The organism is Bacillus sp. 22475, from assembly GCF_052044835.1.
Taxonomy (GTDB): Bacteria; Bacillota; Bacilli; order Bacillales; family Bacillaceae_G; genus Bacillus_A; species Bacillus_A cereus.
This window is the reverse complement of record NZ_JBQENW010000013.1, coordinates 1-57,671: the sequence shown is the minus strand read 5'-3', so window position 1 is coordinate 57,671 and position 57,671 is coordinate 1. Positions and strand designations below refer to the sequence as shown.

Here is a 57,671-nt window from a genome sequence, read left to right as displayed (position 1 = left end):
ACTAAAAAAGATTGTGGCCTTTGCGTGAAGGCGAAACAAGTTTTACAGGAAGTACAATGTGAATATTCTTTTCAAATCGAGGAAATAGATATATATGAAGATAATGACCTTTTAGAAAAATATCACTTAATGATTCCGGTTGTAGAAATGGACGGAAAACAAGTAGAATATGGTAACATTCACAAAGGTGTCATAATAAACTATATAAAGAATGCAGTTAAGAGTTGAATAAGTTTCTATCTCCTGTTACAATAATACACGTAGCAGGGATTATTTTTTTAACCTATGTGGGACACAAAATGTCACTACGGGACGTAAAGTGACCACGAGGGAAAATGAACCGATGTAGTGAGGAGAAAAGATATGCGCTCATGGATTCAGAATACAAAAAAATTATTACCTGATCTGCTACCTGTTATGCAAACGAGAATGCAAATTCTTCAATACATTAGGCTCATGCAGCCGATTGGAAGAAGAAACTTATCAGCAAGTCTCGGTATGACAGAACGAGTATTGCGAAGTGAAGTTCAAGTTTTGAAAGAACAAAACTTAGTTCACGTCGCTTCTTCTGGAATGACTTTGACAGAAGAAGGAACAGCTTTAGTTCTTGCTTTGGAAGACTTTATGAAAGAAATTTCCGGGTTAAAGGTTTTAGAAAAGCAACTTAAGGAAACATTAGACTTGGATGAAGTTTTCGTTGTCCCTGGCGATAGTGATGAATCACCTTGGGTCAAACTGGAGATGGGCCGTGCTTGTGTGACTTGTATAAAAGACCGTCTGACAGCGAATAATATCGTTGCTGTGGCTGGAGGAACTACGCTAGCTGCTGCTGCGGACATGATGCAACTTGATTGCAAAGATTTACATATGCTATTTGTCCCAGCACGTGGTGGAATTGGAGAAGGTGTTGAATTAGAAGCCAATACCATTTGTGCCAAGATGGCGCAAAATACGATGAGTAATTATCGCTTATTGTATGTTCCAGACCATGTTAGTAGCGAAGCATATGCGTCTATTGTGACAGAGCCTTCCGTGAAAGAAGTTCTTGAGTTGATTCGATCTTCCAATATCGTCATTCATGGAATAGGTGATGCGTTAACAATGGCACGTCGCAGAAGTACTTCAGAAGCAGATTGGTTAAAGATTCAGGCAAGCGAAGCAGTTGGCGAAGCTTTCGGCTACTACTTTAATGAAGAAGGAAATGTTGTTCATAAAGTAAGAACAGTGGGTATGCAACTAGAGGATTTACAAAATGTATCTCACGTTGTTGCAGTCGCTGGAGGTTCTTCAAAGGCAAAAGCAATACAGGCTGTAATAAAGCAAGGGCACACTTCAATTCTAATTACAGATGAAGGTGCAGCAAAACAGTTAACAAAGGGTTTTACCCTTTAATATAATCCCCCAAGGAGGAAATTCAAATGACTAAAATTGGTATTAATGGATTTGGACGTATCGGACGTAACGTATTCCGCGCAGCTCTTAACAACTCTGAGGTAGAAGTAGTAGCAATCAACGACTTAACAGATGCTAAAACATTAGCTCACCTTTTAAAATATGACACAGTTCACGGAACTTTAAATGCAGAAGTATCTGCTAACGAAAACAGCATCGTTGTTAACGGTAAAGAAATTAAAGTTATCGCTGAGCGTGACCCAGCTCAATTACCATGGAGCGACTATGGAGTAGAAGTAGTAGTAGAATCTACTGGCCGTTTCACTAAAAAATCAGACGCTGAAAAACACTTAGGTGGATCAGTTAAGAAAGTTATCATCTCAGCTCCAGCTTCTGACGAAGATATCACTGTAGTTATGGGTGTTAACCACGAACAATACGATGCAGCTAACCACAACGTAGTATCTAACGCTTCTTGTACTACAAACTGTCTAGCTCCATTCGCTAAAGTATTAAACGAAAAATTCGGCGTAAAACGCGGAATGATGACAACAATTCACTCTTACACTAACGACCAACAAATCTTAGACTTACCACACAAAGATTTACGTCGTGCTCGTGCAGCAGCTGAAAACATGATTCCAACATCTACTGGTGCAGCTAAAGCTGTAGCATTAGTATTACCAGAACTTAAAGGTAAATTAAACGGTGGCGCTGTACGTGTTCCAACTGCTAACGTTTCTCTTGTTGACTTAGTTGTTGAACTTGACAAAGAAGTAACAGTTGAAGATGTAAACGCAGCATTCAAAGCAGCAGCTGAAGGCGAATTAAAAGGTATCCTTGGATACAGCGAAGAGCCATTAGTATCTATCGACTATAACGGATGTACAGCTTCTTCTACAATCGATGCATTATCTACAATGGTAATGGAAGGTAACATGGTTAAAGTACTTTCTTGGTACGATAACGAAACTGGTTACTCTAACCGCGTAGTAGACTTAGCAGCTTACATGACTTCTAAAGGTCTTTAATTCTTAATTATATAAGCAATCAATGACAAAACGAGGGAGAGGGTTTGTTCCCTCTCTCTCTTCTTTCGTTTTAAAAGCAAATGTGTTAAGCTTTTGAATGGGTTTTGTCAATCCTAACTAGTAGTCGGAGGGAAATCCAATGAACAAAAAATCAATTCGTGACGTAGATTTAAAAGGTAAGCGTGTATTTTGCCGCGTTGATTTCAACGTACCTATGAAAGAAGGCAAAATTACAGATGAAACTCGTATCCGTGCAGCTCTTCCTACAATTCAATATTTAGTAGAGCAAGGTGCGAAAGTTATTTTAGCAAGCCACTTAGGCCGTCCAAAAGGTCAAGCAGTAGAAGAATTACGTCTTACTCCAGTAGCAGCACGTTTAGGCGAGCTTCTTGGTAAAGATGTTAAAAAAGCGGACGAAGCATTCGGACCAGTTGCACAAGAAATGGTTGCAGCAATGAACGAAGGCGACGTATTAGTTCTTGAAAACGTACGTTTCTATGCGGGCGAAGAAAAGAACGATGCAGAACTTGCGAAAGAATTTGCAGCACTTGCTGACATCTTCGTAAACGATGCATTCGGTGCAGCTCACCGTGCTCATGCTTCTACAGCAGGTATCGCAGACTACCTACCAGCAGTATCTGGTCTATTAATGGAAAAAGAGTTAGATGTACTTGGTAAAGCACTTTCTAACCCAGAACGTCCATTTACAGCTATCATCGGTGGTGCGAAAGTAAAAGATAAAATCGGTGTAATTCGTCATCTATTAGACAAAGTAGATAACTTAATCATCGGTGGCGGACTTGCTTACACATTCGTTAAAGCTTTAGGTCATGAAATTGGTCTATCTCTATGTGAAGACGACAAGATTGAACTAGCTAAAGAATTTATGCAACTTGCAAAAGAAAAAGGCGTAAACTTCTACATGCCAGTTGATGTTGTAATCACTGAGGAATTCTCTGAAACTGCAACAACTAAAATCGTTGGTATCGACTCTATCCCTTCTAACTGGGAAGGCGTGGACATCGGTCCTAAAACACGTGAAATTTATGCAGATGTAATTAAAAATTCTAAGCTTGTTGTATGGAATGGACCAATGGGTGTATTCGAAATGACTCCATTCGCAGAAGGTACAAAAGCAGTAGGACAAGCATTAGCAGATGCAGAAGATACATACTCTGTTATCGGCGGTGGTGACTCTGCAGCAGCTGTTGAAAAATTCGGTATGGCTGATAAAATGAGCCACATTTCTACTGGCGGCGGTGCGTCATTAGAATTCATGGAAGGTAAAGAGCTTCCAGGTGTAGTTTGTCTTAACGACAAATAAGTAGCAGCCAAAGAAAAAGGACGGTGCAAAGCATGCGTAAACCAATTATCGCAGGTAACTGGAAAATGAATAAAACTCTATCTGAAGCAGTTAGCTTCGTAGAGGAAGTTAAAGGTCAAATCCCAGCAGCTTCAGCTGTTGATGCAGTAGTTTGCTCTCCAGCTCTATTCTTAGAGCGCCTTGTAGCAGCAACTGAAGGAACTGACTTACAAGTAGGTGCACAAAACATGCACTTCGAAAAAAATGGTGCATTCACTGGCGAAATTAGCCCAGTAGCACTTAGCGACTTAAAAGTTGGCTATGTAGTACTTGGCCACTCTGAGCGTCGTGAAATGTTTGCTGAAACAGATGAGTCAGTAAACAAAAAGACTATCGCAGCATTTGAACATGGTTTAACACCAATCGTATGTTGTGGTGAGACTTTAGAAGAGCGCGAAAGCGGAAAAACATTTGATCTAGTAGCAGGTCAAGTGACAAAAGCACTTGCAGGTTTAACAGAAGAGCAAGTTAAAGCAACTGTTATCGCTTATGAGCCAATCTGGGCTATCGGTACAGGTAAATCTTCTTCTTCTGCAGATGCAAACGAAGTATGTGCGCACATCCGTAAAGTTGTTGCAGAAGCTGTTTCTCCAGAAGCTGCAGAAGCTGTTCGTATCCAATACGGCGGTAGCGTAAAACCAGAAAACATTAAAGAGTATATGGCACAATCTGACATCGACGGCGCTTTAGTTGGCGGTGCTAGCTTAGAGCCTGCTTCGTTCTTAGGTCTTCTGGGGGCGGTAAAATGAGAAAGCCAACAGCTTTAATCATTCTTGACGGTTTCGGACTTCGTGAAGAAACTTACGGGAATGCTGTAGCACAAGCTAAGAAACCTAATTTTGATGGCTACTGGAACAAATTCCCTCATACAACGCTTACAGCTTGTGGTGAGGCGGTAGGTCTTCCAGAAGGTCAAATGGGTAACTCTGAGGTTGGTCACTTAAATATCGGTGCTGGCCGCGTAGTATATCAAAGCTTAACACGCGTTAACGTTGCAATTCGTGAAGGTGAGTTCGATAAGAACGAAACTTTCCAAAATGCAATTAAAAGCGTAAAAGAAAAAGGTACTGCACTTCATTTATTCGGTTTACTTTCTGACGGTGGTGTGCACAGTCACATGAACCATATGTTTGCTCTTCTTCGCTTAGCAGCAAAAGAAGGCGTGGAGAAAGTTTATATCCATGCATTCTTAGACGGCCGCGATGTTGGACCACAAACAGCAAAAGGTTATATCAATGCAACGAATGAAGTAATTAAAGAAACAGGAGTAGGACAATTCGCGACTATCTCTGGTCGTTATTACTCTATGGACCGTGACAAGCGTTGGGATCGCGTAGAAAAATGTTACAGTGCTATGGTGAATGGTGAAGGCCCTACTTATAAATCAGCAGAAGAGTGTGTAGAAGACTCTTATGCGAACGGTATCTATGATGAATTCGTATTGCCGTCTGTAATTGTTAACGAAGATAACACGCCAGTTGCAACAATCAATGATGATGATGCAGTTATCTTCTATAACTTCCGTCCAGACCGTGCAATTCAAATTGCTCGTGTATTTACAAACGAAGACTTCCGTGAGTTCGATCGTGGTGAAAAAGTACCTCACATTCCAGAATTCGTATGTATGACACACTTCAGTGAAACTGTAGATGGTTACGTGGCATTCAAGCCAATGAACCTTGATAACACTTTAGGTGAAGTTGTTGCGCAAGCGGGATTAAAGCAACTTCGCATCGCGGAAACTGAAAAGTATCCGCACGTTACATTCTTCTTTAGCGGTGGTCGTGAGGCTGAATTCCCAGGAGAAGAGCGTATCTTAATTAACTCACCAAAGGTTGCAACGTATGACTTGAAACCTGAAATGAGCATTTACGAAGTAACGGACGCTTTAGTAAATGAAATCGAAAATGATAAACATGATGTTATCATTCTTAACTTTGCGAACTGTGATATGGTTGGCCATTCTGGGATGATGGAACCAACAATTAAAGCAGTAGAAGCAACTGACGAATGTTTAGGAAAAGTTGTAGAAGCGATTCTTGCAAAAGATGGTGTAGCACTTATTACTGCTGACCATGGTAATGCTGATCAGGAGTTAACTGCTGATGGCGGTCCTATGACAGCTCATACAACTAACCCGGTTCCTTTCATCGTTACAAAAAATGATGTAGAGCTTCGTGAAGGTGGTATTTTAGGAGATATCGCTCCAACAATGCTTACACTTTTAAATGTGGAACAACCGAAAGAAATGACAGGTAAAACAATTATTAAATAATTTGCTTATATAAAAAGGAGAGAATTTATTATGTCAACAATTATTGATGTTTATGCTCGCGAAGTCCTTGACTCTCGTGGTAACCCAACTGTAGAAGTAGAAGTTTACACAGAAAGCGGCGCTTTCGGACGCGCTATCGTACCAAGTGGTGCATCTACTGGTGAGCACGAAGCAGTAGAATTACGTGACGGTGACAAATCTCGTTACCTTGGTAAAGGTGTTGTTAACGCAGTAAACAACGTTAACGAAATTATCGCTCCAGAAATCGCTGGTTTCGATGTAACTGACCAAGCTGGTATCGACCGTGCTATGATCGAATTAGATGGCACTCCAAACAAAGGTAAACTAGGCGCTAACGCTATCCTTGGTGTATCTATGGCAGTAGCTCACGCAGCAGCTGACTTCGTAGGTCTTCCATTATACCGTTACCTTGGTGGATTCAATGCAAAACAATTACCAACTCCAATGATGAACATCATCAACGGTGGTTCTCACGCTGATAACAACGTTGACTTCCAAGAGTTCATGATCTTACCAGTTGGTGCTCCAACATTCAAAGAATCAATCCGTATGGGTGCTGAAGTATTCCATGCACTTAAAGCTGTATTACATGACAAAGGTCTTAACACTGCAGTAGGTGACGAAGGTGGATTCGCTCCAAACCTTGGTTCTAACCGTGAAGCTCTAGAAGTAATCATCGAAGCTATCGAAAAAGCTGGTTACAAAGCTGGCGAGAACGTATTCTTAGGAATGGACGTTGCTTCTTCTGAGTTCTACAACAAAGAAACTGGTAAATATGACCTTGCAGGCGAAGGCCGTACTGGCTTAACTTCTGCAGAAATGGTTGATTTCTACGAAGAGCTTTGCAAAGACTTCCCAATCATCTCTATCGAAGATGGTTTAGACGAAAACGACTGGGATGGTCACAAATTATTAACTGAGCGTATCGGTGATAAAGTACAATTAGTTGGTGACGATTTATTCGTAACTAACACTCAAAAACTTGCTGAAGGTATCGAAAAAGGTATCTCTAACTCAATCTTAATTAAAGTTAACCAAATCGGTACTTTAACTGAGACTTTCGAAGCTATCGAAATGGCTAAACGTGCTGGTTACACAGCAGTTGTATCTCACCGTTCTGGTGAAACTGAAGATGCTACAATCGCTGACATCGCAGTTGCAACTAACGCTGGCCAAATCAAAACTGGTTCTATGAGCCGTACTGACCGTATTGCTAAGTACAACCAATTATTACGCATCGAAGACGAACTAGGCGAAATCGCTGTTTACGATGGTATCAAATCTTTCTATAACATCAAACGATAATTGTAGAAAATAAACGACAGACCGTGAGAAATCACGGTCTGTTTTTTTTATCTTAAAATTGTTCACCTGTCATAAGTGACATGAAATGTTTGAAGAAGCGGTTATAATCAAAATCAATTGCTATTTGATGACTCGGCCAATCAATAAATGGTTTAGGTTCTCCTAAAGAGCGAAATTCTCCAATGCTTGCCCCCTGTGCATAAGATTCTGTCATGACAACGATAGGTGATTTGTGATAGGTAAACATAGAGTTATCAAGTAAAGCGAGTATTGGCATTGTGTCATGGAAGGGGCTGCCCTTTAAATGTGGTAGGGCGTCTTTATAATATCCGTAGTAATAATGATCGAATAACGGTTTAACAAGTGGGGCTTTTCCTTTGGCCTCAATGTATTCGGCCATTTCTGGTGTAATGATGGAATATTGGGTGACGTTTAATGGGTATATGTACATGTTAGCTGCGGATTGAAGGACTATATTAGCTGCAGTAGGGTCGCCATAAAAGTTTGCTTCGGAAATAGGGGTAACATTACCAGGATGTAAAAAGGCACCGCCCATTACGTAGTAAGATTTAACTTGCTCCATTAATTGTTTACATACGATAAATAAAATTGCTAGGGAGGTAAGTCTTCCTAAGCTCACAATAATTAATTCATCTTTATACTGTTCAATAAGAGGAATAACTTCAAAAAAATTCTCCATTTCTTCGCTAGTTACATTCACCTTTGGAATAATTGGCCCGAGCCCTTGTTTCCCGTGTACATCTGTAAAAAAAGCAGGAGGAGCACCAGTAATTGGACGTTCTGATCCACCAAAGATTTTGATATTTCTACCCTTTACTTCGCTTGTAAGAAAATGAGCATTTTCTACGGCCATTTTTTTTGGAACATTGCCGTAATCAGCAACGATACCGACGATTTCTATTTCATTGATAAAGAATGCTAAGAGGAGAGCCATCGTATCATCAATCCCAGGATCACAAAAAATGAGAACTTTTTTGGGCATATGTTCACCACCTATCTTGTTTATCCCGTACAAACCCGCTTGGTGAGGAATGATCAATGGGGATGAGGAAACCCTCAATGATTAAAGTTTCACTTTATATATATGTAAGTTTAAGGATAAAAAGATTATTTTATTGAAATAACAGTCTTATAAATTCAGAAAATAAAAACTTTTTATATTAGGTCAAGGTTTTTGACGTAATTTTCATTTGGAAATGCAGTCATATCAAGGTTGTAAGCGTATAACATCGGCTTTTTTTGCTGTCAAGTTGATAAATTGCAGCTTTTTACAATTTATACTATGATAAAGATATTAACAGAAGATCGTATAAACATGAGGGATGATGAACATGAAATTTACAAAGATTCTTGTCCAAATTGCTGCTCTTTACGTGTTTTATATGGTTGGAACTTGGGTGCAAGAAATGTTAAACATTCCAATTCCAGGAAGTTTGATTGGGATGTTCCTCCTACTTGTTTTACTTAGCCTAAAAGTTCTTCCAGTGAAATGGTTCGATTTAGGAGCAGAAACACTCGTTGCTATTATGCCGTTTTTATTAATTCCGCCAACGCTTGGCCTAATGAATTACGGTGCTTTTTTTATGAGTAAAGGAATTTCTCTTTTCATTACAGTTGTAGCGAGTACATTTTTAATTATTATTGTCGCAGGACATACAGGACAATATCTTGCGAATAGGAAGGAAAGAGAGTCGCGATGAGCCAAATATTAATCGGAATCGGTTGGGTTCTTTTTACGGTGCTATTATATCAATTATCTAAAAAAATCTATAAATTATTTCCAACACCATTCACCATTCCAATGCTTGTAGCAACAGGATTAATGGCTTTCCTATTTATCGTGCTTGATATACCATATCAACATTATATGGAAAGTGGTGGTGGCTGGATTGCAAAGCTACTTGGACCCGGTGTTGTAGCATTTGCAATTCCTCTTTATAAACAACGTCATGTTCTGCAAAAATATGTTGTACCGATTGCTGGCGGGGTATTAGTAGGTACAACAGTCGCAATCGCTAGTGATTTTGCTATTGCTTCACTTATGGGAACAGATAAAAGCTTAATCTTATCGTCTTTACCAAAATCGGTGACAATGCCAGTTGCGATGAGCGTTTCTGAACAAGTTGGTGGTGTACCTTCCTTAACAGCAGCTTTCGTTGTTATCGCAGGTATTACTGGAACAATTACAGGACCTCTCTTATTAAAATGGAGCCGTGTTACAAACTCAGTTGGTAAAGGTATCGGATTTGGATGTGCTTCTCATATTATGGGTGTTATGAGAGCGATGAAAAATAACGAACATGAAGGTGTTATTGGATCGGTAACAATGACATTAACAGCAATTTTGACATGTTTACTTGGACCGTTATTTGCAATGATGTTTATGTAATAGAAGAAAAGCGAGAGCGACTCTATAGCTCTCGCTTTTCTATAGGATTTATGCTACAGTTACAATAACTGAATCTTTGTAGGAGGTACGCCAAGTGCATACGTTATTATCCGTTTTACTTATTACTGTATCGATTTTAATGATTGTTATGGTACTTATGCAGTCTAGTAATAGCTCAGGCCTTTCAGGTGCAATTTCAGGCGGTGCAGAGCAATTATTTGGTAAGCAAAAAGCACGTGGAATTGAAGCAGTATTAAACCGTATTACAATTGTTTTAGCTGTATTGTTCTTTGTATTAACAATTGCTGTTACGTACTTAAACTTATAGAATTGAAAGAAGAAGCGTTAGTAAGATGTACTAATGGTTCTTCTTTTTTGTTTTGCCATTTGAAAGATGTTTCTAATTAGATTATAGAAATGTAAATATGGTACACTAGATATAGAAAGAATACGACTAGATTACAGAAGAGAAAGAGGAGAAGTACATGATGAAATTAGCATCTCCGAAACCATTTACATTTGAGGGTGGAGACCGCGCTGTTTTATTACTACATGGATTCACAGGGAACTCAGCTGATGTACGTATGTTAGGGCGTTTCTTAGAAAAGAAAGGCTATACTTGTCATGCGCCAATTTATAAAGGGCACGGTGTACCACCAGAAGAGCTTGTTCATACAGGCCCTACAGATTGGTGGCAAGATGTAACGGAGGCATATCAGCTTTTAAAAGATAAAGGTTTTGAGAAAATTGCTGTTGTTGGATTGTCACTTGGCGGCGTATTTTCTTTAAAATTAGGTTATACAGTACCGGTTTTAGGTGTAGTACCAATGTGTGCACCGATGTATATTAAGAGCGAAGAAACGATGTACCAAGGTATATTGGCATATGCCCGCGAATATAAAAAACGTGAGCAAAAATCACCAGAACAAATTGAACAAGAAATGTTGGAATTCCAAAAGACACCGATGAATACATTAAAAGCATTACAACAATTAATTGCTGACGTACGTAACAATGTGGATATGATTTATGCACCAACATTTGTTGTACAAGCACGTCATGACGAAATGATTAATACAGATAGTGCTAACATTATTTATAACGGTGTAGAATCTACGTTAAAAGACATTAAATGGTATGAAGACTCTACGCATGTCATTACACTTGATAAACAACGTGATGAGCTACATGAGGATGTATATAACTTCTTGGAGCAACTAGATTGGTAAGATCTAGTTGCCTCTTTTTTTCATAAGGAATTTTTTGTGAAAACTGTAAAAATCATAAGGGGAGTATTGAAGTTTCGCTTTATACATCCCCTATCTTTCGGATACACTAAATAATATAAGGTTTTAAAGGAGGTATTTTTGCTTGGAAGAAATCACACAAGAACATATTGATAAGTTGTTATTATTTATGAGAGAAGAAGCGTATAAACCGCTAACGATACAAGAGTTAGAAGAGGCATTTGGAATTGAAGGTTCTGAGGGCTTTAAAGATTTTGTAAAGGCACTTGTAATGATGGAAGAGAAGGGACTTGTTATTCGTACACGTAGCAACCGTTACGGTCTTCCTGAAAAGATGAATTTAGTAAGAGGTAAGTTAATTGGACATGCACGTGGCTTTGCATTCGTTGTACCAGACGAGAAGAAAACGGGAGACGATGATCTTTTCATCCCTCCTACAGAATTAAACGGTGCACTTCATGGCGATACAGTATTAGCACGACTTAGTTCTCAATCGAGCGGTTCACGTCAAGAAGGTTCAATTGTACGCATTTTAGAGCGTGGAACGAAAGAACTTGTTGGTACATATACAGAATCGAAAAACTTTGGCTTTGTTATACCTGACAATAAGCGCTGGACGAGTGATATCTTTATCTTGAAAAGTGCATCAATGGGTGCTGTAGAAGGTCATAAGGTAGTTGTGAAAATTACGAGCTACCCAGAAAACCGTTTAAGTGCAGAAGGTGAAGTTATTCAAATTCTAGGTCATAAAAATGATCCAGGAGTAGATATTTTATCTGTCATTCATAAACATCATTTACCTTTAGCATTCCCTGAAGAAGTGATGGAGCATGCAAACAGTGTACCAGAAACGATTTCAGAAGAAGATTTAAAAGATCGCCGTGATTTACGTGATCAAATGATCGTAACGATTGATGGTGCAGATGCGAAAGATTTAGATGACGCTGTTACAGTAACGAAGCTTGAGAACGGCAATTACAAGCTAGGCGTTCACATTGCGGATGTAAGTCATTACGTTCAAGAAGGTTCTCCAATTGATGTAGAAGCAGCGGAAAGAGCGACAAGTGTGTATCTTGTTGACCGTGTAATTCCAATGATTCCACATCGTCTATCTAACGGTATTTGCTCATTAAATCCGAAAGTAGACCGTCTGACATTATCTTGTGAAATGGAAATCAACAACTTAGGTGATGTTGTTAAACACGAGATTTTCCAAAGTGTGATTAAAACGACAGAGCGTATGACGTATGCTGACGTAAGAAGCATTTTAGAAGATGAGGACGAAGAGTTAATTAAGCGTTATGAGTCATTAGTACCGATGTTTAAAGAGATGGGGCAATTGGCACAAATTCTACGTGAAAAACGTATGCGCCGTGGTGCAATTGACTTTGACTTTAAAGAAGCGAAAGTATTAGTAGATGAAGAAGGAAAACCGACTGATGTTGTTATGCGCGATCGTTCTGTATCAGAGAAGTTAATTGAAGAATTTATGCTTGTTGCGAACGAAACAGTAGCAGAGCACTTCCACTGGATGAACGTACCGTTTATGTATCGTGTCCATGAAGATCCGAAAGAAGATAAGCTTGAGCGTTTCTTCGAGTTTGTAACGAACTTCGGATATGCGGTAAAAGGACGTGCGAATGAAGTACATCCTCGTGCGCTGCAACAAATTCTTGAAATGGTTCAAGGACAGCCTGAAGAAGTAGTAATTTCAACGGTTATGCTTCGTTCTATGAAGCAAGCACGTTACGATTCGGAGAGCTTAGGACATTTCGGCTTATCAACTGAGTTCTACACGCATTTCACATCGCCAATTCGTCGTTACCCAGATACGATTGTTCATAGATTAATTCGTGAATACATCATTAACGGTAAAGTCGACAGTGAAACACAAGCAAAATGGCGTGAAAACTTACCAGAGATTGCAGAGCACTCTTCTAATATGGAACGCCGTGCTGTTGAAGCAGAGCGTGAAACAGACGAAATGAAAAAAGCAGAGTATATGGTCGATAAGATCGGTGAAGAGTATGACGGTATGATTAGCTCTGTAACAAACTTCGGTCTGTTTGTAGAGCTTCCAAATACGATTGAAGGTCTTGTACACGTTAGCTACTTAACGGATGATTACTATCGTTACGACGAAAAACATTTCGCTATGATCGGAGAACGTACAGGAAACGTATTCCGCATCGGTGATGAAATTACAATTCGCGTTATTAACGTAAACAAAGACGAGCGTGCAATCGACTTTGAAATCGTTGGTATGAAAGGCACACCTCGCCGTAAGTTCAAAGATCGTCCAGTCGTTATCGAGCAGCCAAGAACAGGCAGAAAGAAACGCGGTGGACGTAGCGAGCGCAGTAATGAGCGCGGCGGTGAACGTGGCACAGGTAGAAAATTTGACCGTGGTGGCAAAGGAAAAGGAAGAGGATCCGCATCTGCATCCACATCCGCATCCGCAAGTCAGCCAGGGAAAAAAGATGGTAACGGCAAGAAGAAAAAAGGATTTTTCGAAAACGTACCAGGATTCAAGAAGAAAAAGAAAAAGCGTAAGTAAGAAAAGAGTGGCTTCGCTTTGATGAAAAGCGGGGCTTTTTCTTTTTTCTTGGTGGCTTGAGAGCGAGCCACTTTCGCTTTTTATCGGAATCCAGCTACAGTGGCTAGAATGTTTGGCGGCTTCGCTTCTTCCCGAGAGGCAAAGAGCGCCTCAAGGTCAGAAGCTCCATCCACCTCACATTCTGAACGAGCCACTTTCGCTTTTAATGGAATCTAGCTACAGTGGCTAGAATCTATGGGCCATTTCACTCCCTCGGACGAAGCAAAAAGCGCTTCTCTGTCGGGAGTTCCAATGTCCAAAGATTCTGAGCGAGCCACTTTCGTTTTTTATTAACATTTGTTACAATAGTAAAAATAGAGGAGGGACGTTATATGCCAAAAGGTACAGGTAAGGTTATTGCACAAAATAAAAAAGCGTTTCATGATTATTTCATTGAAGAAACATACGAAGCAGGGCTTGTCCTTCAAGGAACGGAAATTAAGTCGATTCGCGCTGGTCGCGTGAACTTGAAAGATGCGTTTGCACGTGTACATAATGGTGAGGTATGGGTTCATAATATGCACATTAATACGTACGAACAAGGGAATCGTTTCAACCATGATCCACTCCGTACGAGAAAATTACTTCTTCATAAAAAAGAAATTGATAAGCTAGCGGGCGCAGCAAAAGAAACAGGTTACGCATTAGTTCCACTTAGAATCTATTTGAAAAATGGATTTGCAAAAATGGCACTTGGTTTAGCAAAAGGTAAGAAACAATACGATAAACGTCACGATTTAAAAGAGAAAGAAGCGAAACGTGAAATTGCACGCGTGTTCCGTGATCGCCAAAAGATGTAATACAGATATTTACATTTGTAAAACGGCGCGCGTATGATATAATAACTTATGTAAGGTTGTTGCACATTGAAAAACAGCTCTTAGTAGCTATCACGATATTTTCTTCGTATGCTCCATTTTTATCATGGGGACGTTACGGATTCGACAGGGATAGTTCGAGCTTAGGTTGCGAGTCGAGGGGATCGGCCTCGTTAAAACGTCAAAGCCTATAATTGGCAAACAAAACAATCTTTCTTTAGCTGCTTAATTGCACTAAAGGTTCCTCCCTCCATCGTCCATGTGGTAGGGTAAGGGACTCAAACTAAGTGGACTACGCCGGAGTTCGCCGTCTGAGGGCGAAGGAAGAGAACAATCAGACTAGCAACTTGGAAGCCTGTCGATAGGCCGAAGAGTTCGCGAAATGCTAATATATCGACTACACTCGTAGAAGCTTAAGTGCCGATATTTTTGGACGTGGGTTCGACTCCCACCGTCTCCACCAATACATATTTGGTGGTTTTTTTATTTTGTGTGAATTTAAGTATAATATTTCCATAATGGAAATATTATACTTAAATTTAATTTAGGCAAAAATATACTTAATATTTATATGATATTTTAAAGGGAGCATAACTTTGCATAAAATGCAGGTTTATGCTTCTTTTTTGTTATGTAAAGATATGCTTCTTCAAAGTGATATTAATTAATAATTCATGTTGTTTTAGAATAAAGTTTGTTCAAGTTAAGCAAATAACCTTGATAAACAAACAAAAAGAAAAAAGCGTGTTTTGAAAAAAGTTTGTTCAAAACACGCCCTTAATATTTTCAATTGGTTTATTCTTTTATAAAAAGTTGGATCATTTCCTATCTATATTGCTCAACAATTCCACCCTATAGCTTAATAAGAAAACCTTTTATTCAAATACAACCATTTCTCCGACATCTATAAATCCAAATCGCTTATAGATATTTTTCCCATCATCTGAAGCCTGTAATACAACTGGTTTTTGTTTATCTGTTGTTTGATTTAGAAGAAATTGAAACATTTCACTGCCAATTCCTTTACCTCTAAATGTTTCTTTTGTCATCACATCATAAATACCATAACTATCTTTGCTTTCTATTAATAAACCAGTAGTTACAGGCATGTCATCTATGCATCCAATAAACATTTGAACTTCTGAACCTAATTTTACTTGTGAAAACTTATTAAAATAACTTTCTAATGCATCTTTTTCTGGTGTACCCTCAAATAAGCTCATGAATACGTCTATATATTTTAAAAGTTCTTCATTATTTTTCACATTAGTAATCATAAGTTGATGGGAAATTCTTTGATCAACATTAAGAGTATTTTCAAGTTTCATCATTACATTACGTTCCGCTTCTTTTAGGTCATATTCTTGCATAAGTTTTGTCCAATCCTCAGTTAAATACTGAGCATCAATCCAAATACTAAAGGGATATTTTTTATATGAAAAATTATCGATTCCATGTCTAATCTTAACTGCATTTTTGATATTTGGAGATTTCGGCAATACAATATTGAATGTATCAGTAGGAATTTCTGTATTTGCTATGATGAAATCTTCTTCCTTTGTAAGTTTTCCACTAACTGTATGAGTAAATACTTTTAATTTTTCTTCCAAATTGTTTATTACTAATTGTTGATTTGTAATCATGTTTTTGCACCTTTCAATTCAATTTAGCGCGCTTTTTTTTTATTATAAGGTCAACTAAACACTAAATATACAGTGTTCACAGTATTTACATCCTCCCATAATATTCAGAAAATATTGAAGTGATTTTTCTTCTAGGTTTAAAGCAATAGAAAAAATACCGTATTTTGTTTTGTAGTTTTATAAAATGCATAAGTTGATGGGGCAGTAACCCTGAAACAGAAAATGAAGGAATGGTTATTGATGATAAGCAGGTAGATACTATAGCTGCTAGTAAACGCTCAATTGGTGAGTGTTTATTATTGTTTCACTTTATTCGAATTTCCATATGTTTTGTGTTTTTAACCATACCTATTGTAATATTATATAGAGTTCTCCTAATAAACTGTTTTAATGGATTATTTAGGGGTTTTAAATTTATAAATCTTAAATTGTTTTTTCGGGATAATTTTTTATCTAACTAAGTTATATTGAAGTAGAGGTGAACCATCGGTGAAGCAGGTGTTGGTGATTAAAAATGAACGGTCTTCAGCAAAGAAAATCGTAAGCGGTCTAACGCAAGAAGGCTATTTCATTTTAAAACTTCACAATGAAAACGAAGGTTTAAATATAATATATGAACAAGATTGGGATATTATCATATTGGATTGGGATTCATTAAGTATATCTGGACCAGAAATTTGCAGACAAATACGACTTGTTAAAACGACACCGATCATTATTGTGACTGACAATATTTCTAGTAAGGATTGCGTAGCAGGGTTACAAGCAGGAGCAGATGATTATATCAGAAAACCATTTGCGAAAGAAGAATTAGTAGCAAGGGTTCAAGCAATTTTAAGGAGAAGTGATTGTAACCAGCAAAAGGAGATAAACTTTTTTCAGTTTAAAGATCTCTTTGTTGATGCATCTAGCAATATTGTGAAAAAAGGTGGCGAAAACCTCTCGCTTACTAAGCGAGAGTACGATTTACTTGTATTTTTAATCAAGAATAAAAACACAATATTGAGCCGTGAAATGCTTTTGAATCAAGTATGGGGATATAACGTAGTAGTAAATCCAAATGTAGTAGACTTATATATTGGGTATGTAAGAAAAAAGTTAAAGTGCGAGAAGAAAGACAGATATATTCAAACGATACATGGCAGAGGCTATTCAATGATTGACTGATAAAAATAAGATAATAAAAAATGAGTAAAATTATTTCATTCGGTTTTACTCATTTTTTTATTAAATATGATAATCAAATAGTTTCTGAGAAATATTAATAGATGAAAACTGTAAAAAGAATATTTCTATCAGGCAATGGATTATGAAAACATTAGCTATTAATGAGCATCTTTTGGGTAGTGTGGAGGGGACGATTCTAGCTCGCATTAGTTGAGACCAGATCTACTGAAAGTGTCTACTCGAAAAAAATCGACACGCTCTGAAGAATAAAGGTTAATCAACACGCCCGACTTCATATATTACTTTGTTTGCCTGATTTTATGAATTCACACCATTCACAAGATTTTCACAGAATTAATGACTATACTAATTAACAGGATGTTCAAATGAAAATGATTATCAATAGCGATTCGATTGAATAAAAGTTACCTTCTAATTCAATCTATGGATGTCATCATTTTCGAAATAAATCACACTATAAGGAGTATACATATGAAAAAATCTATGCTTTTAAAATTAGTGAGTATTCTAGCAGTTTTCACTTTAATGTTAGTAGCTTGCTCAGATTCAAGTAAAGAAACTTCGAAGGCTAATAATAAAGATAATGGTAGTGATAAGCCAAAAACGGTTGAAATCACTGATGCTCATGGAACTGTTAAAGTCCCTGTAAACCCAAAGAATGTAGTTGCTTTGGATAACAGAACTTTTGAAACTTTATCTGATTGGGGAATTAAATTAGCGGCTGCTCCAAAGGATATCATGCCTGCTGATTCAGCATATAAAAAGGATGAAAAAGTTCAAAATATTGGGAATCACCGTGAACCAAATCTAGAAATTATTGCAGCGGCAAATCCTGAACTTGTAATTGTTGGTCAAAGATTTGCTGACCATTACGAAGAAATCAAAAAATTAGTACCAAATGCAGCAGTTATTGATCTTAATTTTGATGTTTCTGAGAAAGCTACTAAGCCTGGCGAAAACTTAGTAAAAGGACTTAAAGATTCTACAGTTACTTTAGGAAAAATCTTTAATAAAGATAAAGAAGCTAAACAATTAGTAGCTGATTTTGATAAATCTATTGAAAAAGCAAAATCTGCTTATAACGGAAAAGATAAAGTTATGAGTGTTATCGTTACTGGTGGTAATATTGGTTTTGCTGCGCCACATTCTGGTCGTGTTTGGGGACCAATGTATGAAATTTTCGGTTGGACTCCAGCGTTAGAAGTTTCAAATTCTACTGCAGGTCATAAAGGTGATGACGTTTCTGTTGAAGCTATTGCACAAACAAATCCTGATTGGATTTTCGTATTAGATCGTGATGCTGCAACATCTGATGCAGCTAAGTCAACACCTGCTAAGGATGTTATTTCTAAATCACCTGCTCTTCAAAACACAACTGCTGTTTCTAAAAAACAAGTTATTTATGCACCAGAAGATACTTACACAAATGAATCAATTCAAACTTATATAGAGTTATTTGGAAATATGGCAAAAACTTTAGCTAAGTAGTGTAAAGGGGTACGAAACAGTGTCAAAAAATATGATTTCTAGGGTTGAGAATATTTCTCAACCCCAGTTTTATAATCAAAATAAAATATGGACAAAACCTTTTATAATAGCAGTTATAGTTGTTATAATTTTAGGGATTATATCACTGTTTACTGGAGTTTATGATATACGTGGACAAGAGGACGGGACAGAGATGTTTTTCATAACTCGTGTTCCGAGAACAGCTGCATTAATGCTTACTGGAGCTGCGATGGCGATGGCAGGGCTCGTAATGCAACTCATTACACAGAATCGCTTTGTTGAACCTACTACAACGGGGACTATTGAATGGTCAGGCTTAGGCCTGCTTTTTGTGTATTTATTATTTCCTGCCCCGACTTTAGTTCAAAGAATGACTGGTGCAATCATTTTTTCTTTTATAGGAACTATGATTTTCTTTCTATTTTTAAGAAGAGTTAAGCTTCGTTCGTCTTTAATTGTTCCGATTATTGGATTGATGCTTGGAGCAGTAATTTCTGCAGTGTCTACTTTTTTAGGACTCCTTTTTCAAAAGACGCAAAGTATTGAAACTTGGTTTGTAGGTTCATTTGCTAACATTCAGGTGGGAAGATATGAATATTTATGGCTGATTGTTATCATTACTTTTCTTATTTTTATGTATGCTAATAGATTGACTTTAGCTGGACTAGGAGAAGATGTCGCAACAAGTCTTGGAGTTAATTACAATAGAATTGTTCTTTTTGGGACTGCTCTTATCTCTGTTGCAGTTGGAATTGTTGCAGCTGTTATTGGACACTTACCTTTCTTAGGATTAATTGTGCCAAATATCGTTTCAATGTTTAGAGGTGATGATCTTAGGAGTAATTTACCTTGGGTTTGTGTGATCGGAATGGGATCAATAACTGCCTGTGACATCATTTCTCGAACAATTATACAGCCTTTTGAATTACCTGTTTCTTTAATACTTGCAACAGTGGGAGCAGTCGTGTTTATTACTATTTTATTGAGACAAAGAAAACCAAGGAGGCTACGATGATCACATTAGAATATAGAAAAAAAGAAAATGTCGAAATCGATTCTAGCCTTCATAATGAAAGTAGATCAGCTAGCGCTTTTCGGTCTAAGAAGGAAGCAAGACGTTATTGGATTTTACTGATAACATTGATTGCTTTAGGTCTTCTTTCTTCATATGGACTTTTAGTTTATAACAATCCAGTTCCGATAGATTCACCTTCTTTTATCCCAGTCGTTAAGAGAAGGATAGTAGCTATTGTTGCAATGATTATTGCTGCGGTTTGCCATAGCTTGTCGACAGTTGCTTTCCAATCTATTACGAATAATAAAATTATTACTCCTTCACTTTTAGGTTTCGAATCACTGTATTCAGCAATTCAAACGAGTACAGTATTCTTCTTTGGTGCTAGTGCGTTAATAAATTTTAATGGAATTGGCTCATTTTTATTCCAAGTTGTTGTTATGGTCTTCATGAGTTTAATACTTTATGGATGGTTACTTTCCGGTAAATACGGAAATTTACAACTTATGCTTTTAGTTGGAATTATTATTGGTACCGGGCTAAATTCTGTGTCAACTTTCATGAGAAAACTACTTGCGCCTTCAGAATTTGATATTTTACAAGCAAGATTATTTGGTTCTGTTAATCATGCAGATCCTGCATATTTTCCTATTGTAATTCCTATGATCATAATTGTAGCAGTATTGATTTTTGCTCATTCTAAGAATTTGAATGTTTTGTCACTAGGAAAGGATGTTGCTACTTCTTTCGGGGTTAAATATCAACCTAGTGTAATTTATACGCTTGTATTAGTAGCTATTTTGATGTCCATTTCAACAGCTCTAATTGGACCACTTACTTTCTACGGCTTTTTAGTAGCAACTTTGAGTTATCAGGCAGCGTCAACTTATGATCATAGATATATTTTTCCGATGGCTTTTGCTATAGGGTTTTTAATAATGACGAGCGCATACTTTTTAATGTATCATGTATTCCATGCTCAAGGTGTAGTTTCAGTTATTATTGAATTATTTGGTGGAATCATATTCTTAACTATAGTTTTAAGGAAGAGGGCTTTATGATAAAAATTGATAATGTTAAAAAGTTCTATACTGATAAGGTAAAAATAGGACCTTTGGATATTGAAATACCAAAAGCAGGCTTTACTTCTTTAATTGGACCAAATGGTGCTGGAAAGTCAACAACACTTTTGATGATTGGCAGACTTTTAGATATGGATGAAGGCCAAATTCAGGTAGCAAATATGGATGTTTCTGAATCCAAATCAAAAGACTTAGCAAAAGTTTTGACTATATTGCGACAAGAAAATCATTTTGTAACTAGGCTTACTGTGAGACAACTAGTTGGATTTGGGCGCTTTCCTTATTCAAAGGGAAGATTAACTAAAGAAGATGAGGCTATCATCTCTAAATATATCGATTTCTTAGATTTAACTAGTTTAGAGAATAGATATTTAGATGAGCTTTCTGGTGGTCAAAGACAAAGGGCATATGTAGCGATGGTATTGTGCCAAGAGACGGAATATGTACTTTTGGACGAACCTCTGAACAACCTTGATGTTGCTCGTTCTGTTCAAATGATGGAGCATTTGAGACGTGCAGCTAATGAATTTGGACGAACAATTTTGACTGTCATGCATGACATAAATTTTGCAGCTAAATACTCGGATAAAATTTGTGCTATGAAAGATGGACAAATTGCTGCTTTTGGAACAGTAGAAGAGGTTATGGACCCAACACTTTTGACAGATATTTTTGAAACAAAAATAGAAATTATTAATGGTCCTTATGGGCCGATCGCAGTTTATTAGTTATAAAATGTCTTGCGTAGATTATGCAAGCTACTCTAGTTGAAGTTGCTGTCTATATTTTATAGGCAGCAGCTTTTTTTATGTGATTACTCATAAAATGCAAAAGAATGCTTCACCTTTTCAAGTATGTACCAAACGAAAAAATATCTCTGTATAATTTTTCAAAAGAATTCAGCTTGTTTTTTGTATATGTAATATTGCATATCAGAGTGTATTGATAAAAGTGTAAGGGGTCACTATAATGAGGGCATAAAGATAAATCACATTTTCGTAGCAATAAAAAGGAGGAAATAATATGGAAATCGCAATGGCAGTTTTAAAATTTGTAGGTGGCGTAATCCCGTTAATTCAAGAACTTTTAAAAGCATTTATGTAAGTTTATTAGTTAGCTATCATTTATCAATCACTATCATATTTTACTAAAAAAAGAACGGGGTGATTTTTCTGAATATTAAGAAAAACACTAAAAGAAGAAAGTTCCTTACATGTTTATTAGTTAGTCTATGCACTATTAATTATTCATCTATTTCCTTCGCAGAAACACAAGCAAGTAATGTAACTGATGTAACCAAAAATGCTAGTGGCATTAATACTGGTATAGCAAATCTTAAATATAATAATCAAGAGGTTTTAGCTGTAAATGGTGATAAAGTAGAAAGTTTTGTTCCGAAAGAAAGTATCAATTCAAATGGTAAATTTGTAGTAGTGGAACGCGAGAAAAAATCACTTACAACGTCACCAGTCGATATTTCAATTATTGATTCTGTAGTGAATCGCACGTATCCAGGAGCTGTACAACTTGCTAATAAAGCTTTTGCAGACAATCAACCAAGTTTATTAGTGGCTAAGAGAAAGCCTTTGAATATTAGTATAGACTTACCGGGCATGAGAAAAGAAAATACAATCACTGTCCAAAATCCGACATATGGTAATGTAGCTGGAGCAGTAGACGATTTAGTATCTACTTGGAATGAAAAGTATTCTACAACACATACGTTACCTGCAAGAATGCAGTATACGGAATCTATGGTTTATAGTAAATCACAAATAGCAAGTGCTCTTAATGTTAACGCTAAATATCTTGATAACAGTCTAAACATTGATTTTAATGCGGTTGCAAATGGAGAGAAAAAAGTGATGGTAGCGGCGTATAAGCAAATATTTTATACGGTAAGTGCTGAACTACCTAACAATCCATCCGACCTTTTTGACAATAGCGTTACTTTTGACGAGTTAACTCGAAAAGGCGTAAGTAATTCGGCTCCACCTGTTATGGTTTCAAATGTAGCTTATGGTAGAACGATTTATGTAAAATTAGAAACAACATCTAAGAGCAAAGATGTACAAGCTGCTTTTAAAGCCTTACTTAAGAATAACAGCGTTGAAACAAGTGGACAGTATAAAGATATTTTTGAAGAAAGTACCTTTACTGCTGTAGTATTAGGCGGAGATGCGAAAGAGCATAACAAGGTTGTTACTAAAGATTTCAATGAAATCCGAAATATTATTAAAGATAATGCTGAATTAAGTCTTAAAAATCCAGCATACCCAATTTCATATACAAGTACTTTCTTAAAAGATAATGCAACTGCTGCTGTTCATAACAATACAGATTATATTGAGACGACAACTACAGAATATTCAAGTGCTAAAATGACACTTGATCATTACGGTGCTTACGTTGCTCAATTTGATGTATCTTGGGATGAATTCACATTTGACCAAAAGGGGAACGAAGTACTAACACATAAAACATGGGATGGTAGCGGAAAAGACAAAACGGCTCATTACTCTACAGTTATCCCACTTCCACCGAACTCCAAAAATATAAAAATTGTTGCAAGAGAATGTACAGGTCTTGCATGGGAATGGTGGAGAACAATTATTAATGAACAAAACGTTCCATTAACAAATGAAATAAAAGTTTCAATTGGAGGAACAACATTATATCCAACAGCTAGTATTAGTCATTAAGTATAAAAAACACTTTTTCCACGGAAGAGGTGTTTTTTTATAGGGAATACAAATAAAATTATTTTTAAAATATGTGGTGGGAATTCAAATAAACGCAATTTTAGTGAATACATTTTAAAGTCTTGCAATCAAATCAATCTTGATATATAGTTTAGTTAAGTAAACTAAATTAAAATAAATTCGGAGGTTTTGAAATGGAAAAAGAAATAATTTCAAACGAAAATAAACAAAAAAAGCCATTGCTTTTTAAAGTTGGAATAGGGCTTCTAATCATATATGTTCTACTTTGGGGAAGTGCTTTAATCATACCATTTACTTCACTTTCGACGCAGGTAAAGACCATTGTCATTCCAGGGTGTATAGTAATAGGAGAAATTCTATTTTTGATAGGTGCTGTTTTTGTTGGAAAAGAAGTGGTGGCAAAATATAAAAAGTATTTAAACCCGAAAAATTGGAGAAGAAAAGGTGAGAGAGAGAAGTATGATAAATAAAAATATAGCTGAGGAAATCAATCAAACACTTGAAGAACTATGGATATTACTTGAAACGAAAGAAAGATCTTATACGAATTTTAATTTAAATAATCAGCAATATACGTTGTTAACATTAATTATTCGGTACCCATCATCCACTCCTAAAGAGTTAGCTGAAAAAATGAATGTGACGAAAAGTGCCATTAGCCAGCAGTTAGTGAAACTTGAAACGGAAGGATATATTTTCAGAAGGCAACATGCAGAAGATAAACGTGCATTTTCAGTTGAATTAGGTGAGAAAGGCTTGTTATATAAAAAAGAAATGGACGCATATATGCAACAGGTTTCTGAAAAATATTATGCAAGTTTATCACCTGAAGAATTAACAAACCTTTTATCAGCGCTTCAAAAGCTAACGAAAGTAATTGATGAACTGTAGTGGTTATTCAATGTAAAAAATAGTATACGCTGAACAAAACGGTCAGCGTATACTAATTCATGTTTCGAATATAAAAAGTAGATTTTTAATCAAATCAATTAAAAACTAAATTGTGGTTTCATATCACCTTTATAAGGTTCATGTTCAACGAATATAGTTATATCCTTACCAGCTTGGTCTTTACCAGTTCTTTTATACGTAAATTTATTCTTATTTAGTTCAGTAAGCTCAAGAGCAGCACCGTATTTATTATTTCCAATTGAAACATGGGCTCTTATTTTATTTTCGTGTACAACATCGAAGTAGCCATAATCACCGCGGCTTTGACCTGTTTCGCTATTGAAAAACTCATATTTATTAGATTTGTCATCAAATTTTGCTAGGCTTATAAAATTCGAATTAAACTGTGTTACATCGTTACCAGCTTCGTCTAATACCTTTGTTCCGTGCCAAAGGGTACCGCCCAAAATTTTATCTCCATCAACGTTTTTAACAATATCTCCTGTAGTCGTGTTCAGCTGCTTGTCCGGATCAGTGAAAGAAAGTTCTTTTTCTTTATATGGAACATGTTCAACGAAAACTTCTACATCTTTACCGTTAGCGTCTTTCCCCATTCGTTTATAAGTAAATACATTTTTATTTAGATTTGTCATGTCAACGACAGCTTGATACTTCATTGATTCTGAAATTAATATTCTCTTCTTCCCATCATTTGTGACAAAGAAAGTTCCTTTATCGCCACGACTTGCACCTGTTTTAGCATCAAAAAATTCATATCTGCCTGACTTCGCATCATATTTTGCAAGACCAATGAAGTTTGCATTCTCTCTTGTTAAGTCATTCTTATCTTTGTCATACACTCGTGTACCTTGCCAATTTGTCTCGCTAAGAATATTAGCCATTTTTTGCCCTTTAGTTAATTTATTTTCCTTTTTTGTTTCTTTAGCAACTTGTTCTTGTTTTTGTTTCCCATGATTTTCTTCAGCTTTAGTACCAGCACACCCTGTTAATGCTAATGTGAATCCGAGCAGTACGGATGATAGTGCTTTTGCTTTTTTGTTCATGTTTTATCGTCTCCTTATTTTATGATTTCAAGTAGTACGGTTAGCGATTATAGTAGCAGTGCGTCATATATGAACTTAGTTGCTACGTTTCTTATGTTAATACCCGACTATAAACTGCCTCTAAATAAAACATTAAAAAAAGATAAACTAATTCCTAAAATTTGTTCATATTTATAAAAAGGTCTTTTACATGGGGTGAATGTAAATTTCTCATTTTGAAAATGGCGTAATCACATTGGGGTATACATATTATGCTTACATTGCAATTTTAGATGTGATGTTATACTGTTTATAAGATTTTATGTGTGTATGTTGTGTCGGTTTTTGTCGGTAAGTCGATATATTTCGAAAATCGCTGATATATTTGGAGTTGCGCCGATATATTTCGAAAATCGCCGATATATTTGGAGTTGCGCTGATATATTTGAAACATCGCTGATATATTTTGGAGGGGGATAAAAATGATTGTGAAGGAGCGGAAAATGCCCGTATATTTGCTGCAATTAGAAGCTTTACTTAGAAGATTGCCTGCTCATCATCCAAAAAGGAATGTGGTGGTTGAAAGTCTAGCGAAATTTATGGCCAGCTATAAAGGAGAGCAGGCGATTGAGTATCCACTTAGTTTTTTACCCGAAACAGAATACAGTATTTTACATGATATTAGGTTATTTGATCAAAAACATTATTTCCAAATTGATACCCTCATAGTTTCATCCTATTTTCTTCTTTTTCTTGAAATAAAAAATATTATTGGTACATTAATTTTTGATACAAAGTTCAATCAACTTATTCGAATAGTAGATGGTAATACGGAAGAAGGATTCCCAGATCCGCTTTTACAGCTGAAACGGCAAGAGATGCAACTGAGAAAATGGCTGAATCTACATGATTTACATAATATTCCGATCGAAGCCCTCGTTGTAATTAGTTCCCCTCGTACAATTATTAAAACTTCAGATGAAATACTGTCTAGTAAAATTATCCACAGTGCAAATTTACCTAATAGAATAAAACAGATTAAAAATCAATATAAAGAAAAAGTGATTGATAATATAAATGGACTTATAGGCCAGATTATGAATGAGCACTCTCCACAGCGTCAAAATGTTCTTGTACAATATAAAATTAAAAAAGAGGAATTGCTAAAGGGTGTACAGTGTGAGGAATGTTTTACAATGGCAATGTTAAAAGAAAGACAGGGATGGCGTTGTTCAAACTGCAATAGTATGTCTAAACATGCTCATTTACGTGCTGTACAAGATTACACACTTCTGTTTAGTGTGATAACTACTAATAGCGAATTGAGGGGATTTCTTAATATGAAATCTAGTTCTGCGGTTAAAAGACTCCTCCAAACAATGAACATCCCCCACACTGGAAACAACAAAGGACGAATATATGATTTAACTTCTTTCCAATCGTAATTTTGCTATAATAAATAAGTACTTATACGAAGGGGAGTCTAAAGAGAGTATGAAGTCATTTAATATCGATCATGTTATAGCTAGTGTTTTGCAATGGATATTAAATATAGCTTTAATTATATTATCCATTGTGTTATCGATTTTCTTAGTGAATGAGACAATTACGTTTGTGCAGTATATTTTTTCGGCAAAAGAGTATACGTCTTATAAATTGGTTGAAAGTATCATCGTCTATTTCTTATACTTCGAGTTCATTGCATTAATTATTAAGTATTTTAAATCGAACTATCATTTCCCGTTACGTTATTTTATTTATATCGGAATTACGGCCTTAATTCGATTGATTATTGTGTCTCATGAGGAACCGATGGAGACGTTATTATACGCAGGAGCAATTCTTGTTTTAGTTATTGCTTTATACATATCGAATATGAGAGATTTGAGAAAAGAGTAGTAGTGCAGACGTAAGTTTGCACTACTTTTTTGCATCTTGACCTTCAAGTTAATTGAAAGTTTACAATGAAATTAGGGCGTTTGAAATTGAAAAAAATTGAGAAATTAAGTGAAGAGGTTTCTTTTACTTGGAGGTTATAGGAATGAATCAGGAATTGAAGTTACGTCCATTAGAACGAGAAGATTTAAAGTTTGTACACGAACTGAATAATAATGCGCATATTATGTCGTATTGGTTTGAAGAGCCATATGAGGCATTTGTGGAGCTGCAAGACTTATACGATAAACATATACATGATCAAAGCGAACGCCGATTTATCGTTGAGAAAGACAATGAAATGGTTGGATTAGTTGAGTTAGTAGAAATCGATTATATTCACCGTAGAACAGAATTCCAAATTATTATTGATCCGAATTATCAAGGATATGGTTATGCAGTGGATGCGACGCGTTTAGCAATGGATTACGCTTTTTCTGTATTAAATATGCATAAGCTTTATTTAGTGGTTGATAAGGAAAATGAGAAGGCTGTACATGTTTATAAAAAGGTCGGGTTTGTCGTTGAAGGTGAACTGCAAGATGAGTTTTTCGTTGATGGCTCTTACCATAATGCGATAAGAATGTGTATGTTCCAAAAGGCATATTTTGGAGTGAAATAATGGAGTGAAATAATGGAGTGAAAAGGTTATAGACGAAACATTGTCTATAACTTTTTTTATGAAGTGAAAAACAAATATTTTATCGAAAAACGATAAAATATTATTGATTTATAATGTGTTTTATATTATTGTTGATGGTAACAAGATTAGTGGGAATTAACGAAGGAGAATATATAATGAAAAATAAATATGTAATGGCTATTTCTTTCATGATTTTAGCGATTATTTCTTTAACTATACATGCTTCAAACAGTAAAGTAGGAGCGGATGGATTCCTTGAAGAACCTTTCTTTTTCCTAGTACCGATAAGTTATATATTGTTCCTTAGTGGTATAGGTATATTGCTATTTGGATTTATTACTTCAAAGCTGAAAAAGGGCAATAGATAGGTGCTACCAATAGGGGCCAAAGCACTCACTATGAAATAGAAACATACCATATGGAAGAAAAAGAATAAGTGAGATGAATCATGATGAACCATCATTTTTATAATGTAAGACAAGTAGGATCGGCTATTACTTGGGCAGGGGCACAGGGAACAATTCATGCTGTGTATCAGGCTATTCACATGCAGCAGCAAGCACAAGCTGCACAAATGATGCAAAGTCAGTATATGCCGTATTCACAACTTCCGATGCAAATTGTACATTACGATGTACATCCAGCTGGTTTATTTTCCATTCCATATGGCGGGACATATTTCTTATGAAAAAAAGCGACTCAATAGAGTCGCTTTTTTTATATTCCGCCTAGCTTCATTCCAAGGAAAGCAAAGGCGATACCAATTATGTAAGTAGCACTTAAATATAAAAGGAAGATGTATGGTTTTTTAAGATTGAGAAGCTGAACAGATTCTAATTTAAACGTAGAAAATGTAGTGAATGCGCCCATAAATCCAGTACCTAATAATAGTTGCCAGCCTGTAGTGACTCCGTTGCCAATTATATATCCAAGTAAAAATGCCCCTGTTATATTAATAAGGAATGTAGCAATTGGAAATTGTGTTTTATTTCTTTTCTTAAACCAATTGCTAATTGCAAATCGTGTAATCGCACCGAAAAATCCTCCTGTTGCGACTAATAAAGCTTCTATCATGAGTAATCACCTTCCGTAAGAGATTTCTTAATTAAGAAATCTCCAAGTGTATAGCCAAGGCCAGACATAATGAGGCCACCAAGTATGCTGCATGATACATATAAGAAGGCTATGCTCCACTCAGAATGATTGATCAATTGCACAGTTTCTACACTAAATGTTGAAAAAGTCGTAAAGGAACCGATGAATCCAGTTCCGATGCCTGTGATAACCTCTGAAGGTAAGATGTTTAGCCGAGCGATATAAGTAGTTAGCCACGCTAAAAAGAAGCAACCGATTAAGTTAATGAGTAATGTTGCCAATGGAAATGAATGATGCCAAAATGTGTTGATATTAAGACCTAAATAATAACGAGAAAGAGCTCCTAATATACCAGCAATGCCAACGATAATATAAATCAATTTTCTCACCTCTTTAAATAGCTTGCTCAAAAAAATAGACTCCTACCAGTATCCATACTGGTAGGAGTCATTAGCTAAGCAGCGTTTATGGCGAACTCCATCGCCTATGATTATTACATATAGTGTACTAAATATAACGTTTAATTTCCAGTGAGGAGGAGGGTGTAACTTTTCTTTTTTTGATGTCTGAAGGCTTTTTAAGTAATTAAAATGGGATCGATTACTTATCAACTAAATATAGTGATATAATGTTTTAATTATGATAAAATGTTTCTTATGTGTGTCGTTTTATTTTATTTGACTGAAAATAAAGAAAAATAAATTCGCGTGAAAAGGAGTCATTTATTTGAAGAAATTTTTTAAAATCGTATTTACATGTGTTTTAGTAGTAGCAGGCATTGTAGGAGGATTTCTAGCGTATATGACACTTACTAAAGAACAGCCTGCTGATGTTATAAGTTTGAAGGTGGAGAATAATAAGGAGCGCGTATTAGCGACTGGAAATGAATTTAAAGTTACGACATTTAATATTGGCTATGCTGGATTAGATAAGGATCAAGATTTCTTTATGGATGGTGGAAAGGGATCTGGTTCAAGTAGTAAAGAGCAAACGGAAACTAATTTAAAGAATATGCTTTCGTTTTTACAAAATGAGAATAGTGATTTTGTGTTATTACAAGAAGTTGATATAAAGTCACTTCGTTCATTTGATGTAAATGGACATGAATTTTTGAAAAAAGGATTACCTGATTATGTTTCGTCATTTGGAAAGAACTACGATACGAAATGGGTTCCGGTGCCAATAACAAATCCAATGGGATATGCGGAGGCTGGATTAAGTACGTTTTCTAAATACACTGTTCAAGAAGCGAAGAGGTTCCAGCTTCCTGGAATGGAGCCTTGGCCAAAGCGTTTGTTTGATTTAGATCGAGCAATTGTGGAGTATAAAATTCCTGTTAATAATGGGAAACATGTTAGACTCGTAAATTTACATTTGTCTGCTTATGATGAAGGCGGGAAAATTAGAAAACAGCAAGTAGAGTATTTAAAAGAATATATGAACAAGCATTATGAAAATGGTGATTACGTAATAATGGGCGGAGATTGGAATCAATTAGTTTCAAACGCTCAATTAAGTGATCCGAAGTTCGTGAAAGAGCGTCCTGAGTGGTTAGTAGAGTTACCGAAGGACTTTACGGATGGTGGCTTTAAGTGGGCTGTAGATCCGTCTGTTATGACTGTGAGAGATGATGTGAAGAAATATGTAGAAGGTGAAAATTTCGTCACTATTATTGATGGCTTTATCGTTTCACCGAATGTAGAGATTGTAAATGTACAAGGGAAAGATTTAAAGTTTGAAAATAGCGATCATAACCCAGTGAGTGCGGTATTTAAACTGAAATGATTGATATGTATAAGTAGAAGGTGGGGCTTCATATGGAGTGGCTAAAGAGGACTTGTTTTTCTAACCTTGAGAAAGAATCACAGAAAAATCATTTATTACTGTTTATAACGATTTGTAGTTTCTTCCTTGGGATAATCGCGATTGGGTATTATGGATATATTTTTACAGAGAGAGCAATAGCGTTTTGGATTTGTGGTATTTCTGTCGTTGTATTTGGAACGCTTTTTACTTTTATAAAAAGTATGGAATCAGCGTATAAATATATCATGACATTTATGTTGCTTACAATGTCTTACATTATGGTACAAGCTTTTAATGAAAGCCCGGCTGTATTTCAAATGGTCTATTTTACATTAGCTGTTTCACTTATTTATTTAAGCGAGCGCCTCATTTTAATTCTTGGCGGGGTAGCTGTTGTGATCACATTTATCCTTTGTAGCTATTGGCCGGAGCAATTTTTTGCTTATACAGCCTCGTCTGAAGCTGCTAATTTTGCAAGTTTGTTAGCGATTGTAACAATCGCTATGTGGGGCGTCACGAAAATCGGTTCTAATCTGCTCCTTCGTTTAAGCGATGAGAAGCAAGAAGTGATGAGAAAAGCTCAGGAGCTAGAAGAGACGCAAAGGCTTATTGGAGAAACAGTTGTGAAACTAGATAGTAATTTCAATCATTTAAGACAAAATATGAACACGTCGATGGAATCGATGAGTGAAATTAATTTTGCCTTTGAAGAGGTTGCAGTTGGTACGCAATCACAATCAGAAATGATGTATCGTTCGGTAGAGGTATTGAATGATATGGAGGGAAATATTGAACAAATCATCTCTCAAGTAAGAACTGCATCGGCTCGTGTGGATGAAAGTTTAGAAATTTCAAAGGGTAGCGTACATACTTTAAGAAATTTTGAAGCTAACATGAGAAGTTTAAATGATGTTGTTTCACAGTCTGGAATTATATTTAGAGATTTAATGATGCAATCGAAACAAATTAATGAAATTGTAGATGTAATAACGAATATTTCAAGTCAGACGAGTTTGCTAGCTTTAAATGCAAATATTGAAGCTGCCAGGGCAGGCGAGCATGGAAAAGGTTTTGCTATTGTAGCGAGTGAAGTGTTAAAGCTTGCTGAAGAATCAAATCGTTCTGCGGGAAGAATTCAAGGGATTTTGAAGGAGTTTAGTAATCAAGCAAGTAAGGTAGAAGTGCAGGTAGAGAAGTCAGAAAGAGTACAAGAAGAGTGTAACGAAATGTTAGCAAGCGTTTTAACAAACGTAACTGATTTAGGGAAGTTTATTAATGCGATTAATGAAGTAATGCGAGAGGTTGTTGTTCATCAAGAAAGTTTCCAAGTTAAAACGACGAATATCGTAAAGGATGTTACGCATGCTTCTAACGTAATTCAGCAAACTTCTACAGCTACAGAAGAAGTGTTAGCGAGTGTGGAAGAAGAAAAGCATCGAAATGATACGTCAGTGAAGACGTTACAAACTGTTAGCGAGCAAGTGAAGTTGTTAGAAAATATTTTAGAAAAGTAATATCGCTTGAAAAGAGCACAAATGATGTGCTCTTTTTCCTTGAAACGAATACTTGATAGGAATTTAATTGCTTTTCTGCGAGTTTTCTGCCAAGCTTAAGGAGATAAAGTGAGACTAATACATACCGATGATTAGCCTTCACCAATCAAGCTATTCGCAAATAGCGGAATAAAATACTTCAAAGAAAGAATTATATAGGTGACGCATATGATCGAAGTTAAGACTTCTGAACTTAGTGATGGAGAATTTAATAGAGGTGTATTTGCAACTCGTGATATTAAAAAGGGTGAGTTGATACACTCAGCACCAGTTATCTCTTATCCGAATGAACAGCATGAACATATTGAGAAAACGTTACTTGCTGACTACGCATTTGAGTATGGGATCAATCATACGGCAATCCTTTTAGGATACGGTATGTTATTTAATCATTCATATAAACCGAATGCAACGTATGATATTGTCTTCGAGAACCATACGTTTAACTTCTTTGCTTATAAGGATATAAAAGCAGGAGAAGAAATTTTAATCAATTATAATGGTGAAGTTGATAACGATGAGCTGTTATGGTTTGATAAAGAAAAAGAAGAGAACGAAAAGTAATATAAAGAGTATAGAAAGAGCACATTCTGTTGGATGTGCTCTTTTTTTATTGATGTAAATAAAGTAAAAAGTACAAAAAAATACCACTTTCTTTTTGTATGGTATAGTAAGATACTGAGGGATAGTGTTTTGAAAAAGTCACATATTTTACAAATTGTTGTCTTTCTGATGACATGTCAAGTTTAGTAGTCCATTTGGGTTGCTTTATTATGCAATATATATTTTAATATGAGTGGCACCTCTTATAAATTAAGAGGTTTATAGGTGTCTCGAATTGATTTTGGGTACACTGTATCCACCACTTTAGGTTCTTTCATGTACGTGGGGATATTATGGGCCCGTATAACGGGATAAAATGAATATAGAAATAGAGGAATCGTAAAATGAATATGCAAGAGGTTTATAAATATTTAAGTACGGTATTGCCTGAAGGACATGTTAAACAAGATGAAATGTTAAAGAATCATACGCATATTAAAGTTGGCGGAAAAGCAGATGTTTTCGTTGCGCCTACAAATTATGATGAAATTCAAGAAGTTATCAAATATGCGAACGAATATAATATTCCAGTTACGTTTTTAGGAAATGGATCGAATGTCATTATTAAAGATGGTGGGATTCGCGGGATTACAGTAAGTTTAATTCATATTACAGGTGTTACTGTAACAGGAACGACGATTGTAGCACAGTGTGGTGCAGCAATTATTGACGTATCACGTATTGCCTTAGACCATAACTTAACGGGTCTTGAGTTTGCTTGTGGTATTCCAGGTTCAGTTGGCGGAGCGTTATATATGAATGCTGGTGCTTACGGTGGTGAAGTATCGTTCGTGTTAACAGAAGCTGTTGTAATGACAGGTGATGGAGAGCTACGTACTTTGACGAAAGAAGCATTTGAATTTGGATATCGTAAGAGTGTATTTGCTAACAACCATTACATTATTCTTGAAGCGAGATTTGAACTTGAAGAAGGTGTACGTGAAGAAATTAAAGCAAAAATGGATGATTTAACGTTTAAGCGTGAGTCAAAGCAGCCTCTAGAATATCCTTCATGTGGTAGCGTATTTAAGCGTCCACCAAATAACTTTGCTGGTAAGTTGATTCAAGACTCAGGACTACAAGGTAAGCGAATTGGTGGAGTGGAAGTTTCTTTAAAACACGCTGGATTTATGGTGAATGTTGATAACGGAACAGCACAAGATTACATCGATTTAATTCACTTCGTACAAAAGACAGTTGAAGAGAAATTTGGCGTGAAGTTAGAGCGAGAAGTAAGGATTATTGGAGAAGATAAGGAATAACGAAATACGTATGAAGATATGAATTATTTTAAAATAATATTTGGGTATTGTTGACAATTTGTTTTCAATTCAATATAATGCTAATAATTTAACAAATAACATACGTTGAAAGAGCCTAGTAGCAGTTTGTCACTGTTAACGAGAGAGCTAGGGGTTGCTGGAACCTAGCACAAACAAACTTGCGAATTACACTCTGGAGTATCTTAGGTAATGCTAAGCGGACTAGCAATCGATATTATTGCTAAGAGTGGTATGAGTAGCTATGCTATTTATGCAAACTGGGTGGTAACACGGTGAATAATCGTCCCTATGTCTATCGTAGACATAGGGGCTTTTTTGTTTTTAAAAAATAAAGGGGATGACAAAAGATGAATATTATTGATGAATTAGAATGGCGCGGCGCCGTTAATCAGCAGACTGACGAAGAAGGCTTACGTAAGCTAGTAGAAGAGAAAAAGATTTCACTATACTGCGGAGTTGATCCGACTGGTGATAGTATGCATATCGGACATTTGATTCCGTTTATGATGATGAAGAGATTCCAATTAGCTGGCCATCATCCTGTTATTTTAATTGGCGGGGCAACAGGAACAATTGGTGATCCGAGTGGACGACAATCAGAGCGTCAACTTCAAACGTTAGAAGTGGTTCAGCATAATGTAGATGCGTTAACAGCACAAATGAAAAAGCTATTTGATTTTGGCGGAAATAGCGAAGTGAAGATGGTAAATAATTATGATTGGACACATAAAATAAATATTATTGAGTTTTTACGTGATTACGGGAAAAACTTTAGCATCAATAGCATGTTAGCGAAGGATATTGTAGCAAGCCGTTTGGATACAGGTATTTCTTTCACGGAATTCACGTACCAAATTTTGCAAGCGATGGACTTCCATCATTTATACACGAAAGAGGATGTTCAACTTCAAATTGGTGGTAGTGACCAATGGGGAAATATTACGAGTGGTTTAGATTTAATTCGTAAGTTAGAAGGTCATGAGGCGAAAGTATTCGGATTAACGATTCCGTTATTATTAAAATCGGACGGTACGAAGTTTGGTAAATCAGCAGGTGGTGCCGTTTGGCTTGATCCTGAAAAAACGACACCGTTTGAATTTTACCAGTTCTGGGTAAATACAGATGACCGTGACGTAATTAAATACTTGAAATACTTTACGTTCTTAACGAAAGAGCGTATTGATGAATTAGCAACGAAGGTAGAAGCGGAACCTCATAAACGTGAAGCGCAAAAAGTGTTAGCGGAAGAAATGACGAAATTCGTTCATGGAGAAGAGGCATTATTACAAGCTGAGAAAATTACAGCAGCGTTATTTAGCGGAGATATTAAATCGTTAACAGCTGATGAAATTGAACAAGGCTTTAAAGAGATGCCAACGTTCCAGTCTTCAAAAGAGACGAAAAATATTGTAGAGTGGCTAGTTGATTTAGGAATTGAACCATCTAGACGACAAGCGCGTGAGGATATTAATAATGGAGCTATATCTATGAATGGCGAGAAAGTAACAGATACGGGTATAGATGTTACTGTAGAAAACTCGTTTGATGGAAGATTTATTATTATCCGTAAAGGAAAGAAGAACTATAGCTTAGTGAAATTGGGATAATAGTTTTTGTGGAAGAGTGGAAGGAAAGAAGATGCTTTCACTCTTTTCATATACACAATTTAGACATAAAATAATCAGTAAATTTAGATAATTAAAAGGGTTATATTATTCTTTTGCCGAATAAATAAATTAGAGAAAATTACGGATAAAAAATAGCCCGAACCATGCAGGGCATGATTCGGGCTTATATTCAGATTAGTAAGCTAAGCTGAATAGACCTTTAATGTGTGATAAGTAACGAACGTTACTTGCTTCTTTCATTAATGATGCTGGTAAGCCTTTAAGTGGAGTATTGCTTGCTCCAATTGTAGCAACCGCATCTTTACGTCCTAGACTAGCAAGTGTTCCAGAGTTTACAGGTGCGAACTCTTCGAATGCTTTGCCTTCTAGTGCTGCGTATAAGTTGTATCCAATTAACTCACCCATTTGCCAAGCGATTTGTGCAGTTGGTGGGTATGGACGACCGTCTGGAGAGAAGACAACAGCGCTGTCTCCAGCAACGAATACGTCTTTGTGAGAAGTAGATTGTAGGTATGCATCAACTGTTGCTCGTCCACGGTTAACTTCAAGACCTGATTCACCGATTAATGGGTTACCTTGAACGCCACCTGTCCAAACGAATGTGTTAGCAACAAGTTTTTGACCGTCTTTTAAGTCGATTTCATTGCCAGCAACGTTTGTTACAGGAAGACCAGTTAAGAATGTAACGCCGCGTGCTTCTAGGCTAGTAGTTGCACGTTCGATTAAGTGGTCTGGTAATACTGGAAGGATTTTTGGACCTGCTTCAACAAGAAGAAGTTTAACTTCTTTTGGATTTACGCCGTGGCTTTTTGCAAGTTTAGGCATAATGTCAGCAAGCTCACCAACTAGCTCAACGCCAGTTAATCCGCCACCACCGATTACGATTGTAGCATCAGCTTCGTTTTTCGTTTTCGCGTATTCACGAATACGGTCTTCAACGTGTTTGTAGATTTTGTTTGCATCAGCAGCAGATTTTAATACCATGCTGTTTTCTTCTAGTCCTGGAATACCGAAGTAAGCAGTTTTACTTCCTAAAGCAACTACAAGTGCATCGTAAGATAAAGTAGTGCCGCCAGCTAGTTTGATTTCTTTGCTATCAACTGAGAATGACTCAACTGTTGCAATTTTAAGATCGATATCTTTACCTTTGAAAAGCTTTGTAAGTGGCATTGCAATTGCTTGCTCAGACACGTTACCAGCTGCAAGGCGGTGTAATTCAGTGATGATTTGGTGTGTTGGGTATTGGTTAATCACTGTAACTTGTGCTTCTGATTTGCTGTAATATTTACGTACGTTTAAAGCGGCAAGAAGACCGCCATAACCAGCGCCTAAGATGACAATTTGTTTTGACATAGTATGATATCCCCCGTCTTTACTAATTGTTGTTATAAGTTAAATTATTTATTGTTACGTTCTGCACTAATTTGAAGATATGCGTTCACAAAGCGGAACATTTTTTGTGCTTGTGGATCTTTTAGTAATTTTAACAGACCGAATAGGCCGATAACTTCGTTGCTTTCGTCAGCACGATCTTTCGCTTCGATTGCAGTTGCAGCCATGCTTTTCACTGTATCTTTTACAGGTTCTACAAGCTCTGTAATTGCACCAACAGTGTCGCTTTTTAATACTTCATCAGTAGCAACAGTTTGAGCGAAGTCATAAGACTTAGTTAAAATGTTAACAAGCTCAGTTAATTTTGGAAGCTGTTCTACTAGTGTTGTTAATGATTCTTGTACCTCAGGTTTTAACAACTGATCAAGTACATCAAGTTGTCCTTGGCTAGCAGAAATTTGTACAGTTTCTTGTTCTGGCTTTGTTTGAGTCATAGTTTCTGGCATCTCCAATTCTCCTTTACGATAGCAATACTCTTATTTTTTATAAGTAAGATAGTAAACGTTTACGAAACTTTATGCAAAGTTTCACAAAACACAATAAAATGCCTTTAAATTTATGACAGCAAGTAAGCTGACATAAATCTAAAACCATAACGTCTTACTTATTATTTATGAACTGTCCGATACATGGCTTGTCCGCATAATGGAAAAGCTCCGTTACCGGAAAGTGTATATAATATATATCCTATATTATATACTATATACACCTATGTTAACATAAAAATGATTCCTAATTATTTGATATTGAGTGTATAACGTAGTGCTGACAAGGTATGAAAGCGTATAAAATATTTTGTTTCAGTTAGAAATGTACATATATATATAGAAAAAAAGGAAAAAACGAACAAATTCATGTTCGTTTTTTCCTTTTTCCTATTATTCACCTTCTGCAATTAGCATCGATGTGTTACCTTCTTTTTCAAGATGGCATTCGCCCCAAGAACAAAGAGAGTCAAGAATGGATTCTAAAGACCAACCGTAGTCGGTAAGAGAATATTCTACTTTCGGTGGGACTTGGTTGTATACTTTTCTTTGAATGACCCCGTCGTCTTCTAATTCACGTAATTGCTGTGTTAACATTTTTTGTGTAATACCAGGCATTGAGCGTTTTAATTCACTCGTTCTCTTTGTACCTTTCGTTAAGTGACAAAGAATAACAACTTTCCATTTGCCGCCGATAACTTCTAAAGTCGCCTCTACAGGAATATTGTATTTCTTCATATGAAACCCTCCCTTTTTGAGTAAAGTAAGTTTAATAATACAAATGTTACTTTTTAGTACCTATAGCACTTTAAAGTACGTACTTTTTATTATGTTAAATATGTTTCATAATAGCACATGTAAGAGGCAAATGAGTAGTACGGTACCAAAAAGTGACTATGTTACTTTTTAGTGCCTATCGTACTTTAAAGTGCGTTCTTCAAAAAAGGAATGAAACCATTCATAATAGCATTTGTAAGTATGAAATATATTTTTTAGAAGATAAAAGGGCCTTTTTATCATACTATTATGATTGGATTTCTTGTAATAAGGAGGAATTCAATTGAGTTCATATACAGTACCGTCTTCGGAAGTTCAGACGAATCGAAGAAGTATGTTTGCTTTATTAGCACTAGCAATTAGTGCGTTTGGGATTGGTACGACCGAGTTTATTAGTGTCGGTTTACTACCATCTATTTCGAAAGATTTAAATGTTTCAGTTACAACAGCCGGTTTAACGGTTTCCTTATATGCGTTAGGAGCAGCAGTAGGAGCTCCTGTTTTAACAGCGTTAACGGCTAGTATGTCGCGAAAGACATTATTAATGTGGATTATGGTTATTTTCATTATTGGTAATGGCATTGCGGCTGTTGCAACAAGCTTCACTGTATTAATTATCGCAAGGATTGTAGCTGCATTTGCACACGGTGTGTTTATGTCGATAGGATCTACAATTGCGGCTGCAATCGTACCAGAAAATAAACGTGCTAGCGCAATTGCGATTATGTTTACTGGATTAACAGTTGCGACTATTACTGGTGTGCCAATTGGAACATTTATCGGTCAAGAGTTTGGCTGGAGAGCGTCATTTATGGCGATTGTCGTAATTGGAATTATTGCTTTCATCGCAAACAGTATACTCGTCCCATCTAATTTAAAAAATGGTGTACCTGTATCGTTTCGTGATCAATTTAAATTAATTAAAAATGGAAGACTATTACTTGTTTTCATTATTACTGCACTTGGATACGGTGGTACATTCGTAACATTTACGTATTTATCACCCCTATTACAAGAAGTAACAGGATTTGAAGCAAGTACCGTTACTATCATTTTATTAGTGTACGGAATCGCCATTGCGATAGGGAATATGGTTGGCGGGAAATTATCGAATCATAATCCGATTCGAGCGCTATTTTACATGTTCTTTATTCAAGCGATCATATTATTTGTTTTAACATTTACAGCGCCATTTAAAGTAGCTGGATTAATCACAATTATTTTCATGGGACTATTCGCATTTATGAATGTTCCGGGGCTACAAGTATATGTAGTTATATTGGCAGAGCGCTTTGTTCCAAGTGCGGTTGATGTTGCTTCAGCAATTAATATTGCCGCATTTAACGGAGGGATCGCTTTAGGTTCTTATATAGGTGGCCTTGTAACGAATTCGTTAGGATTAATCCATACTGCTTGGGTAGGCGGTCTTATGGTAGTAGGTGCTGTGATTTTAACAGCATGGAGCATGACATTAGAAAAAAGAGATCAAGTAAAATAAAAGGAGAGAAAATAAAATGAAAAACTTACAAAGTAAAACAGTATTAAATAATGGTGTAGAAATGCCTTGGTTCGGTTTAGGTGTATTTAAAGTAGAAGAAGGACCAGAACTTGTAGAAGCTGTAAAATCAGCGATTAAAGCAGGATACCGTAGCATCGATACAGCTGCAATTTACGGAAATGAAAAAGCAGTAGGTGAAGGTATCCGTGCAGGTATTGAAGCGACTGGTATTTCAAGAGAAGAATTATTCATCACTTCAAAAGTATGGAACGCAGATCAAGGATACGAAGAAACAATTGCTGCATACGAAGAGAGCTTAAAGAAATTAGAACTAGATTATTTAGACCTATATCTTGTTCACTGGCCTGTAGAAGGAAAATATAAAGATACGTGGAGAGCACTAGAAACACTTTATAAAGAAGAGCGTGTACGTGCAATTGGTGTAAGTAACTTCCAAATTCATCACTTACAAGATGTAATGAAAGATGCAGAAATTAAGCCAATGATTAACCAAGTAGAATACCACCCTCGTTTAACACAAAAAGAACTACAAGCTTTCTGTAAAGAACAAGGTATTCAAATGGAAGCATGGTCACCACTAATGCAAGGTCAATTATTAGATAATGAAACATTACAAGAAATTGCTGAGAAACACGGTAAAACAACAGCACAAGTAATTTTACGTTGGGATCTTCAAAACGGAGTAATTACAATTCCGAAATCAACGAAAGAACACCGCATTATTGCAAATGCTGATGTATTTAACTTTGAATTAACAAAAGAAGACATGGAAAAAATCGATGCGTTAAACCAAAATCACCGCGTTGGTCCAGATCCTGATAACTTCGATTTCTAAGATTAAAGTAAGAAAGAAAAAAGAGTGCTTCTATGCACTCTTTTTTTGTGCATAAAAATATTTTCTAATTAAATACTACTTAGTATTAAGTTTGTTATTAAGGGGCTGTAAACATGAATATAAAGCAATCGTTCAAACTTTTAGCTATGTTTTTAAGTGTCTTATTTGTATTATTCCCACTTCAAAAAGCATTCGCAGAAGTTATGGATCATACAAAGTATGAAATGAATTGGAGTTATAGTAAGTCAAAGAAGAAACCAATTCGAACAGAACTTATTAAAACGGCAGATGGAAAAATTGCATTTTGCTTAAATGTAGATTTAAAATCTCCGAGCGGTCAAGATTTACCAGAAATGGGGAAAGTGGATATTAATGTGTACCGTGTACTGTTGAATGGATATCCACAAAAGAGCCCACAAGAATTAGGGGTATCTGATTGGAGAGAGGCGCATTACGCAACGCAGCTGGCAGTGTGGAATGCGTTAAAACAAATTGATGTTAATGATTTAGATTTCCGCAATAAAAATGTAGAGAAAGTAACGAAAGACATCGTTGCAAAAGCAAACGCTAGTGAAGAGTTACAAGAAATTACGATGAGTGTAACTCCTACAGAAGAACAAGAAGCAGTATTAAAAAATGATTTCTTTGAAACAGGTTTATATACGGTAGAAACAAATGCAAAAAGCGGAACGTATAAAGTGCAAGCAACAGGTGCACCAGCGGGCGTGAAATTTGCAAATGAAAAAGGCGAAACAAAAACAGAATTTAATGTAGGAGAGAAGTTCCGTATTTTAATTCCGAAACAAACACCAGCTGGTGGATTTAGCTTTAAAGTATCAGGAAATTTAACGAAACTACAAGGGATTGCGCATAAAGGTACACCGACTATTCAAAATGCAGTAGTATTACTTGAGCGTAGTGAAGAAAAAACAAGTCCAGAGTTAGCGGTAAGTTGGAAAAAGACTGAGGCTCCAAATAAACCAAATAAGCCATATACTCCAAATGAACCGCATAAACCGAATCAAAAGAGATAATGAGAAAGCATTGGCGTATGCCAATGCTTTTTCATATGAATTCTTTAAAAGTATATCAAGATAATAATTAATCAAGTGAAACACTATTTTAACGTTTTAAAAAGTATTGAAAAATAATAAAATGTAACAAAATCTAAACGTTAAAATAAATAGATTTTATTCACGAAATTGTAACATTATTCTAATTAGAGAGGCTATCAAACAAAGTGTAAAGCGTGTAAAATTCAGTTGGAAAAACTACCTATAGATGGTCATATATGAAGAAAATGTAAGATTCTGTTGCTATTTTTATTTTTAGATGTATAGATGACAATACTAAATGATATCTTTTACTATTCTCTTTTTATGTACGAAGAGAACTCAGCACAAATAGAGAGAAGTGAGGAGGACATATTACATAAAAATTTTACAATGTAAGAAAGCGAATACATGGAGAGAAATGCGGTAGTAATAGATACAGGTGCGCGAGGTGTTAGTCTATTCATTAAATGTTTTTATAAAGATAATAGGATTTTTTATTAAATGGATATACAGGATAGTTTCTCTAAATAAAGGAACAGGGGACACAGATTATGTTAAAGAAGAAAAAGAGTAGGGTATTAGTAGCTGGTATTTGTTTAGCTACGTTATTAACGCCATATGGACTTGAATTACCTAAGGTGTATGCAGAGATGACGATTGAAGATAAAGAGAAACAGCAAGAAGAGCGAGTGTATCAATTACTGCCAAAAGGTGATGTAGAAGGGATGCGTGAGTTGCATCAGCGTCGAATGAGTTTTTCTCCTTATGAGCCAACGGGCATTTATGTAAAGCCAGGTGAAGAAGTAGTTATTCAAGTAGAAGGGACTCAACAGATTAAAGCTTATATTGGTACATATTCTTATGAAAAAGAAGAACCTAAACAATTCAATTTAAATCCTGGTGAGAATAAAATTTCTTCTTCAAATGGGGGGCTATTATATTTTTATAATTATCACAACACAGGAGAAGTAGTCGCTAAAGTGAAAAAAGGCGGTACACCAAATCCTTTATTTATTTTAGGTAAGCATACGACAAAAGATTGGAAGCGTATGTTGGCAGAGAATCCTGATCCATATGCAATAGAAATGAAGGGAGAAAATAGTTTATTAACTATGCATCCTGAAACTGTGGCGGAACATTTGAAGCAAGAAGATCCAGCTGCGTTATTAAAGAAACACGATGAAATAATTAATATAGAACATAAGATATCAGGTTTATCAAAAGATGGTGCTGGTGTTGCGAATCAAGGTAAACATTCCATTCATTTTGTTGAAGACTGGTATACGGATAATTATATGTATGCGACTTATTATCGAACAGCTTATAGTAAAGGGAATTTAAAATCAGTACTAAATCTAGAAGAGTTAACTAATGATGGATGGGGGCCTTGGCATGAAGTGGGACATCAACATCAACAGGACACTTGGTTATGGGATGGACTTGGAGAAGTAACCGTTAATATTTATTCTTTGGCAGTTCAAACTACATTAGGGCATAAAACAAGGTTAGAGCAAGAGGGGCGCTATGAAGCTGCATTTGCTTATTTAGGTAAACCAGATGCACAAGAGAAGATGGATGTATTTGAGAAATTAGTTATGTTTTGGCAGTTATATTTAGCTTATGGGGATCAATTCTATCCGAATTTACATCAAATGTATCGTTTGTTACATGATACAGAATTGCCTAAATCTGATGAAGAGAAAAAGCAGATATTTATTTATATGACGTCAAAAGTGGCAGGACAAAATTTAATTCCTTTCTTTGATAAATGGGGATTAATTGCAAATGATGCTACGAGAGAAAAGATTGAAAAATTAAATTTACCAAAATTAGAAAAAGAAATTTGGTTATCTACAGATAGCAATCCAATTCGTGAAAAACAAATTGAGTTATATAAAGTTCCATATGGCGAGCCAAATAATGAAAAAATCCAAAGTGTAGTAATCGGTACTACATATAATGAGAAAAAAGCAAAAGAACTTGTCCAGAATTTAGGGGAAGGTGTAAAAACAACAGGTGTGATTAAACAAGGCAAGTCTGAAGTTGGAGAAAAAACTGTAAAAGTAGAAATTATAGATGAAAAAGGTAATAAGAATTTAATTCCGGTTGTAGCAAATGTTAGTTATGGTGATAGCTTAGTATTCAAAGGGCTCAATTATGATACTAATATTAAATCAATTGTAACACTGCAACATGATCAGAAAAAGTTTAGTGCGATAGCTGATTCAAATCCAGTGCACTATTATTTTAAAGAAGACACGTATTTTGAATTCTCATTACTAGACCAGAATGGAAATGAGAAAAAGAAAGCAACAGTAAAAGGTGTTGAAAATGCGGAAGAATTCGCGAAATCAATTAATGAATTAGAGTTCGAGTATGGTGATGTAGTAAAAGTGTATCACGCTGAATCAGATCGCTTTAATTGGTATCAAAATAATGACTTTATCGGACAAGGTAAGGCGAAGGTAGAGAAAGAATTATTATTTAAAGTAACAGAAAAGGGCTTTGAGAGAATGGAAGCCCAGCAAGAAGTAACAGCAGTACCACAAAAAGTAGTAATCGGAACAGACGCTGAAAAATTAGAAGCGAAAGACTTTGTTCAGGTGAAAGATGGAGAAGTACTCGGATTTGTAGAAAAACCGGATACAACAAAAATCGGTGAACAAAAAGTAAAAGTAGAAACGAAAGATCGTTTTGGGAATAAGAAAGTGACGGAAGTAGCTCTAACAGTAACGTATGGAGATAGCCTACTTGTATACGGATTAAGCTATGGCACTGACGATATGAAATCAATTATAACGTTACATCATGATACAAAGAAAATGAGTGCGACAGATACGAGTAATTTGATCCATGATTACTTTGGAGATGAGAAGTATTTTGAATTCACCTTGTACAATAAAGAGGGAAAAGAGAAGAAAAATATAGAGGTAAAAGGCTTGGAGAATACAGAAGCTTTTGCCAAGGAAGTAAATGGGTTAGCATTTGAATATGGAGATGTGGTGAAAGTGTATCATGCAGAATCTTCTCGCTTATATTGGTATCAAAAAGGTGTATATGAGGGAGAAGGGAAAAATAAAGAGATAAAGGAACTGCTTTTCAAAATTACTGAAAACGGATTTGAAAGATTGGAATCTGAGCAAACAGTAATAGTAAATCCACAAAAAGTGACAATTGGAACAGACGCTGAAAAATTAGAAGCGAAAAACTTTGTTCAAGTGAAAGATGGAGAAGTAATTGGGTTTGTAGAAAAACCGAATACGACAAAAATCGGTGAACAAAAAGTAAAAGTAGAAACGAAAGATCGTTTTGGGTACAAGAAAGTGACGGAAGTACCGTTAGAAGTGATTTACGGAGATAGTATTATGTTCTTCGGTACATGGGATGATGAAAGTAATATTAAGTCAGTTGTCACGTTAAAACATGAAGAAAAGAAATTCAGTACAACAGATTCAGAAAGTCCAATGCATACGTCATTTGCAGATGAGAAGTATATGGGGATGACTGTATACGATAAAGATGGAAAAGAGAAGAAAGCTCTATCAGTAAAAGCATCTGAGAATACAAAAGGATTTGCAGAACAATTCAACGGAATGGCGTTTGAATATGGGGATATGGTAAAGGTATACCAAAAAGAGTTTGATAGATTTAAAGTGTATAAAAAGAATGAACTAGTGAATACAGAGTACGGTGTTCATGAAGTAATCTTTAAAGTGACAGAGCATGGTTTCGAGAGAATGGAAGCGCAACAAGAAGTAACAGCAGTCCCACAAAAAGTAGTAATCGGAACGGACGCTGAAAAATTAGATGCGAAAGACTTTGTTCAAGTGAAAGATGGAGAAGTAATTGGTTTTGTAGAAAAACCGAATACGACAAAAATTGGTGAACAAAAAGTAAAAGTAGAAACAAAAGATCGTTTTGGAAATAAGAAAGTGACGGAAGTGCCCGTGGAAGTAACGTATGGGGATAGCATAGTATATCAAGGTGTGTCTAATGTAACACGTTCAATTGTTACGTTAAACTACGCTGAAAAGAAATTATATGCAACATTTACAAATGATGAGATTCATTATCGCTTTGTAAATGAACAGTATATAGGCCTTACGATTTATGATCAAAATGGAAATGAGAAAAAGCATGTAACGGCAGAAGGACAAGAGACTTCAAAGAATTTTGCTGGGCAAGTAAATGGAACAGCATTTGAGTATGGAGACGTGTTGAAAGTATACCATGCGGAACCGAGTCGTTTGAATTGGTACAAAAAGAATGTGCTAGATAAAAAAGAGGGTGCAATGAAGGGTGAAGAAATATCCTTTAAGATTACTCAAAATGGCTTAGAGCAAGTACGATAATAAGAAAAAGCTCGTAAAACATTATGTTTTACGAGCTTTTTTATTATTCAGCTTCAGAAACAACTGTGAAGCGTTCGTTTAGATGTTTTGGATTTTCGATTTCATCAAGTGCTGCAACAGCGAAGTCTTCGTAACTTACGTAGCTATCACCTTTTGAGTTAACAAGCAGGTTGTCTTTGCCAGTTGTATAAGAACCTGTGCGTTTTCCTAATGCAAATAGTGCAGAAGGGCTGATGAATGTCCAAGTAATATCGTTTGTTTGTTGCAGGATTTCTAAGTTTTTACCTTGGTTTTGAGCTGTTGCAAGGTATTCGCCAGGGAAACCTGGTGTCTCAAATACACGTGTTGTTTTCTCTTCGTCTACAAATAAGCTTCCAGCGCCACCAACTACAAGTAATTTTGTATTAGGTGCACCTTTCATAGCTTCAATTAGTACGTTTCCTGCATCTACGTGAAGGTGTTCTTGTCCTGCTGGAGCGCCAAATGCATTTACAACTACGTCGAATGCTTGTAGGTCGTTAGATGTAAGAGAAAATACGTCTTTTTCTAAAACTTTTACGTTTTCTTCTGTAATTTTTGCAGCGTTTCTTACGATTGCAGTTACTTCATGTCCACGATCTAATGCTTCTTTTAAAATACGACTTCCTGCTTTACCAGTTGCTCCGATAATTCCGATTTTCATAATAAATCCCTCCAAAGTGTTTTGTTAAATTGTATATCTGAAAGTGAATGAATGTATTGTAATTAGGTTTGTTACAGCCTGTTGTAATCATTATAGTTACAGGTTGGTGTTTTTGTCAATGGGGTAGTTTGTAGATTTATTTTTTGTTTTAGTATGCACAGTTAGAGGGAGGAGAGTCATAAAGATATTGTTACTTCGCGCTTGGCTAATATTTGGAAATTGCAAATTGTCGAAAAATGTTGATTTTTGAATGTTTTTTAAATATAATTCGTTTTATGGAGAAAAGGAGGGGTTAATTGTATGAATATTTTGGAACAATTCGTTTCATCAACGAATACGATTCTTTGGTCATATATTCTTATTGCAATGTTAATTGGTTTAGGGCTTTATTTTTCTATTAAATTAAAATTCGTACAACTTACTCATTTAGGGGAAATGATTCGTTTAATGAGTGATGGACTAACTGGCAAGACACGTAAAAAGGGCAGCGTATCATCGTTCCAAGCATTTTGTATGAGTTCTGCAGCTCGTATTGGTATCGGGAACTTAGCTGGTGTAGCGTTAGCTATTTCTATGGGAGGACCTGGGGCTGTATTTTGGATGTGGGTTATTGCGATTATCGGTGCGTCTTCAAGTTTCGTAGAAAGTACGCTTGCGCAAATTTATAAAATAAAAGATGGCAGTGGCTTCCGTGGTGGTCCTGCTTATTATATGGAAAAAGGTTTAAATAAACGTTGGATGGGGATTTGGTTCTCTATTCTGATTACAATTAGTTACGGTTTAATTTTCAACTCAGTACAAGCAAATACAGTAACATTAGCGTTTGAAAATGCATTTGGCTTAGAGCGTTATATTGTTGGTATTGTATTAGCTGCATTAGTTGGGGTTATTATTTTTGGTGGTGTAAAAAGTATTGCACGTATGTCGGAAATGATTGTTCCGCCAATGGCGCTTATTTATATTGCAGTAGCGATTTTTGTTGTCATTAAAAACTTCTATTTAATACCAGATGTGTTTACGGAAATCTTTAAAGGTGCATTCGGTTTAGATTCAGCTGTAGGTGGCGGTATCGGTGCTGCGATGAAATATGGTATTCAGCGCGGATTATTTGCGAACGAAGCAGGTATGGGTAGTGCGCCGAACGCGGCAGCAACAGCTGATGTAACGCATCCAGCAAAACAAGGTTTTATTCAAACGATTGGAGTATTAGTAGATACATTCTTAGTATGTACATCAACAGCATTTATCGTACTGTGTTCTGGTGCGTATAAAGCAACGAATTTAGAAGGTATTGAATTAACACAAAATGCATTAAGTTCACAAATTGGCCCATGGGCGAGCAGTTTCTTAGCGATTATTATTTTCTTATTTGCATTTAGTTCACTTCTAGGAAACTACTATTATGGTGAAACAAATATTGAATTTATTAAGCAAAGCAAAACGTGGTTAACAATTTACCGTATTGCGGTAGTTGGAATGGTATTATTCGGTTCTGTTGCGACGCTTCAAGTTGTATGGAATATGGCAGACTTATTTATGGGTCTAATGGTAATCACGAACTTAATTGCGATTACACTTCTTGGCCGATTTGCGTATGCAGCATTGGCAGACTATGTAAGGCAAAAGAAACAAGGGAAAGATCCAGTCTTCAGTGCAGATTCTATTCCTGGTTTAACGAATACAGAGTGCTGGGATAAGTCAGCGGTAACAGATAAAGAAAAAGCAGTGTAATTGAAAAGGTGAGCATCGAGGTAAATTCGATGCTCGCCTTTTTTTGTTGTAGTAAATGATGAAAAGGGTGAGAGGTAATTATCAATATAACTTTTTTTGTTTGTTTCTCTCGTTATTTATGGGGAACGTACTATTTTAAAAGTATGACTGGTCGAAGAGGATAAATGATTGAGTATTGGATAAATGCATGTAATAGCTATATTTTTATGAAAAAAAGCACGTATGTTAAGATGGTTAACATACTAATGTCATAAAACCTTACATAAAGTTCTTGATTACTTAAAGTTTTTAGAATATAATTTTCTTATTGTTAGGAAGAGGGGGCAATGCAATTATGGATTTTTTAGCTAAGGTAATTGGGGATATAAATAATGTCCTTTGGTCATATATCATTATTGCGATGTTAATTGGGTTAGGACTTTACTTTTCGTTTCGTGTGAAATTTGTCCAAGTTCGTTACTTCGGTGAAATGATTCGATTGCTTGGGGATGGGGCAAGTTCGAAAACGCGGAAGGCACAAAAAGAGAAGAGTGGTGTATCATCATTCCAAGCGTTTTGTATGAGTACAGCTTCTCGTGTAGGTACTGGTAACTTAGCTGGTGTAGCTATTGCGATCTCAGCAGGTGGTTCAGGAGCAGTATTTTGGATGTGGTTAATTGCGGTAATTGGGGGTGCTTCTGCATTTGTAGAGAGCACATTAGCGCAAATTTATAAAGTAAAAGATGGGAATGCATTCCGTGGGGGCCCAGCGTATTATATGGAAAAGGGTTTAAAGAAACGCTGGTTAGGTGTTGTGTTCTCTGTTCTAATAACAGTAAGTTTCGGATTGATTTTTAACGCTGTACAGTCTAATACTGTAGCAGCTGCCTTTGATGGTGCATTTAAAACAGATAGCAGATTAGTGGGTCTTGTTATGGCTGGTTTACTTGCAGTTATTATTTTCGGCGGAGTAAAACGAATTGCTCGCGCGGTTGAAATGATTGTTCCAGTAATGGCAATTATTTATGTAGCAGTGGCATTATTCGTTGTTGTAACAAACATTACGGCAATTCCATATGTATTTAAAGAAATTTTCTTACATGCTTTCGGAATTAAAGAAGTAGTAGGCGGAGGATTAGGAGCTGCGATTTTATTAGGGGTAAAACGTGGATTATTCTCAAATGAAGCAGGTATGGGTAGTGCGCCAAACGCAGCAGCGACTGCAAACGTAACGCACCCAGTTAAACAAGGTTTCATTCAAACTTTAGGGGTATTTACAGATACATTATTAATTTGTAGTTGTACAGCATTTATCATTCTTTTATCAGACGTGCATAATGCAGCTGATTTAAATGGAATTCAATTAACGCAGCAAGCATTAAGCCAACATATCGGACCGTGGGCGTCTATATTTGTAGCGGTTGCAATCTTCTTGTTTGCATTTAGTTCATTAGTAGGTAACTACTACTATGGTGAAACAAATATTGAGTTCTTAAATGGAAGTAAAGTGTTACTAAATGCTTATCGAATTGCTGTACTTGGTATGGTTATGTTAGGTTCTGTAGCAACAATTCAAATCGTTTGGGATGTAGCAGATTTATTCATGGGTATTATGGCTGTTATTAACTTAGTGGCGATTGTATTCCTTTCTAAGTATGCTTTTGCGGCATTATCAGATTACGTAAAGCAAAAGAAACAAGGAAAAGATCCGGTATTCTATGCGGAGTCTATTCCAGGTTTGAAAAATACAGAGTGCTGGGATAAGCCAGCGGTAGCTGATAAAGAAAAAGCAGTATAATGAGGTGAGCATCAAGTGAAACTTGATGCTCATTTTTTGTTGGTTCAGTTATTTATGTGAAGTGAAACTCCTGATCATTAAAGTTTCGCTTTATAATGAAAAAGACGAACATTCATGAATGTTTCATAATAAAATGTATTTTTTTAAGAAAAGTGCGGATATGAGTTGTAATTTATGTTAGAATGGAAAATGCCTTTGAAATAAGAGGTTTTATGATCTTTCCTATCCGATTGAAGATTTTGGAGGGGAAATGGAAAGTTCGGATTATTTCTTGTTTCGAATGGTCAGACGTTCAACGTTAATGAAGAGTTAAATGGAGGATTTTATTAATGAAGTTTGTTATGTTCCTTGTAGGATTACTCGTTGTATTTGTACTCGGTTTTCTTATAAGTGCCGATCGAAAGAAGATTAAGTATAAACCAATCGCAATTATGCTTATTATTCAGCTAGTATTATCTTATTTCTTATTAAATACACAAGTTGGTTATATTTTAGTAAAAGGAATTTCAGATGGATTTGGCGCACTTCTTGGATATGCGGAAGCTGGAATCGTTTTCGTATTTGGTGGTCTTGTTAATAAAGGAGAGGTTTCATTCTTCTTAACAGCGCTATTACCAATCGTATTCTTTGCGGTTTTAATCGGAATTCTGCAACACTTTAAAATTTTACCGATATTTATTCGTGCTATTGGTACGTTGTTAAGTAAAGTAAATGGTCTAGGAAAACTAGAATCATATAACGCAGTAGCAGCTGCCATTGTTGGACAAGCAGAAGTATTTATTACAGTAAAAGATCAATTAAGTAAAATCCCAAAACATCGTTTATATACATTATGTGCATCTTCTATGTCGACAGTGTCGATGTCAATCGTTGGTTCTTATATGAAAATGATCGAACCGAAATATGTAGTAACAGCACTTGTATTAAATTTATTTAGTGGTTTCATTATCATTCATATTATTAACCCGTACGATATTACAGAAGAAGAAGATACACTGAAATTAGAAAATAAGAAAAAACAATCATTCTTTGAAATGCTGAGCGAGTACATTATGCTTGGTTTCACGATTGCAATTACAGTAGCAGCTATGTTACTCGGTTTCGTAGCATTAATTACAGCAATTAATAGCTTGTTTGATTCAATGTTCGGTATTACATTCCAAGCTATTTTAGGATATATTTTCTCACCATTAGCATTCGTAATGGGTATCCCGCAAGCTGAGATGGTAACAGCGGGACAAATTATGGCAACAAAATTAGTATCAAACGAGTTTGTTGCGATGCTTGATCTTGGTAAAGTAGCTGGTGATTTATCGGCTCGTACAGTTGGTATTCTTTCTGTATTCCTTGTATCATTTGCGAACTTCTCATCTATCGGAATTATCGCAGGTGCAACGAAAGGTATCGATGAAAATCAATCAAATGTTGTATCATCATTCGGTTTACGCCTTGTGTACGGTGCGACATTAGTAAGTATTCTATCAGCGATTATCGTTGGTGTTATGTTATAAAAAAAGGATGGCTCTAGCTCATAGCTAGGGCTATTTTTTTATGGTAAATTTGCATGAAAAAACCAATTAATTAGGAATATATTAACATATAAAAATCTTTTAAAATTTATATTGCATTTCACCTAGATAACGCTTACAATTTGATTTGTAGGTGGTATCAATTTCAGACTTTCAAGTATGGTAGGAGAGAAGAAGCTACCTTTTATAAATTGCAATTTATGTAAACGCTTACTGATTTTAGATGACAGTTGAATAGTTTTAGGGGTTTTAAATTTTTTTAACAACAATGGTCAGACGTCATTCGTTATACGTTATACGACCAATAATTCGTGGGAGAAGTGGGGGATTCACATATGAAAATAGTAATGTTTCTAGTCGGTTTACTTGTAGTGTTTGTACTAGGTTTCCTTATCAGTTCAGATCGTAAGAAGATTAAATATAAACCAATTGCACTTATGCTTGTTATTCAATTGGTACTTGCGTATTTCTTACTAAATACAAAGGTCGGATTTGTATTAGTAAAAGGGATCGCAGATGGATTTGGTTCTATTTTAAAATTTGCGGAAGCTGGGGTTAATTTCGTATTTGGTGGTCTAGCAAACGATGGACAAGCACCATTCTTCTTAACAGTATTATTACCGATTATTTTCTTAGCAGTATTAATCGGGATTCTGCAACATATTAAAGTTTTACCGATTATCATTCGTGCAGTCGGTTTCCTATTAAGTAAAGTTAACGGTTTAGGAAAACTAGAATCATATAATGCGGTAGCAGCTGCAATCGTTGGTCAAGGGGAAGTATTCATTACAGTAAAAGATCAACTAAGCAAATTACCGAAAAATCGTTTATACACACTTTGTGCATCTTCAATGTCTACAGTATCGATGTCAATTGTCGGTTCTTATATGAAAATGATTGATCCAAAATATGTAGTAACAGCACTTGTATTAAACTTATTCAGTGGATTCATTATCGTTCATATCATTAATCCATATGAAGTAAAAGAAGAAGACGATATTTTAGAATTACAAGAAGACAAGAAACAAACATTCTTTGAAATGTTAGGCGAATATATTATGCTTGGTTTCTCAATCGCTGTAACAGTAGCGGCGATGTTAATCGGTTTCGTGGCATTAATTACAGCAATTAATGGTGTATTCGATTCAATTTTCGGAATCACATTCCAAAGCATTTTAGGATATATCTTCTCACCATTAGCATTCGTAATGGGTATTCCAACATCAGAGATGTTACAAGCAGGACAAATTATGGCAACAAAATTAGTAACGAACGAATTCGTTGCAATGCTTGACCTTGGAAAAGTAGCTGGCGATTTATCAGCTCGTACAGTAGGTATTTTATCTATCTTCCTTGTATCATTTGCGAACTTCTCATCTATCGGAATTATCGCAGGTGCAACGAAGAGTATCGATGGCAAACAAGCAAACGTTGTATCATCATTCGGTTTAAAACTTGTATACGGTGCAACGTTAGTAAGTATATTATCAGCGATTATCGTTGGGGTTATGCTTTAATAAATCAAGAAAAGCAATGAGCGTAGGCTCATTGCTTTTTTTGTTTAACTTGCTTTATCCAAGTCTCTTTTAAAACGTGGTTTCTCTAAATAAGTTCCCAGTCTCCAGACATATTCCACTGGCCCCATTCGGTATTTCTGGAGCTAACGAATAATTGAATCGTATAAATTCCGATGGTTAAAAGAATACCGAAGAAATAGCCGATTTTCCCGTATAAGCCAAATCCATATGCGTAAAAAATGGTTGTTGCGATAATAGATTGCGCTAAGTAATTACTAACGGACATTTTCCCCATGTTCGCCATGTATGTTAGTAGACGGGTTGCTTTTTTGTAATGGAATAATAAAATGATTGTGCTTCCGTAAAAGAAGGTCATAGTTACTGGTGTAAGGCCATCTTGTAACATAATTAAAACCGGGTGTTTTATGAACATAGCTAAGATTTTAATTGTAAAAGAGAAGAGACCGGTGGCAAACCATATTTTTTTGACAGCAGGTATATGTTTACTGACCTCAAATAGCCAGCCTTTTTTCCCTACATACATTCCGAGTAGGAACAGTGGAGACATAAAAATTATTGCGAAAACTGATATGAAAAATAATCCGAATGCACCGTCAATTCCCATGTAATCAAAAGGATTTTCAGTCAATCTAAAGTTGACGTGATCCATATAGCTTCCAGTTTGATGGACTTTATGTTCTTTTTCAGTATAAGGTGCGAAATCATTTATATTTGTAGATGGATCAGTTTGATAAGACATAAGTGTAGTAAGTGCGAGTAGAATAATCGCCCAAATAAGCAAAGTTTTCGGTTTTCGATTGATGAATATCATTAAAAAAATCCCGATTATTCCGTATGCAAATAAAATATCTCCCTCCCAAACAAAAGTGCCATGAATGTAGCCGAGTAGTAAAAGAATGATAATACGTCTTATGTATGTGGGGAAGAATTTTTTTCCTTTTGCGATAATACTTTTTTGTAACAAAATAATGCTAAGCCCAAATAGAAAAGAAAATAGGGATATAAAGTTATGTGTGCCGAAAAATTGAATAAACCAATTAGCACCTTTATCAAGATCGCCAAATAGATAAGTTGGTTTTTCACTGGTGAAGAAACCAAATTGAATTAATGTCATATTGACTAGTAAAATGCCAAACAAAGCGAAACCACGAATTGCATCAACAGCTTCTACACGTTGATTCATTTTTCCTCTCCTCGTATATTCGTTTTTATATTGAAAATAATACCATTTTATATCTGGCACTATGTCAAATATGAGGAAATTTAAGGTGATTTTAAGATAGAGAGCAATCAAAAAAATCACCTTAATACATGTATTAAGGTGATTGAAATATTACTCAGCTGGAGGCGTAAATGTACGTTTCTCTAATTCAGCATCTAGCATAAATAGTGCGTTTGAATCGCTTGTAATACGTTTTAGTTTTTGGATGATGCTATCGAATGAAGCTTCTTCTTCAACTTGTTCGTCAACGAACCATTTTAAGAATGTAATTGTTGCATGTTCACGCTCGTCCCAAGCGATATCAGATAAGTTGTAAATACGTTTCGTTACTTCACGCTCGTGCTCAAGTGCGACTTCAAAAGCGTTTAATACAGATTTGTATTCGTTATTCGGATTATCAAATCCAGTAATAATAGCGCGCTCTCCGCGGTCATTAATATAGTTGTAAAGCTTCATTGCGTGGAAACGTTCTTCTTCAGCTTGTACAAGGAAAAAGTTAGCGAATCCATCATAGCTCTCAGCTGTACAGTAAGCAGCCATTGCCATATAAGCATGGGCAGAGTAAAATTCAAAGTTCATTTGTTCATTTAATGCGTCGTGCAATTTTTTTGATAACATAAAATCCCCCTTAGTATTGTGACAAGAATATTATACCATAATTGATAATATTCTCATTTAGATACTTCGAACCTTTTCGAAAGCTTTGTGACGTGTGCGTCCATAATATCTTGTAAGTCTAAATCATATTTTTGCGAAAGAATAATAAGGTTAGATAGTACATCGCCAAGTTCTTCTTTTAGTTCTTGTTTTAGCTCTTCTTCTGTTTTCGCATCTTCATCAGGGCGATCGCGGCCGATTTCAATAGCGCGAACGACTCGTGAAACTTCCCCAACTTCCTCGGTTAAGAAATTTAAGCGAATAAAGGCATTATACTGTGACCAGCTTCGTTTTTCGTAAAATTCCTCAACCCATCTTTGGAATGCAACGATATCCATTTCTTCCTCATCTCCTCAATATGTTGTACAATGTTCATTGTATCATAACAATATATAGTTTCGGGGTGTAGGGATGAGAAAGATTTGTGTGTTTGCAGGTTCTAATTTAGGGGAGAGACCAGAATTCAAAGAGCAGGCAATTCAATTAGGTAAAATGTTTGTTGAGAACGACTATGAGCTCGTATACGGTGGTTCATGTGTCGGATTAATGGGAGAAGTAGCAAACGAAGTTCTTCGTTTAGGTGGACGTGTAACAGGTGTTATGCCGCGCGGTCTATTTCGAGGAGAGATTGTGCATACAGGATTAACAGAATTAATTGAAGTAGAAACAATGCACGAACGTAAAGCGAAAATGGCAGAGCTTGCGGATGCTTTTATTGCGCTTCCAGGCGGATACGGAACGTTTGAAGAACTATTTGAAGTTGTATGTTGGTCGCAAATTGGTATACATAATAAGCCAGTTGGTTTATTAAACATAAAAGGTTTTTACGGACCAATTTTGCAAATGGTTGAATGTGCAGCAGAAGAAGGATTTATGAATCCATCAAATAAAGAGTTAATCGTTTCAGCTGAGACAGCAGATAAACTAATTCATGCAATCCAAAATTATGAGCGTCCTATTTTGGGAACGAAGTGGAAGCAACTATCATAGCAAATACGGAAACACATGTCGTTTTAATTTAAGATGGCATGTGTTTTTAATTTGGTTAAATATGTTAATGTTTAGATGTAATGTTTTGGGGAAAGGAGAAATAGATGGAGGAGTTCGTATATTTACGTCCGGTTTTTAAAAGTATTTTAGCAGCGTCTATTCTTGTTATGCTAATTGTTTTGAGACAGAAGAAAGAGTTGATTAATGAATTTTCGCTTTGGTTTATCTCGGTATTGTGTATCGGTGTTTCCGCGATAACGTTGTTTATGTCCGGATTTATCGTTGATGAGTATAATCTAGGTGGAGATCCACAATCGTTTTGTATGTTTATTGCGATTGGTTGTATTAGTGGTCTGAATTTCATTATTTATTACAGAAGGCAATAAAAGAGGCATTCCATATTACTTTGGAATGCCTTTATCATTTTGCTTGCTTTGTTTTTTATACAGGTACCAGCCACCCCAGCCGCCACCAATTGCTACGACAACGAGGAAAGCATAGTCCTTAACCTCGACACGTATATTGAAAATATTAGCTATAAGTAAGAGAATCCCAACTGTTATTAACGCAAAAAATGCTCTAATTAAGTAGTCTTTCAACTGAACCACTCCCGTCATTTAAGTAGTAAATGATGAATTTGGAAAAGCTAAAGGGTGTTTCCTATATTTTAACATAGATGAGATTGTAATATATTGATAAAAGTAGGGGAGAGGGGCGCTGATATTGTCGTGATTTGTCGGCAAATTGATATCCTTTGTCAAATCGCTGATATATTGCGGGTAATGATCGATATAATGAAAAAATCGTTGATATAATTTCGTGTACCGTTAAGTGCGACCATTACATAAAAAAGCGACTCTAAACGAGCCGCTTCCGCTTTTACATAATATCCAGCTCCAGCGGCTAGAATCTCCGGTCATTTCGCTCTCTCGCTCGAAGCAAAAAGCGCTTCAAGGTCGAGAGCTCCAATGCCCTGCGATTCTGAGCGAGCCGCTTCCGCTTTTAATTGATATCCAGCTCCAGCGGCTAGAA

Annotated in this window: 53 protein-coding genes, 1 other RNA gene, 1 pseudogene, 1 riboswitch and 1 other annotated feature (1 of these 57 running past the window's edge); of the genes and pseudogenes, 42 read left to right on the top strand and 13 right to left on the bottom strand. The window is 36.0% G+C overall.

Features of this window, described 5'->3' with window-relative positions; translation table 11 throughout:
* From ACTJJY_RS19830 to eno, 7 genes are all read left to right on the top strand, one after another.
* A protein-coding gene (locus ACTJJY_RS19830) for a glutaredoxin family protein (RefSeq protein ID WP_000869730.1) crosses the window boundary here: on the top strand, positions 1-228 show its 3' portion. Its footprint begins 18 nt before the window's first position; only the last 228 of its 246 coding nucleotides appear in the window; its start codon lies beyond the left edge, outside the window; it ends in the stop codon at positions 226-228.
* A 135-nt stretch (positions 229-363) separates the two neighbouring features.
* Positions 364-1,392 (top strand): gapA transcriptional regulator CggR, encoded by a 1,029-nt coding sequence (gene cggR, locus ACTJJY_RS19825; protein WP_001258185.1) that lies wholly within the window; start codon positions 364-366, stop codon positions 1,390-1,392.
* A gap of 26 nt (positions 1,393-1,418) precedes the next feature.
* Positions 1,419-2,423: a type I glyceraldehyde-3-phosphate dehydrogenase gene (gene gap / locus ACTJJY_RS19820; RefSeq protein WP_000161234.1), complete on the top strand. Its 1,005-nt coding sequence runs from the start codon at positions 1,419-1,421 to the stop codon at positions 2,421-2,423.
* 139 nt (positions 2,424-2,562) lie between these two features.
* Positions 2,563-3,747 carry a phosphoglycerate kinase gene (locus ACTJJY_RS19815; protein WP_001036331.1) on the top strand — a complete coding sequence of 395 codons (1,185 nt, stop codon included), beginning with the start codon at positions 2,563-2,565 and terminating at the stop codon, positions 3,745-3,747.
* Between the two features lie 32 nt (positions 3,748-3,779).
* Complete coding sequence (gene tpiA / locus ACTJJY_RS19810; protein ID WP_001231038.1) at positions 3,780-4,535, top strand: triose-phosphate isomerase; 756 nt, start codon at positions 3,780-3,782, stop codon at positions 4,533-4,535.
* Positions 4,532-6,061 carry a 2,3-bisphosphoglycerate-independent phosphoglycerate mutase gene (gpmI, locus tag ACTJJY_RS19805; RefSeq protein ID WP_440606350.1) on the top strand — a complete coding sequence of 510 codons (1,530 nt, stop codon included), beginning with the start codon at positions 4,532-4,534 and terminating at the stop codon, positions 6,059-6,061. Before tpiA ends, gpmI begins: the two co-directional genes overlap by 4 nt.
* A gap of 30 nt (positions 6,062-6,091) precedes the next feature.
* Entirely contained in the window at positions 6,092-7,387 is a 1,296-nt protein-coding gene (eno, locus tag ACTJJY_RS19800) for a phosphopyruvate hydratase (protein ID WP_000103951.1), read from the top strand.
* Positions 7,388-7,439: 52 nt separating this feature from the next.
* Here eno and ACTJJY_RS19795 read toward each other — a convergent pair whose 3' ends face one another.
* Positions 7,440-8,390 (bottom strand): nucleoside hydrolase, encoded by a 951-nt coding sequence (locus ACTJJY_RS19795; protein WP_440606349.1) that lies wholly within the window; start codon positions 8,388-8,390, stop codon positions 7,440-7,442.
* Positions 8,391-8,739: 349 nt separating this feature from the next.
* On the opposite strand from ACTJJY_RS19795, the gene ACTJJY_RS19790 reads away from it, so the two are divergent.
* From ACTJJY_RS19790 to ssrA, 7 genes are all read left to right on the top strand, one after another.
* Positions 8,740-9,108 carry a CidA/LrgA family holin-like protein gene (locus ACTJJY_RS19790; RefSeq protein ID WP_000673222.1) on the top strand — a complete coding sequence of 123 codons (369 nt, stop codon included), beginning with the start codon at positions 8,740-8,742 and terminating at the stop codon, positions 9,106-9,108.
* A complete protein-coding gene (locus ACTJJY_RS19785) occupies positions 9,105-9,797 on the top strand; it encodes an LrgB family protein (protein WP_000078304.1) in 693 nt (230 codons plus the stop codon). The genes ACTJJY_RS19790 and ACTJJY_RS19785 overlap by 4 nt, the downstream gene beginning before the upstream one ends.
* 94 nt (positions 9,798-9,891) lie before the next feature.
* On the top strand, positions 9,892-10,125 hold the full coding sequence (secG, locus tag ACTJJY_RS19780; RefSeq protein ID WP_000557266.1) for a preprotein translocase subunit SecG: 234 nt from the start codon (positions 9,892-9,894) through the stop codon (positions 10,123-10,125).
* Between the two features lie 160 nt (positions 10,126-10,285).
* Positions 10,286-11,026: a carboxylesterase gene (gene estA / locus ACTJJY_RS19775; protein ID WP_000761986.1), complete on the top strand. Its 741-nt coding sequence runs from the start codon at positions 10,286-10,288 to the stop codon at positions 11,024-11,026.
* Positions 11,027-11,168: 142 nt separating this feature from the next.
* Complete coding sequence (gene rnr, locus ACTJJY_RS19770; protein ID WP_440606348.1) at positions 11,169-13,601, top strand: ribonuclease R; 2,433 nt, start codon at positions 11,169-11,171, stop codon at positions 13,599-13,601.
* A 371-nt stretch (positions 13,602-13,972) separates the two neighbouring features.
* Positions 13,973-14,440 carry an SsrA-binding protein gene (gene smpB, locus ACTJJY_RS19765; protein ID WP_001123920.1) on the top strand — a complete coding sequence of 156 codons (468 nt, stop codon included), beginning with the start codon at positions 13,973-13,975 and terminating at the stop codon, positions 14,438-14,440.
* A gap of 126 nt (positions 14,441-14,566) precedes the next feature.
* Positions 14,567-14,921: a transfer-messenger RNA gene (gene ssrA, locus ACTJJY_RS19760) on the top strand.
* Between the two features lie 412 nt (positions 14,922-15,333).
* Here the strand turns inward: ssrA and ACTJJY_RS19755 are convergent.
* Positions 15,334-16,101, bottom strand: coding sequence for a GNAT family N-acetyltransferase (locus ACTJJY_RS19755; protein ID WP_440606347.1), 768 nt, complete (start codon positions 16,099-16,101; stop codon positions 15,334-15,336).
* Positions 16,102-16,590: 489 nt separating this feature from the next.
* On the opposite strand from ACTJJY_RS19755, the gene ACTJJY_RS19750 reads away from it, so the two are divergent.
* The 8 genes from ACTJJY_RS19750 (at position 16,591) to ACTJJY_RS19715 (ending at position 24,509) form a co-directional block, all read left to right on the top strand.
* Complete coding sequence (locus tag ACTJJY_RS19750) at positions 16,591-17,268, top strand: response regulator transcription factor (protein WP_113303133.1); 678 nt, start codon at positions 16,591-16,593, stop codon at positions 17,266-17,268.
* A 492-nt stretch (positions 17,269-17,760) separates the two neighbouring features.
* On the top strand, positions 17,761-18,777 hold the full coding sequence (locus tag ACTJJY_RS19745; protein ID WP_000749449.1) for a siderophore ABC transporter substrate-binding protein: 1,017 nt from the start codon (positions 17,761-17,763) through the stop codon (positions 18,775-18,777).
* 19 nt (positions 18,778-18,796) lie between these two features.
* Positions 18,797-19,813: an ABC transporter permease gene (locus ACTJJY_RS19740; RefSeq protein ID WP_000042077.1), complete on the top strand. Its 1,017-nt coding sequence runs from the start codon at positions 18,797-18,799 to the stop codon at positions 19,811-19,813.
* Positions 19,810-20,874: an iron chelate uptake ABC transporter family permease subunit gene (locus tag ACTJJY_RS19735; RefSeq protein WP_000631245.1), complete on the top strand. Its 1,065-nt coding sequence runs from the start codon at positions 19,810-19,812 to the stop codon at positions 20,872-20,874. The genes ACTJJY_RS19740 and ACTJJY_RS19735 overlap by 4 nt, the downstream gene beginning before the upstream one ends.
* A complete protein-coding gene (locus ACTJJY_RS19730) occupies positions 20,871-21,623 on the top strand; it encodes an iron ABC transporter ATP-binding protein (protein WP_000590061.1) in 753 nt (250 codons plus the stop codon). Before ACTJJY_RS19735 ends, ACTJJY_RS19730 begins: the two co-directional genes overlap by 4 nt.
* A 435-nt stretch (positions 21,624-22,058) precedes the next feature.
* Entirely contained in the window at positions 22,059-23,597 is a 1,539-nt protein-coding gene (gene alo / locus ACTJJY_RS19725; RefSeq protein ID WP_000576745.1) for an anthrolysin O/cereolysin O family cholesterol-dependent cytolysin Alo, read from the top strand.
* Between the two features lie 194 nt (positions 23,598-23,791).
* A complete protein-coding gene (locus ACTJJY_RS19720) occupies positions 23,792-24,088 on the top strand; it encodes a transporter suffix domain-containing protein (RefSeq protein ID WP_157417342.1) in 297 nt (98 codons plus the stop codon).
* On the top strand, positions 24,078-24,509 hold the full coding sequence (locus tag ACTJJY_RS19715) for a MarR family winged helix-turn-helix transcriptional regulator (protein ID WP_000608841.1): 432 nt from the start codon (positions 24,078-24,080) through the stop codon (positions 24,507-24,509). The genes ACTJJY_RS19720 and ACTJJY_RS19715 overlap by 11 nt, the downstream gene beginning before the upstream one ends.
* A 98-nt stretch (positions 24,510-24,607) precedes the next feature.
* Here the strand turns inward: ACTJJY_RS19715 and ACTJJY_RS19710 are convergent, their stop codons facing one another.
* Positions 24,608-25,573, bottom strand: a complete 966-nt coding sequence (locus tag ACTJJY_RS19710) for a DUF4822 domain-containing protein (RefSeq protein WP_197233469.1) — start codon at positions 25,571-25,573, stop codon at positions 24,608-24,610.
* Between the two features lie 461 nt (positions 25,574-26,034).
* Between ACTJJY_RS19710 and ACTJJY_RS19705 the strand changes: the two genes are divergently transcribed.
* The 5 genes from ACTJJY_RS19705 (at position 26,035) to ACTJJY_RS19685 (ending at position 28,818) form a co-directional block, all read left to right on the top strand.
* Positions 26,035-26,997 (top strand): nuclease-related domain-containing protein, encoded by a 963-nt coding sequence (locus ACTJJY_RS19705; protein ID WP_440606346.1) that lies wholly within the window; start codon positions 26,035-26,037, stop codon positions 26,995-26,997.
* 49 nt (positions 26,998-27,046) lie between these two features.
* A complete protein-coding gene (psiE, locus tag ACTJJY_RS19700; protein WP_000834708.1) occupies positions 27,047-27,451 on the top strand; it encodes a phosphate-starvation-inducible protein PsiE in 405 nt (134 codons plus the stop codon).
* A 142-nt stretch (positions 27,452-27,593) separates the two neighbouring features.
* Positions 27,594-28,109: a spermidine N1-acetyltransferase gene (gene speG, locus ACTJJY_RS19695; protein WP_440606345.1), complete on the top strand. Its 516-nt coding sequence runs from the start codon at positions 27,594-27,596 to the stop codon at positions 28,107-28,109.
* A 176-nt stretch (positions 28,110-28,285) separates the two neighbouring features.
* Positions 28,286-28,498 carry a DUF3955 domain-containing protein gene (locus ACTJJY_RS19690; protein ID WP_440606344.1) on the top strand — a complete coding sequence of 71 codons (213 nt, stop codon included), beginning with the start codon at positions 28,286-28,288 and terminating at the stop codon, positions 28,496-28,498.
* An 80-nt stretch (positions 28,499-28,578) separates the two neighbouring features.
* The gene (locus ACTJJY_RS19685; protein ID WP_440606343.1) at positions 28,579-28,818 is read left to right on the top strand and encodes a DUF3947 family protein; all 240 of its coding nucleotides are present in this window, start codon (positions 28,579-28,581) and stop codon (positions 28,816-28,818) included.
* A gap of 29 nt (positions 28,819-28,847) precedes the next feature.
* Here the strand turns inward: ACTJJY_RS19685 and crcB (ACTJJY_RS19680) are convergent, their stop codons facing one another.
* Complete coding sequence (crcB, locus tag ACTJJY_RS19680; RefSeq protein WP_440606342.1) at positions 28,848-29,204, bottom strand: fluoride efflux transporter CrcB; 357 nt, start codon at positions 29,202-29,204, stop codon at positions 28,848-28,850.
* A complete protein-coding gene (crcB, locus tag ACTJJY_RS19675) occupies positions 29,201-29,605 on the bottom strand; it encodes a fluoride efflux transporter CrcB (RefSeq protein WP_000639312.1) in 405 nt (134 codons plus the stop codon). Before crcB (ACTJJY_RS19675) ends, crcB (ACTJJY_RS19680) begins: the two co-directional genes overlap by 4 nt.
* Before the next feature lie 54 nt (positions 29,606-29,659).
* Positions 29,660-29,719: riboswitch (Fluoride riboswitch) on the bottom strand.
* Positions 29,720-29,951: 232 nt separating this feature from the next.
* On the opposite strand from crcB (ACTJJY_RS19675), the gene ACTJJY_RS19670 reads away from it, so the two are divergent.
* From ACTJJY_RS19670 to tyrS, 5 genes are all read left to right on the top strand, one after another.
* Positions 29,952-31,010, top strand: a complete 1,059-nt coding sequence (locus ACTJJY_RS19670) for an endonuclease/exonuclease/phosphatase family protein (RefSeq protein WP_440606341.1) — start codon at positions 29,952-29,954, stop codon at positions 31,008-31,010.
* A 32-nt stretch (positions 31,011-31,042) separates the two neighbouring features.
* Positions 31,043-32,545 carry a DUF4077 domain-containing protein gene (locus ACTJJY_RS19665; protein ID WP_440606340.1) on the top strand — a complete coding sequence of 501 codons (1,503 nt, stop codon included), beginning with the start codon at positions 31,043-31,045 and terminating at the stop codon, positions 32,543-32,545.
* A gap of 207 nt (positions 32,546-32,752) precedes the next feature.
* Positions 32,753-33,148, top strand: coding sequence for an SET domain-containing protein (locus ACTJJY_RS19660; RefSeq protein ID WP_139213315.1), 396 nt, complete (start codon positions 32,753-32,755; stop codon positions 33,146-33,148).
* Positions 33,149-33,531: 383 nt separating this feature from the next.
* Complete coding sequence (murB, locus tag ACTJJY_RS19655; protein ID WP_001057106.1) at positions 33,532-34,449, top strand: UDP-N-acetylmuramate dehydrogenase; 918 nt, start codon at positions 33,532-33,534, stop codon at positions 34,447-34,449.
* Positions 34,450-34,545: 96 nt separating this feature from the next.
* Positions 34,546-34,761, top strand: a binding site (T-box leader).
* Between the two features lie 56 nt (positions 34,762-34,817).
* Positions 34,818-36,077: a tyrosine--tRNA ligase gene (gene tyrS, locus ACTJJY_RS19650; RefSeq protein ID WP_440606339.1), complete on the top strand. Its 1,260-nt coding sequence runs from the start codon at positions 34,818-34,820 to the stop codon at positions 36,075-36,077.
* A gap of 195 nt (positions 36,078-36,272) precedes the next feature.
* Here tyrS and ACTJJY_RS19645 read toward each other — a convergent pair whose 3' ends face one another.
* The 3 genes from ACTJJY_RS19645 to ACTJJY_RS19635 all read right to left on the bottom strand — a co-directional run bounded on the left by ACTJJY_RS19645 (position 36,273) and on the right by ACTJJY_RS19635 (position 38,713).
* Entirely contained in the window at positions 36,273-37,451 is a 1,179-nt protein-coding gene (locus tag ACTJJY_RS19645; protein WP_000043199.1) for an NAD(P)/FAD-dependent oxidoreductase, read from the bottom strand.
* 44 nt (positions 37,452-37,495) lie between these two features.
* Positions 37,496-37,936, bottom strand: coding sequence for a DUF1641 domain-containing protein (locus ACTJJY_RS19640; RefSeq protein ID WP_001115309.1), 441 nt, complete (start codon positions 37,934-37,936; stop codon positions 37,496-37,498).
* Between the two features lie 432 nt (positions 37,937-38,368).
* Positions 38,369-38,713: a winged helix-turn-helix transcriptional regulator gene (locus tag ACTJJY_RS19635; protein WP_000760481.1), complete on the bottom strand. Its 345-nt coding sequence runs from the start codon at positions 38,711-38,713 to the stop codon at positions 38,369-38,371.
* A 373-nt stretch (positions 38,714-39,086) separates the two neighbouring features.
* Between ACTJJY_RS19635 and ACTJJY_RS19630 the strand changes: the two genes are divergently transcribed.
* The 4 genes from ACTJJY_RS19630 to ACTJJY_RS19615 all read left to right on the top strand — a co-directional run bounded on the left by ACTJJY_RS19630 (position 39,087) and on the right by ACTJJY_RS19615 (position 46,513).
* A complete protein-coding gene (locus tag ACTJJY_RS19630) occupies positions 39,087-40,250 on the top strand; it encodes an MFS transporter (RefSeq protein ID WP_440606375.1) in 1,164 nt (387 codons plus the stop codon).
* 16 nt (positions 40,251-40,266) lie between these two features.
* Positions 40,267-41,106 (top strand): aldo/keto reductase, encoded by an 840-nt coding sequence (locus ACTJJY_RS19625; protein ID WP_072940894.1) that lies wholly within the window; start codon positions 40,267-40,269, stop codon positions 41,104-41,106.
* A 113-nt stretch (positions 41,107-41,219) separates the two neighbouring features.
* Positions 41,220-42,140 (top strand): thioester domain-containing protein, encoded by a 921-nt coding sequence (locus tag ACTJJY_RS19620; RefSeq protein WP_440606338.1) that lies wholly within the window; start codon positions 41,220-41,222, stop codon positions 42,138-42,140.
* 572 nt (positions 42,141-42,712) lie between these two features.
* Positions 42,713-46,513: a putative mucin/carbohydrate-binding domain-containing protein gene (locus ACTJJY_RS19615; RefSeq protein WP_440606337.1), complete on the top strand. Its 3,801-nt coding sequence runs from the start codon at positions 42,713-42,715 to the stop codon at positions 46,511-46,513.
* A gap of 43 nt (positions 46,514-46,556) precedes the next feature.
* On the opposite strand, the gene ACTJJY_RS19610 is transcribed toward ACTJJY_RS19615, so the two are convergent.
* Complete coding sequence (locus tag ACTJJY_RS19610) at positions 46,557-47,195, bottom strand: NAD(P)-dependent oxidoreductase (RefSeq protein ID WP_440606336.1); 639 nt, start codon at positions 47,193-47,195, stop codon at positions 46,557-46,559.
* A 300-nt stretch (positions 47,196-47,495) separates the two neighbouring features.
* Here ACTJJY_RS19610 and ACTJJY_RS19605 point away from each other — a divergent pair, with 300 nt between their 5' ends.
* The 4 genes from ACTJJY_RS19605 (at position 47,496) to ACTJJY_RS19590 (ending at position 53,749) form a co-directional block, all read left to right on the top strand.
* The gene (locus ACTJJY_RS19605; RefSeq protein WP_016079792.1) at positions 47,496-48,926 is read left to right on the top strand and encodes an alanine/glycine:cation symporter family protein; all 1,431 of its coding nucleotides are present in this window, start codon (positions 47,496-47,498) and stop codon (positions 48,924-48,926) included.
* A gap of 334 nt (positions 48,927-49,260) precedes the next feature.
* Positions 49,261-50,703, top strand: coding sequence for an alanine/glycine:cation symporter family protein (locus tag ACTJJY_RS19600; protein WP_440606335.1), 1,443 nt, complete (start codon positions 49,261-49,263; stop codon positions 50,701-50,703).
* A gap of 329 nt (positions 50,704-51,032) precedes the next feature.
* On the top strand, positions 51,033-52,214 hold the full coding sequence (locus ACTJJY_RS19595; RefSeq protein WP_000673845.1) for a NupC/NupG family nucleoside CNT transporter: 1,182 nt from the start codon (positions 51,033-51,035) through the stop codon (positions 52,212-52,214).
* Between the two features lie 353 nt (positions 52,215-52,567).
* On the top strand, positions 52,568-53,749 hold the full coding sequence (locus ACTJJY_RS19590) for a NupC/NupG family nucleoside CNT transporter (protein WP_000706853.1): 1,182 nt from the start codon (positions 52,568-52,570) through the stop codon (positions 53,747-53,749).
* A 44-nt stretch (positions 53,750-53,793) separates the two neighbouring features.
* On the opposite strand, the pseudogene ACTJJY_RS19585 reads toward ACTJJY_RS19590, so the two are convergent.
* The 3 genes and pseudogenes from ACTJJY_RS19585 to ACTJJY_RS19575 form a co-directional block, all read right to left on the bottom strand.
* A pseudogene (locus ACTJJY_RS19585) lies at positions 53,794-54,953 on the bottom strand (DUF418 domain-containing protein).
* Positions 54,954-55,103: 150 nt separating this feature from the next.
* Positions 55,104-55,610: a ferritin gene (locus ACTJJY_RS19580; RefSeq protein ID WP_000949404.1), complete on the bottom strand. Its 507-nt coding sequence runs from the start codon at positions 55,608-55,610 to the stop codon at positions 55,104-55,106.
* Between the two features lie 53 nt (positions 55,611-55,663).
* Positions 55,664-55,987, bottom strand: coding sequence for a MazG nucleotide pyrophosphohydrolase domain-containing protein (locus ACTJJY_RS19575; protein ID WP_000355749.1), 324 nt, complete (start codon positions 55,985-55,987; stop codon positions 55,664-55,666).
* A gap of 88 nt (positions 55,988-56,075) precedes the next feature.
* On the opposite strand from ACTJJY_RS19575, the gene ACTJJY_RS19570 reads away from it, so the two are divergent.
* A complete protein-coding gene (locus ACTJJY_RS19570) occupies positions 56,076-56,639 on the top strand; it encodes a TIGR00730 family Rossman fold protein (protein WP_440606374.1) in 564 nt (187 codons plus the stop codon).
* Between the two features lie 104 nt (positions 56,640-56,743).
* A complete protein-coding gene (locus ACTJJY_RS19565) occupies positions 56,744-57,025 on the top strand; it encodes a hypothetical protein (RefSeq protein WP_000390910.1) in 282 nt (93 codons plus the stop codon).
* Positions 57,026-57,040: 15 nt separating this feature from the next.
* On the opposite strand, the gene ACTJJY_RS19560 is transcribed toward ACTJJY_RS19565, so the two are convergent.
* Entirely contained in the window at positions 57,041-57,238 is a 198-nt protein-coding gene (locus ACTJJY_RS19560) for a hypothetical protein (RefSeq protein ID WP_113302765.1), read from the bottom strand.
* Positions 57,239-57,671: the final 433 nt, after the last annotated feature.

Bases quoted from the DNA above. Each gene is read 5' to 3' on its own strand.
- ACTJJY_RS19610 (WP_440606336.1), bottom strand. From the start codon at position 47,195: ATGAAAATCGGAATTATCGGAGCAACTGGTAAAGCAGGAAGTCGTATT.
- ACTJJY_RS19595 (WP_000673845.1), top strand. From the start codon at position 51,033: ATGAAGTTTGTTATGTTCCTTGTAGGATTACTCGTTGTATTTGTACTC.
- ACTJJY_RS19690 (WP_440606344.1), top strand. From the start codon at position 28,286: ATGAAAAATAAATATGTAATGGCTATTTCTTTCATGATTTTAGCGATT.
- ACTJJY_RS19615 (WP_440606337.1), top strand. From the start codon at position 42,713: ATGTTAAAGAAGAAAAAGAGTAGGGTATTAGTAGCTGGTATTTGTTTA.
- ACTJJY_RS19815 (WP_001036331.1), top strand. From the start codon at position 2,563: ATGAACAAAAAATCAATTCGTGACGTAGATTTAAAAGGTAAGCGTGTA.
- ACTJJY_RS19720 (WP_157417342.1), top strand. From the start codon at position 23,792: ATGGAAAAAGAAATAATTTCAAACGAAAATAAACAAAAAAAGCCATTG.
- estA (WP_000761986.1), top strand. From the start codon at position 10,286: ATGAAATTAGCATCTCCGAAACCATTTACATTTGAGGGTGGAGACCGC.
- gap (WP_000161234.1), top strand. From the start codon at position 1,419: ATGACTAAAATTGGTATTAATGGATTTGGACGTATCGGACGTAACGTA.
- tpiA (WP_001231038.1), top strand. From the start codon at position 3,780: ATGCGTAAACCAATTATCGCAGGTAACTGGAAAATGAATAAAACTCTA.
- ACTJJY_RS19625 (WP_072940894.1), top strand. From the start codon at position 40,267: ATGAAAAACTTACAAAGTAAAACAGTATTAAATAATGGTGTAGAAATG.
- ACTJJY_RS19795 (WP_440606349.1), bottom strand. From the start codon at position 8,390: ATGCCCAAAAAAGTTCTCATTTTTTGTGATCCTGGGATTGATGATACG.
- ACTJJY_RS19790 (WP_000673222.1), top strand. From the start codon at position 8,740: ATGAAATTTACAAAGATTCTTGTCCAAATTGCTGCTCTTTACGTGTTT.
- ACTJJY_RS19565 (WP_000390910.1), top strand. From the start codon at position 56,744: ATGGAGGAGTTCGTATATTTACGTCCGGTTTTTAAAAGTATTTTAGCA.
- ACTJJY_RS19575 (WP_000355749.1), bottom strand. From the start codon at position 55,987: ATGGATATCGTTGCATTCCAAAGATGGGTTGAGGAATTTTACGAAAAA.
- ACTJJY_RS19640 (WP_001115309.1), bottom strand. From the start codon at position 37,936: ATGCCAGAAACTATGACTCAAACAAAGCCAGAACAAGAAACTGTACAA.
- ACTJJY_RS19580 (WP_000949404.1), bottom strand. From the start codon at position 55,610: ATGTTATCAAAAAAATTGCACGACGCATTAAATGAACAAATGAACTTT.
- ACTJJY_RS19730 (WP_000590061.1), top strand. From the start codon at position 20,871: ATGATAAAAATTGATAATGTTAAAAAGTTCTATACTGATAAGGTAAAA.
- ACTJJY_RS19710 (WP_197233469.1), bottom strand. From the start codon at position 25,573: ATGAACAAAAAAGCAAAAGCACTATCATCCGTACTGCTCGGATTCACA.
- ACTJJY_RS19635 (WP_000760481.1), bottom strand. From the start codon at position 38,713: ATGAAGAAATACAATATTCCTGTAGAGGCGACTTTAGAAGTTATCGGC.
- murB (WP_001057106.1), top strand. From the start codon at position 33,532: ATGAATATGCAAGAGGTTTATAAATATTTAAGTACGGTATTGCCTGAA.
- ACTJJY_RS19785 (WP_000078304.1), top strand. From the start codon at position 9,105: ATGAGCCAAATATTAATCGGAATCGGTTGGGTTCTTTTTACGGTGCTA.
- eno (WP_000103951.1), top strand. From the start codon at position 6,092: ATGTCAACAATTATTGATGTTTATGCTCGCGAAGTCCTTGACTCTCGT.
- ACTJJY_RS19645 (WP_000043199.1), bottom strand. From the start codon at position 37,451: ATGTCAAAACAAATTGTCATCTTAGGCGCTGGTTATGGCGGTCTTCTT.
- ACTJJY_RS19660 (WP_139213315.1), top strand. From the start codon at position 32,753: ATGATCGAAGTTAAGACTTCTGAACTTAGTGATGGAGAATTTAATAGA.
- ACTJJY_RS19715 (WP_000608841.1), top strand. From the start codon at position 24,078: ATGATAAATAAAAATATAGCTGAGGAAATCAATCAAACACTTGAAGAA.
- crcB (WP_440606342.1), bottom strand. From the start codon at position 29,204: ATGATAGAAGCTTTATTAGTCGCAACAGGAGGATTTTTCGGTGCGATT.
- ACTJJY_RS19755 (WP_440606347.1), bottom strand. From the start codon at position 16,101: ATGATTACAAATCAACAATTAGTAATAAACAATTTGGAAGAAAAATTA.
- ACTJJY_RS19620 (WP_440606338.1), top strand. From the start codon at position 41,220: ATGAATATAAAGCAATCGTTCAAACTTTTAGCTATGTTTTTAAGTGTC.
- tyrS (WP_440606339.1), top strand. From the start codon at position 34,818: ATGAATATTATTGATGAATTAGAATGGCGCGGCGCCGTTAATCAGCAG.
- ACTJJY_RS19630 (WP_440606375.1), top strand. From the start codon at position 39,087: ATGTTTGCTTTATTAGCACTAGCAATTAGTGCGTTTGGGATTGGTACG.
- ACTJJY_RS19705 (WP_440606346.1), top strand. From the start codon at position 26,035: ATGATTGTGAAGGAGCGGAAAATGCCCGTATATTTGCTGCAATTAGAA.
- ACTJJY_RS19605 (WP_016079792.1), top strand. From the start codon at position 47,496: ATGAATATTTTGGAACAATTCGTTTCATCAACGAATACGATTCTTTGG.
- ACTJJY_RS19745 (WP_000749449.1), top strand. From the start codon at position 17,761: ATGAAAAAATCTATGCTTTTAAAATTAGTGAGTATTCTAGCAGTTTTC.
- smpB (WP_001123920.1), top strand. From the start codon at position 13,973: ATGCCAAAAGGTACAGGTAAGGTTATTGCACAAAATAAAAAAGCGTTT.
- psiE (WP_000834708.1), top strand. From the start codon at position 27,047: ATGAAGTCATTTAATATCGATCATGTTATAGCTAGTGTTTTGCAATGG.
- cggR (WP_001258185.1), top strand. From the start codon at position 364: ATGCGCTCATGGATTCAGAATACAAAAAAATTATTACCTGATCTGCTA.
- ACTJJY_RS19685 (WP_440606343.1), top strand. From the start codon at position 28,579: ATGATGAACCATCATTTTTATAATGTAAGACAAGTAGGATCGGCTATT.
- speG (WP_440606345.1), top strand. From the start codon at position 27,594: ATGAATCAGGAATTGAAGTTACGTCCATTAGAACGAGAAGATTTAAAG.
- ACTJJY_RS19735 (WP_000631245.1), top strand. From the start codon at position 19,810: ATGATCACATTAGAATATAGAAAAAAAGAAAATGTCGAAATCGATTCT.
- ACTJJY_RS19665 (WP_440606340.1), top strand. From the start codon at position 31,043: ATGGAGTGGCTAAAGAGGACTTGTTTTTCTAACCTTGAGAAAGAATCA.
- ACTJJY_RS19590 (WP_000706853.1), top strand. From the start codon at position 52,568: ATGAAAATAGTAATGTTTCTAGTCGGTTTACTTGTAGTGTTTGTACTA.
- gpmI (WP_440606350.1), top strand. From the start codon at position 4,532: ATGAGAAAGCCAACAGCTTTAATCATTCTTGACGGTTTCGGACTTCGT.
- ACTJJY_RS19600 (WP_440606335.1), top strand. From the start codon at position 49,261: ATGGATTTTTTAGCTAAGGTAATTGGGGATATAAATAATGTCCTTTGG.